Source organism: Aurantiacibacter spongiae (assembly GCF_003815535.1).
Taxonomy (GTDB): Bacteria; Pseudomonadota; Alphaproteobacteria; order Sphingomonadales; family Sphingomonadaceae; genus Alteraurantiacibacter; species Alteraurantiacibacter spongiae.
Genome location: NZ_RPFZ01000001.1, coordinates 1 through 56,613, shown reverse-complemented (window position 1 = coordinate 56,613; position 56,613 = coordinate 1). Strand labels below are relative to the sequence as shown.

The window sequence follows — 56,613 nt, the reverse complement described above, 5'->3', positions numbered from 1 at the left end:
GCGACGGCTTCACTCGAAGCGGCAGGGCACGAGCACGAGGTTCTGAGCGTCCCCGGCGCGCTGGAGATCCCGGGTGCCATAGCGCTGGCGGCAGAGAGCGGCCGATATGACGGTTTCGTCGCGCTGGGTATCGTCATCCGCGGCGAGACCTATCACTTCGAGATCGTCGCGGGCGAGAGCGCGCGCGCGATCATGGCGCTGACGATGGATGGCATTGCTATCGGCAACGGGATCCTGACCGTGGAGAACGAGGATCAGGCGCGGGTTCGAGCCGATCCCGGGCAAAAGGACAAGGGCGGAGAGGCGGCCCGGGCCGCGGTTCGACTGCTCGAATTGCAGGAGCGTTTTCGCTGATCCGCAGCGTGGTATACGGCGTGCGAAGTCGGCCCGGAAAAGAACGATGAGGGACAGGTTCGGCTCTGATCGGGCACCCCTCGGGGGATGAAGTGCCCTTAATCGCGTCTGGTCAAACCGCGTCACATTTCGATGTGCATCGCGACTTGATAAAGATCGTGTCCTTGTTGCGCGTGGAACGCCCCGCCCCTTCACGCGCTGCCTTCCGGTATGAACGGACCTCTCGAATGGATCGCCGCGATCGGAACGATGCTGGCGGCCGGAACGATCGCCGCCGATCTCGGGCGCAAGGCGACCGGCTGGGGCTTCATCCTGTTCTGCGCCGTGTCCGTAATCTGGATCGTTTCCGGTCTGACTACGGATGCGATGCCGATCGCGGCGATGAACGCGATCCTCCTGCTCATAAATGCCTGGGGCGTCTGGCAGTATCTGCTGAGTCGGAAGAACCGCAAGGTGATGGAGCGGATCGAACCCATCGAGGAGGCGATCGAGGAAGAAGTCGAGGCCGAGGAAGAGCGGGCGCCCGCCGGATGATCCTGCGCCGAGCCGGGGCGTTTTTTCGCCCGGATGCGCAGCAATAGCGGCGCTTCGCAAAAACTTCGCGCGGACATTGCGAACGGAACGCGACGACAAACGATCTTGCGGCGCGGGATATCTGTCCGGCGCTCTGACGCAATTCGATTTCCTTTTCTCGCCGTCCCGCCGACGCATTCCTTTCAACAAAAGTTAACGCGATTGCGCCGGTCCATGGCGCGCATATCCTCGTGCCGGACAACACGAGTCGCACCCGAAAATCGTATCAAGCGCTGCAAATCCGGGAGGCACGCTTCCCGGAGAGGGAGGTGTCATGTTCGAAAAAGTCACGCATATGCTGGGACTGGTTTCCGAAGAGGAGATCCTGTTTTCCACGCCGTTCGACTACATGTTTCCCGAAGCCGCCCGTTCGCTTCCCTGTCTGCTTCCGCGGTCGGAAGCCACGCTGCACGGCCTGCGAGCGCTCGGCAGCGCGATGGCCGACCCGGGCAAGATCGGTGAGGCGCATCCCGATCTCGATTCCGATATTCCGGCCATTTATACCTATTTCGGTCAGTTCATCGACCACGACATTACCGCGCGCACCGACCGCGATACCAGTCTTAGCCGGATCGGCGCGAACGAAGCGGCATTCCCCGTCGACCCTGACGCGGTCGTGCAAGGCCTGACGAACGGACGGCGGCCGCAACTCGACCTTGATTCCGTGTTTGGCGAAGGTCCGGCGCTGGCGCCAGGCGCCGTGACGCAGTCCGACAGGCTATATGATAGCGACTATTCATTGTTGCGCTTCGTCGACACCGGAAGCGGCAGGCGCGACCTGCCCCGGGAAGATGGGCGGCAGGCGGTGATTCCCGACGCGCGCAACGACGAGAATCTGGTGGTAAGCCAGATCCAGTTCGCCTTCATCGAATTCTACAACAAGGTGCTGGCCGCGCAGGGCGGCGATCCGCGTGCGGGATATATCCGCGCTCGCCAGCTCGTGCGCTGGGCTTACCAATACGTCGTCGTGAACGATTACCTGAAGCGGGTTTGCGATCCCTACATCGTCGACGATACGCTCGCCAATGGACCCCGCTTTCTGGGAGCTACGGCGGGCCGCGCATCGGCCTTCATGCCGCTCGAATTCTCGACCAGCGCGTTTCGCTTCGGTCATTCGATGATCCGGCCGTTTTACAAGTTGAACGGCGCAGCTGCCGAAATCGAGGTGATGAAGCTCCTCGGGCCGGCGGGCCAGCTCGATCCCGCCACCAGCGATCCGGTCTATTTCGAGCCGGACGGCCATCTGAAGGCCGACTTCGTGATCGACTGGAACCGGTTCGTCGATCCCGGGGGCACCACGCAGATGGCGCGCAAGATCGACACGAAGCTGGCGCGAGGCCTGTTCCAGCTACCGCTTGGCGATCGGGCCAGCGATCCGGTTCTGGGGCACCTGGCGCGCTCGAACCTGGTGCGCGCCTTCAACCTGTCGGTGCCGACCGGGCAGGCAGTCGCCGACGCGTTCGCCGTGAGGCCGCTTACGGCCAGGGAAATGACCGATGGCGAGGACGGGACAATCGCAGACGTACTTCGGGACAACTTCTTCGATCATCGCACGCCGTTGTGGTACTACCTTCTGCGCGAGGCCGCGGTCCAGCAGGACGGGGAACACCTGGGAGAGCTCGGCAGCCGGATCGTGTGCGAGACGATCCTGTTCTTCATCAAGGCCGATCCGAATTCCTACCTCAACAACAGCCCCGATCCCGCGGTCAGGGCGAACGGCATCGACGTCGATCCCGGTTCCGGGGGGACGATCAGGAACCTTCGCAACATTCTCGATTTTGCGGACGTTATCTGATCGCGGGTCGGCGGTTGGCCCGTCGCCCCCGGGTCAGCCGCCGATCCGTCCGAAACAGCCCTTACCGGCATAGACCGCGCTGTCGCCCAGCTCTTCCTCGATACGGATCAGTTGGTTGTACTTTGCCAGCCTGTCCGACCGCGCGAGGGAGCCGGTCTTGATCTGCCCGCAATTGGTCGCGACGGCGAGGTCGGCGATGGTCGCATCCTCCGTCTCTCCCGAACGGTGGCTCATGACGCTGGTATAGCCGGCGCGGGTCGCCATATCGACGGCCGCCAGCGTTTCGGTCAGCGTACCGATCTGGTTGACCTTCACCAGCAAAGAATTGGCCAGTCCGCGCTCGATCCCCATGGACAGCCGGGCCGGATTGGTCACGAACAGATCGTCACCGACCAGTTGCACGCGGTCGCCCAGCATCTCGGTCAGGGCTTTCCAGCCGTCGAGATCGTCCTCGGCCATCCCGTCCTCGATCGACCGGATGGGGTAATCGTCGCACAGCCTTGCGAGATAGGTGGCCATTTCGTCACCCGAGAGCGACAGGTTCTCGCCCGAGATCTCGTACTTGCCGTCGCGGAAGAATTCCGTCGAGGCGCAGTCGAGCGCCAGCACGACGTCTTCGCCCGGCGCAAAGCCCGCTTTCTCGATCGACGCCATGATGAAATCGAGCGCGTCGCGCGTGCCGGGGATGGCGGGAGCGAAACCGCCCTCGTCCCCGACGGACGTTGCAAGCCCCTTCTCGGCCAGGCCTTTCTTCAGCGTGTGGAAGATCTGCGACCCCCAGCGCACCGCCTCCGCCAGGCTTTCCGCGCCAACGGGCATGACCATGAATTCCTGAATATCGATGGGATTGTCGGCATGTTCGCCGCCATTGACGATATTCATCATGGGTACCGGCAGGACATGCGCCGAAACACCGCCGACATAGCTGTAGAGCGGCAGCCCCCGGGCGTTCGCCGCCGCCTTGGCCACCGCGAGGCTGACGCCGAGAATGGCGTTCGCGCCCAGCTTGCTCTTGTTGTCCGTCCCGTCGAGTTCGCACAGCGCCATGTCGATGTCGCGCTGGTTCTCCGCATCCGGGCCCAGTACGATCAGGTCGGCGACGGCATTGTTTACCGAGGCGACGGCCTGCGACACGCCCTTTCCCATGTAGCGATCAGGGTCGCCGTCACGCAGTTCGACGGCCTCGTGCCGACCGGTCGAGGCACCCGAAGGGACGGCGGCGCGCCCGAAGCTGCCGTCCTCCAGCAGGACGTCGACCTCGACCGTGGGATTGCCCCTGCTGTCGAGAATTTCCCGTGCGTGAATGTCGATGATGGCGGTCATTGCGCAAGGCTCCTGCTCTCGATTTCGACTGCCTCCTATGCGGCGGAACATTGCGTTGCAATACGCGTTGATTTCGTGAACGCGGGTGTATTGCACCCATAACACATTGCAACCTGAGGGCGACGACCCCTCTCATAGAAAGGTTCGAAGAATGGCAGACACGCCCAATACGACCGGAACCACCCCGGCCACGACCGCTACGACGACCACTCCGACAACCGCCAAGACAGCGACGGCGACGACGGCTCCCTCCACCGCCACAACAGGCGCCGAGGCGGGAACGGCTTCCACCTCCCCGCGAACGTCCGAAGCCAAGAGCCGCTTCAGCGCCGCCCTCGACGAGGCGAAGGCGGGCGCAGCCGCTCTCGGGGACGAGGCGAAGGCCCGCGGTCGCGAATATCGTGAACAGGCCAGGGCTCGCGGCGAAGGTTACGGCACCAGCGCCAAGACTAAGGCCAGCGAACTTTCGGTCGAGGGCAAGCACAAGGCGAGCGAGGCTCTGTCCGGTCTTTCTCGCGTCATCGACGACAACGCGGCGACGCTGGACGAAAAGCTGGGCCCCAAATACGGTGATTACGCCCGCAGCGCCTCGCGCACCTTGCAGGAAAACGCCCGCAAGCTCGACGAGAAGAGCATCGAGGAACTGAGCGAGGAAGCGCGCGAATCGATCCGTCGCAGCCCCGCCACCGCAGTCGGCCTTGCGGCCGTCGCCGGTTTCTTCTTCGCCCGCCTGTTCCGCTAAGACCCGGTGGCCACGAGAGCAGACGCCAACCTCGCCCCGCCAACCGGCGTCGCGGAAGAGTATCCGCGCGAAAATCCCGTGACAGAGCCCGTCGATACGGTGGGCTCTGCCGATGGGGAGGCGGTATCCCGGCAGGTGCACGATTCCCTGTTCGACGACGTCGAAGCGCTTGTCGACGACGTGCGTACCTATGTCGATACCGAGGTTTCCTTTCAGAAGAGCCGCGCGAAATTCGTGGCGGACCGGATCAAGACGGCGGCGATTTTCGGTGCCGGGGCCGGTATCGTGGCGCTGATTGCCGCGATCGCGCTCAGCATCGGTCTCATCATCGCCCTGACCCCGCTGATTACCGCATGGGGGGCAACTGCGGTCGTCGTCCTTGCTCTTGGCGTGGTCGCCTATCTTCTTGTCCGGAAGGCACGAGGAGCGATCGAGCACATGCGACGCACTCTCGATACGCATGCCGAAGGGATTTCCGATCATGAATAGACTGGAATTCGCGCTGCGAGAGGATCGCGCGCTGCGGATGCGCGCCAAGAGGATGGTCAAGCAGGACATCCGGAACCTCAAGGCCGATATCACCGGCGAAGGATCCTCGCGCAATATCGGGGAAAGACTGCTCGACCGAACCCGCGAAGGGGCGGGCGACCTGAAGGACGCCGCGATCGACTACGCCGACGACAACCGCGGGCAGGTTTCGGCCGGGGCCGCCCTCGGCATAGCGGCGGTGGTTGCCTGGCTGTTCAGGGACAGTCTCGAGGGCTTTGCCGACTGGCTTCTCCACGGCGAAGACCTCACCTGAACTCCTCCCAGCAGACGCTGGCGCTGCGGAACATTTCACGCGAGTAGCCCGTTGGAAACACGACACGAAACACACCCGGAGACACCACATGAACGATCCCAAACGTGCCGAGATCAAGGCTCGCATCGCCGCTGCCGAGGCCCGCGAAGACGCGCGCAATCAGCAAAGCTTCACCGAAAAGGCATCTGAAAAGGCGGGTGAGGCGACCGATGCCTTCACCGATTTCGTCAAGGAACATCCATTGACCGCCGCAGCCGGCGGCGTGGCGCTCGGCATTCTCATCGCCGGCCTCTTCAAGGGCCCGCGACAGGCCGCCGCCCGTGGCGGGGCGAAGGCGATGGGGCTGGCTGCGGTCGCAGCGGAAATCGCCTCGGCCTTCGCGGCGGATATTGCCGACGATGCGGAAGATATCGGCCGGGCCGGTCGCCGGCGCGCCAGCGATTTCGGCGATACGGTCGGCGACAAGACCCGTGCCCTGCGCAGGGAGGCTGCCTACCGCGCCGACAAGTCCAGCGACGCCGCGAGGATTGCCAGCCGAGAAACCGGCAAGCGCATAGCGCGTGCCTTCGGCCGCGGTTGATCGTCCCCGCCCTTCCGGCAAAAGCGCCCTTGCACCTGTCGGCTTTTCGCCGGTAGGTGCCGGGGCGTTTTAGCCATTCACTCCCATCTTGACAGGACGATACCGGCATGGCCGACAAACCCGCCAAGCAAGATCAGCAACTTCTTCACCTGGTGATGGGTGGACGCGTCACCGATCCGCGCGGTCTGCAGTTTCAGGATCTGAAGGATCTGCACGTCGTCGGCTTCTTCCCCAACTACGAAACCGCCGAGGAAGCATGGCGCGGATGGGCCCAGCGTACCGTGGACGATGCGGAGATGAAATACGTCATCGTGCATCTGCACCGGCTGCTCGAACCCGATCTGCCGGGCGAGTGATGCGGCAGGAAGAGGGCGCCGTCGGGGCGCACGCCCCCGGGGAAGATCAGACGAACTCGATCTTGTCGATGAGGTAGAACTTGTCGCCGGAAGGGACGGTCACTTCCACCTCTTCCCCGACGCTCTTGCCGATCAGCGCGCGAGCGAGCGGGCTTTCGTAGGACACGCGGCCGTTCTTCGCGTCGCTCTCCGCCTGGCCGACGATCTGGTATTTCAACGGCTTGTCGTCTTCGTCCAGAACGGTCACGGTCGCGCCGAAAACGACCTTGTCGCCCGAAAGCGTCGTCGGATCGATGATCTGCGCGCGGCTCGTCTTGTCTTCCAGATCGGCGATCTGCGCCTCGACCTGGCCCTGCCGTTCCTTGGCCGCGTGGTATTCGGCATTCTCGGACAGATCGCCGTGCGCGCGCGCTTCCTCGATGGCGTCCACGATCTTGGGACGCTCCGCTCGCAGAGCCTTGAGATCGTTGGTCAGCTTCTCGTAACCCTCGGCCAGCATCGGCACTTTCTGCATCGCAAACCCCAGTCTTTCCATTTGCCTGCCGCCAAGTGCCCCTGCCCGCCACAGCGGGCGGGTGCGGGGATCGAAATGCGGGAGGATCGTGTCGTTTAGCTCTGGCTATAATAGTCTTGCAGGGAACGCACTTCAAGCGCGCTCGCATCGACCGAGACGATCGCCCGGGCCGCCGCCGCCGACGCGGCTGCCGTCGTATAATAGGGTATCTTCATTTCCAGCGCGGAAGCGCGGATCGATTGGCTGTCGCGGTGGCTCTGCCAGCCCTCGGTGGTGTTGAAGACGAGCGCTATGTCGCCGTCGATCATCCGGTCGACGATGTGCGGACGCCCTTCCGCGACCTTGTTGATCCGTTCCACCGAGAGACCCTGCTCGGCCAGGTAGCGCTGCGTTCCGCCGGTTGCGACAACGTCGAACCCCATCTGCGCCAGCTGGCGAACCGGCTCCATGATGTGCGGTTTGTCGCTGTCCTTGACGGAAACGAAGAGCGTGCCCGACTTGGGCAGTTTGCTGCCCTCGGCGATCTGCGACTTGGCGAAGGCGGTGGGGAAGTCGAGATCGATCCCCATCACCTCCCCGGTGGATTTCATCTCCGGCGTCAGTACCGGGTCCGCGCCGGGAAAACGGTTGAAGGGGAAGACCGCCTCTTTCACCGCGACGTAGGGGATGTCGATGTTCACCGCCGGCAGATCCGCCAGCATCTCCCCCGCCATGACGCGCGCGGCGATCTTGGCGATCTGCGCCCCGGTCGCCTTGGCGACGAAGGGCACGGTGCGGCTCGCGCGGGGATTGACCTCGATCAGATAGACGACGCCGTCCTTCACCGCGAACTGCACGTTCATCAACCCGCGCACGTCGAGAGCCAGCGCCAGCGCCTCGGCCTGCCGCTTCATTTCGTCGACGATGTCGGGCGAGAGGCTGTAGGGCGGCAGCGAACAGGCGGAATCGCCCGAATGGACGCCCGCCTCCTCGATATGCTGCATGACCCCGGCGATCACGACCTGTTCGCCGTCGCACAGCGCATCGACGTCGCATTCGATGGCATCGCGCAGATACTGATCGACAAGCACGGGACTGTCGCCGGAAACGGTGACGGCGGTATCGATGTAGTTTTCGAGCTGCGCGTCGCCGTCGACGACTTCCATCGCCCGCCCGCCCAGCACGTAGCTGGGGCGCAGCAGCACCGGATAGCCGATGCGGTGCGCCACCGCGAGCGCTTCGTCCAGGCTCTTGGCGATACCGTTCATCGGCTGCGTCAGCTTCAGCTTGCCGACGAGCTTGGCGAAGCGTTCGCGGTCCTCGGCGAGGTCGATGGCGTCGGGGCTGGTGCCCAGGATCGGAATGCCCGCCTGTTCCAGCGCGCCGGCGAGCTTCAGCGGCGTCTGCCCGCCGAACTGCACGATCACCCCCTTGAGCGTGCCGCGGCTATGTTCGACCCTCAGGATTTCCAGCACGTCCTCTGCCGTCAGCGGTTCGAAATAGAGCCTGTCGGAGGTGTCGTAATCGGTGCTGACCGTTTCCGGATTGCAGTTGATCATGATCGTCTCGTACCCCGCCTCGGCGAGCGCGAAACAGGCATGGACGCAGCAGTAATCGAACTCGATGCCCTGCCCGATCCGGTTCGGGCCGCCGCCCAGGATCACGACCTTCTCTCGCTCGGACGGCCAGGCCTCGTTCTCCGCTTCCCCGAAACTCGGCTGTTCGTAGGTCGAGTACATGTAGGGGGTGATCGCCTCGAATTCGGCAGCGCAGGAATCGATCCGCTTGTAGACGGGCAGCACGCCCAGCTTCTGGCGCAGCTTGCGGACCTCTTCCTCGCTGGTCGCGCCGGCCATCGCGCGAAGGGCGTCATGCAGCAGGCCCGAGCGCTTGGCCTGCGTCTCGCCCATTCCGCCCGCAACGCCGACCGAGCGCACCGCGAGCGTTGCCAGACGACGGTCGGAAAAGCCCATCGCCTTCAGGCGGCGCAGGCTGTCGGCATCGTTGGGGAGGCCATCCTGCCCGATCATCTGCTCCTCGTAGATGATCTCCTCGATATGGCGCAGGAACCACGGATCGTAGAAGGTGATCGCGTGCAGCTCCTCCACGGTGAAACCCTCGCGGAAGGCCTGGCCGATCTTGAGGATGCGGTCGGGTGTCGCCTGGCTCAGCGAGGCGGTGATGATCTCTCGGCTCTGCCCTTCCAGTTCGGTGACGCGGTTGAACCCGTCGAGGCCCGTCTCCAGACCGCGCAGCGCCTTCTGTAGCGATTCCTTGAAGTTGCGCCCGATGGCCATGACCTCGCCGACCGACTTCATCGCGGTGGACAGTTTCGGCTCGACGCCCTTGAACTTCTCGAACGCGAAGCGCGGGATCTTGGTGACGACATAGTCGATGGTCGGCTCGAAACTGGCGGGCGTCGCGCCGGTGATGGCGTTGTCGATCTCGTCCAGCGTGTAGCCGACCGCCAGCTTGGCCGCGACGCGGGCGATGGGAAAGCCGGTTGCCTTGGAGGCGAGCGCCGACGAGCGCGACACGCGCGGGTTCATCTCGATCACGATCAGGCGGCCGTCCTTCGGGTTGACCGCGAACTGCACGTTCGATCCGCCCGTCTCCACGCCGATCTCGCGCAGAACCGCGATGCTGGCGGAGCGCATGATCTGGTATTCCTTGTCCGTCAGCGTCAGCGCCGGGGCGACGGTGATCGAATCGCCGGTATGGACGCCCATCGGATCGACGTTCTCGATGGCGCAGATGATGATGGCGTTGTCGTTCCTGTCGCGGACAACCTCCATCTCGTATTCCTTCCAGCCGAGCAACGATTCCTCGATCAGAACCTCTGTCGTCGGGCTGGCGTCGAGGCCGTGGCGCACGATCTGCTCGAACTCGGCGCGGTTGTAGGCGATGCCCCCGCCCGTGCCGCCCATGGTGAAGCTGGGACGGATGATGGCGGGCAGGCCGGTGCGCTCGAGGATGGCGTGCGCCTCGTCCATGTCGTGCGCCGTGCCGCTGCGCGCGCTTTCGAGGCCGATCGCGTCCATCGCCTCGCGAAAGCGGTTGCGGTTTTCTGCCTTGTCGATGGCGTCGGCCCTGGCCCCAATCATCTCCACGCCATGCTCGGCCAGCACGCCCATCTCGTCCAGCTTGAGCGCGCAGTTCAATGCGGTCTGCCCGCCCATCGTGGGCAGCAGCGCGTCGGGCTTTTCCTTCGCGATGATCTTGGCGACGATCTCGGGCGTGATCGGCTCGACATAGGTCGCGTCGGCCATGTCCGGATCGGTCATGATCGTGGCGGGATTGGAATTGACGAGGATAACGCGGTAGCCATCCTCGCGCAGCGCCTTGATCGCCTGCGTGCCGGAATAGTCGAACTCACAGGCCTGCCCGATGATGATGGGCCCGGCGCCGATGACGAGGATGGACGAGATGTCAGTGCGTTTGGGCATTTAGGGCCTTGATGCTATCGAAAGCCCTTCCCCTTGGGGAAGGGTTGGGATGGGGTTACGGCGTTCACAATGAAGCGATTGACCAGCCTCGCGCGAAACCTGCGCAAGGATCCAACCGATGCCGAGAGGCGCTTGTGGTCGCATATTCGCGGTAGTCAGCTTTGCGGCGCGAAATTCACCCGGCAGCACCAGATCGGCGACTTCATCGTCGATTTCGCCTGCCGTTCCTTGCGATTCGCAATCGAACTCGACGGTGGGCAACACGCTGAAAGCATCACCGATGCCGGGCGAACGGAGATCATCGAGGCCCACGGCTACCGGGTGATCCGCTTCTGGAACAACGACGTTCTCGCCAACACAGAAGGCGTTCTGCAAGTCATCAGCGAAGAAATCCACCTCGCCCGCAACCAGCCTCCCCTTCCCTAGAGGGAAGAGGCCGGGGGATGGGTGTACCACGCCAGAAAGCTCACTCTCCCTCACCACCGCCGAACCCCCATCCCCAACTCTTCCCCAAGGGGAAGGGAGTTCGCGGCGTCGATAACGTGCATCGAGGAGATGTCGGTGCGTTGGGGCATTACCGACCCACCCCTTCAACGAAGGCCAGCACTTCAACATCATGGGCACGGGCTTGAATTTCGCGCCACTCTCGCGACTGTAAATCAGGCCGACCCGATCGACCTACCGCATCATCGAACGCTGTGAACATATTTAGGAATTCCGCGAGAGCTTTCTTTAAATCGGCAGATGCCGAAGTCGAAAGAATGGCGCTGAACCGAATATCGAGCGGAACATCGAGAACTTGCTCCACCAATTCATCGTAATTGACGACCGACGTCCAAATCTTATCTCCCGATTGTTCAAAAGCCATGTTGAGCTTCCGATCGTCAGCAATGAGCCTGCAATACCAAACAATCTGAGGAAGCCAGACGCGATCATAATCGACCGTTTCACTCACCCCAGCATCCCCACGAACTTCTCGAACAGGTAGAAACTGTCCTGCGGCCCCGGGCTCGCCTCCGGGTGATACTGCACCCCGAACGCCTTCTTTCCGCTGATGGCGATGCCGCAGTTGGAGCCGTCGAACAGCGACACATGCGTCTGCTCGACGCCATCAGGCAGGGTGTCGCCGTCGACCGCGAAGCCGTGGTTCATGCTGGTGATCTCGACGAGGCCGGTGGTGTCGCCCCACCCTTCCCCGACGCGCTGGACCGGGTGGTTCGCGCCGCGGTGGCCCTGGTGCATCTTGGCCGTCTTCGCCCCCGCCGCCAGCGCCAGCATCTGGTGGCCGAGGCAGATGCCGAAGATCGGTACGTCGCGCTCCAGCAGCGCCTTGATCACCGGCACCGCGTATGCGCCCGTCGCCGCCGGATCGCCGGGGCCGTTGGAGAGGAACACGCCGTCCGGCTCCAGCGCCAGCACCTCTTCCAGCGATATTTTCGCCGGCACCACCGTCACCCGCGCGCCGGCGCGGGCGAGACTGCGGAAGATGTTGTCCTTGCTGCCGTAATCGATGGCGACGACGTGCGGGCGCTCCACCTCGGGCGCGGCGCCGTAGCCTTCGCCCAGCGTCCAGTGGCCGCCCTCCCACCGCTCGCTGATCTCCCGGCTGACCCGGCTGGCGAGGTCCATGCCCTCCAGCCCGGGAAAGTCCTGCGCGCGCCGTACCAGCGCGTCGATATCGAACTCGCCCTTCGGATCGTGAGCGATGACCGCGTTGGGCGCGCCGTTCATGCGGATACGCCGGGTCAGCGCGCGGGTATCCACGCCCGACAGGCCGATCCGCCCCGTCCGGGCCATCCACTCGGCGAACTGCGCGCTGGCGCGGAAGTTGGAACTGGCAGTCACCTCCTCGCGCACGATGCAGCCGACCGCCGCCTCCACCCGGCTTTCCACGTCTTCCGGGTTCGCGCCGACATTGCCGACATGGGGAAAGGTGAAGGTGACGATCTGCGCGGCGTAGGACGGATCGGTCATCACTTCCTGATAGCCGGTCATCGCGGTGTTGAAGCAGACCTCCCCGACCGCCTGCCCGGTGGCGCCGAAGCCGTGGCCACGGATCACCGTGCCGTCGGCAAGGACAAGAACGCCGGTCGGCCCCGTGCTACGCGCAGAAGAAAAGGCGGAAAACGCCATAGGGGGCTCCCGAAGAGAAGTGACCGGTGATGTGTGCTAAGTCCCAGCGGCTAGGCCCGGTTGCGGCCCCCGTCAAGCGGCCATCGCGAGGAACACTTGGCTTATCGGCGCACTGCACTATCAGGACGCCAGACCATCCACAGGAAACACCATGCTGCGTGATCGAATAAAGACCGAAACCGTCGCCGCCATGAAGGCCAGGGACAAGGAGCGGGTCGCCGCCCTCAGGCTCGTGAGCGCCAGGATTAAGGATCGCGACATCGAGGAGCGGACTGGCAAGGCGAGCGCGGATGACGACGCCCTGGTGACGGACGTTCTCCAGAAGATGGCCAAGCAACGGCGCGAATCGATCCAGATGTACGAGGAGGGCGGGCGTACCGAACTGGCCGAACAGGAAAAGGCCGAACTCGCCGTGATCGAGGAATTCCTTCCGCAGCAGATGGACGAGGCCCAAACCCGCGCCGCCATCGAACGGGTGAAGGCCGATACCGGGGCCGACGGCGTGAAGGACATGGGCCGCGTGATGGGCGAGCTGAAGGCGCGACACGGGGCCGAACTCGACATGACGAGAGCGAGCGCGCTGGTGAAGGAATCGCTGTCGTGAGGATCGGCCTTGTCGCCCTCCCCCTCGCGCTCGGCCCAATGCTGGCAGCATGCGGCGCGGAGCCGCAGCCCGCGCCCACGCCGACCGCCAGCACGACGGACGCCGGCCCGCGCACGCTCGTCGCCGCGGCGCTTCGCAACATTCCGCTTGGCCCGCGCATCGCCGGCCCGGGGGGACCGGAGACGACCACCGTGCTGACCGCCGCGGACGGCACGGTCCTGGGCCAGATGGTCAGCTACGTGGCCTGCCCCGCTCCCGAAGGTAGCGAGGATGACATGGCGGAGGCCGACGCCGATCCCGCGCCCGGTCAGGTCACCCCGCCGGAGGGCGAGTGCGACACCGCCGCGCAGGCCGAAGGCGCGCTCTACACCTATGTCCACCGCATCGGGCTCGGTCGTCCGGACATGGAAGCCCCCGATCCGGCCGCCCCCGTGCCGCAGACGATGGTCTTCCGCATGACACGGCCCGCCGCCGGCTTCGCCAACGTCATCGGCTACGATGTCGAACAGGCGCGCGAGGCGCTGGGGGACGATGCCGACATCAAGGTGCAGCTCGACAACGGCCAGCTGGTATGGCGCGTGGTTGGCGGGGATGGCTGGCGCGATGGCGAAACGCTGACCTTCTTCTGGCAATCCACGCAGCCGCCCGAAGGATCGGCAAAAGCCTACGAGTTGCAGATGGATTCGCTCACCGCCAGTGCGAATGCCCCGTGGCCGGGCGACCGCGATGCGGCGGACGCGGTTGCAGGGGGTATGTAGCGCGTCGGTCGTTTGCTAGGGTGCCGCACGATCGGTTTGGTTCCGCCCGCGAAAGCGGAGTTTGCCGCGCATCGTCGCTCAGGTTGGTAGATCATGGCCCTCTCCCCCCAATGGCTGGACGAGCTGAAGAGCCGGATCACGCTCTCCACGCTGATCAACCGCACCACCAAGCTGCAGCGCGCCGGGCGGGAGTGGAAAGCCTGCTGTCCGTTCCATAACGAGGCGACGCCCAGCTTCACGGTCAACGACCAGAAGGGGTTCTACCACTGCTTCGGCTGCCAGGCGCATGGCGGCGCGATCGACTGGCTGATGGAGCAGCGCGGTCTGGAATTCATGGATGCCGTCAAGGAGCTGGCGGCACAAGCGGGCATGGACGTCCCCGCCCCCGATCCGCGCGCGGCGAAAAAGGCCGAGCAGCGCGCCACGCTGCATGACGTTATGCAGGCCGCACAGGGGTGGTTCGCAGGTCAGTTGCGCTCTCCCGCCGGCGAGGCGGCCCGCGCCTATCTCGATCGTCGCGGCTTCGATCCGCGCACGATAGAACGGTTCGGCTTCGGCTTCGCGCCCGACGACCGGCAGGCCATGCGCAAGGCGCTGGGCGATTTCGACGATGCGCTGCTGATCGAGGCGGGCCTGCTGATAAAGGTCGAGGACAAGCTGCCCTACGCGCGCTTCCGCGGCCGCGTCATGCTGCCCATCCAGGATGCGCGCGAGCGGGTGATCGCGTTCGGGGGGCGCATCCTGGAAGACCGCGAGGGCGTTGCCAAATACCTGAACAGTCCCGACACGCCGCTCTTCGACAAGGGGCGTACGCTCTACAACATTCACCGCGCCGCCGCCGCCTCGCGCAAGACGGGCCGGGTCGTGGTGGTCGAGGGCTACATGGACGTGATCGCACTGGCCGCCGCCGGGATAGAGGATGCGGTCGCGCCCATGGGTACGGCGCTCACCGAACAGCAGATCGAGCTTTTATGGCGGATGGCGGACAAGCCGGTCCTGTGCCTCGACGGCGATCAGGCCGGCCGGCGCGCCGCGATGCGCGCGGCGGAACGGACCCTCCCGCTGCTGCGCCCCGGTCATTCGCTGCGGATCGCGACCCTGCCCGCCGGGATGGACCCGGACGATCTGGTTAGTCAGCGGGGTTCTAGCGCGATGGAGAACCTAATTAGAGACGCTAAAACGCTAGAGGATTTCATATGGGAGTTTGAAGTCGCGAGATCAGAGTTGAACTCGACCGATAGTTTTTCCGATCTGAAGGCACGGCTTCTCGGGCATGGCGAAGGTATCTCGGACCGATTTCAAAGGAAGCATCTTGAAGAAAGGTTTCTAACCAGATTTTTCGCATTACGCAGATCGCATAGCGATCACTTTCGGAAACAGCAGGATAATCGAAAAGCAATCTTCCGCAAAACCGAGGCACTTACGCGAAAACTGACCCCAGTTCTGCAACGCGTTGTCAATAGAGACGACAATTTAAGGAAGTTGACCGCAGCGGTCCTGAATGGTCTTGCTCGGTTTCCGCACGAGATTCACCGACATGCCGACAGCTTGCTGAAGCTGGCGTCTGGCGATCCGCAACTGGTAGAAGCGGTCGATTATCTGCTGGAACGTGCCGAAACGCTTGAAGACGCTGCCGGATCGCCCATATCGCATGCAGGCATCCTGCCGCCGCCGCCGGATAAAGCCCGTTTCTCCTTCCTCGTCGAAGGTTCAGATCCGGACGACGCGAGGGAGGATCTGGCCGAAGCCGTGTCCCTGCTGGTCGAGAGGCCGGCGCTGGAGGCGGCTATCGTCGCGGCCACCGCCCGTTTCGCAGATGATCCGGAAGGCGCTTTCGCCGAGCAGCAGAGGTTGCGGAAACGAAAGCTGGAAATAGAGTTGCGACTCGGGCAGATGGCACGCAAACGGGCCGCTCCGGCTCATGACACATTTGGTTCATCGTCCGGCGCGCAAGAGGCGGCGGGCGACGAACGGGAAACGGATTGACTGCATCTATGGCGAGCAAGGCCAAGACCAAGAAGGCGAACGAAGACGCGCCCCTGATCGACCTCAACGAAGCCTCGATCAAGAAGATGATCGCGAAGGCCAAGCGCAAGGGCTACGTCACCTATGACGAGCTGAACGAGGCGCTGCCCTCCGATCAGATGAGCGCCGACCAGATCGAGGATATCCAGACCGCGCTGTCCGACATGGGCGTGCAGATCGTCGAGAGCGACGAGGAAGCGCAGGAGGATGACGACGGTCCGGAGGAGATCGCGCCCACCGGTTCTGAATCGCAGGCCGAGACGCCCAAGCAGAACGTCCCCGAGAAGAAGAAGACCACCGGCACCGGCGAACGTACGGACGATCCTGTCCGCATGTACCTGCGCGAGATGGGCGCGGTCGAACTGCTCAGCCGCGAGGGCGAGATCGCCATCGCCAAGCGCATCGAGGCGGGCCGCGACACGATGATCATCGGTCTGTGCGAAAGCCCGATCACCTTCCATGCCATCATCATGTGGTCGGAGGCCCTCAACGAGGGGGAGATGCAGCTGCGCGAGATCCTCGATCTCGATGCCATGCTGTCCAAGGAGCCGCCCGTTGACAAGATGGAGGAAGGCGCCGAGGACGACGACGATGGCGAAATCTCCGAGGAAACCGCCGGCCCCACCATCCGCGACGATGACGATGACGAGGATGGGGACGAGGGCGACAACGGCGAGGACGACGAGGACGGCGAGGAAGGTTCGTCCAAGCGCCGCGACGACGACGACGAGGAAGACAACACCATGTCCCTCGCCCAGATGGAAGCGGCGCTGAAGCCAGACGCGCTCGAACGCTTCGCCCGCATCACCGACCTGTTCAAGAAGTTCGAGAAACTGCAGGCCGAACGCGTGGACGTGCTCGCCTCGGGCGAGGACTTTCCGAAGGCCAAGGAAGATCGGTACGAAAAGCTGCGCGACGAGCTGACCGCCGAGGTCGAGAGCGTGCAGTTCCATGCGACCAAGATCGAATATCTGGTCGACAATCTCTACGCGTTCAACCGCCGGCTGACGGCATTGGGCGGGCAGATGCTGCGGCTGGCCGAGCGGCACAAGGTCAAGCGCCGCGACTTCCTCGACGCCTATGTCGGTAACGAGCTGGACGACGCCTGGCTCGCCGCCAATGCGAAGAAGGACAAGAAGTGGGCGGCCTTCGCGGAGAACGAAGGCGATGCGGTCGAACGCATCCGCGCCGAGATCGCCGATATCGCCAGCCAGACGGGCATGAGCCTGGTCGAATTCCGCCGCATCGTGAACATGGTGCAGAAGGGCGAGCGCGAGGCGCGCATTGCGAAGAAGGAGATGGTCGAGGCGAATTTGCGGCTGGTGATCTCCATCGCCAAGAAATACACCAATCGCGGGCTGCAATTCCTGGACCTGATCCAGGAGGGCAATATCGGCCTGATGAAGGCGGTCGACAAGTTCGAGTATCGCCGCGGCTACAAGTTCTCCACCTATGCGACGTGGTGGATCCGCCAGGCGATCACCCGCTCGATCGCCGACCAGGCGCGCACCATCCGCATCCCGGTGCACATGATCGAGACGATCAACAAGCTGGTGCGCACCAGCCGCCAGTTCCTGCACGAGCAGGGCCGCGAGCCCACGCCCGAGGAAATGGCCGAGCGTCTTTCCATGCCGCTGGAAAAGGTGCGCAAGGTGATGAAGATCGCCAAGGAGCCGATCAGCCTCGAAACGCCGATCGGCGACGAAGAGGATTCGCACCTCGGCGATTTCATCGAGGACAAGAACGCCATCATCCCCGTCGATGCGGCGATCCAGTCCAACCTCAAGGAAACCGTCACCCGCGTGCTCGCGAGCCTCACCCCGCGCGAGGAGCGCGTGCTGCGCATGCGCTTCGGCATCGGCATGAACACCGATCACACGCTGGAGGAGGTCGGCCAGCAGTTCAGCGTGACCCGCGAACGTATCCGCCAGATCGAGGCAAAGGCGTTGAGGAAATTGAAGCACCCGAGCCGCAGCCGCAAGATGCGCTCCTTCCTCGATCAGTAGCCATCATGCCGGGGGCAGGAAACATGCGCGCGATACGAACCGCCATCGCCGGTGCCGCCCTGATCGCGGCGATGCCGTTCGCCGCCTGCGCGCAGGAAGCAGAGCGCGCACCGCCGACCGAGCTCGGGCTGGCGCGTGAGATCATCGACAACGGCTTTCCGCCGGAAACGCGGATGGACCTGTTTACCGGCTTCGTCGACCAGCTGACCGCGCAGATGCTAAACACCGCCGCGGGACTGCGGGACGATCCGAAGCTGGCGGCGGCGCTCGAACGGCACCGGGAAAGGGTGATCGCGCTCTCCCGCCGGACGCTGGAGGATCACCTCGGCCCGCTCATGGACAGCATGGCGCTGGCCTATGCGGACACCTTCACGCGCGCGGAACTCGAGGGTCTGCACGCTTTCGTAACCTCGCCGGCGGGCCACGGGTTTCTCGCGCGGTCGATGGAAATCAACAGCCACCCCGCCTTCGCCGAGGCGAACCAGGCCTACATGAACGATTACATGGAGGGCGTTCCGGCCTTGCAGGACCAGCTGCGCGCCGACGTCACCCGGATCATGCAGGAACGCCAGTCGGACGCTTCGCAATAGGCTGACGACAGACCATTTTCGAGGGTGGCGCCGTTGCCGCCCATTGCCTAAGAGCGGGCGCCATGAAGATAGCCATCGTATCCGATCACGCCGCCGTCGACCTGAAGGCGCAATTGCGCGAATGGATGATGGAGCAGGGACACGAGGTGGCCGATCTCGGTCCGGATACGACCGACAGTGTCGATTATCCCCTGTTCGGCTACAGGCTTGCCTCCGTGATCGCCGATGGAACGGCCGAGCGCGGCGTGGCGCTGTGCGGCAGCGGCATCGGGATTTCGATTGCCGTCAACCGCAACCCCGCCTGCCGCAGCGCACTGGTATCCGAACCGCTTTCCGCAGAACTCGCCCGGTCGCACAACGACGCCAATGTCATCGCGATGGGGGCACGACTGACGGGGTTGGAAATGGCGAAGGCCTGCCTCTCCGCCTTTCTCGAAACCGAATTCCTTGGCGACCGGCACCAGCGCCGGGTCGACCAGTTGTCCAACCCCGACGTCCGAGATAACCATGATTGACAACCGCTTCTGGAACGACACGCTCGAACAGGCCGATCCGGAGGTCTATCAGGCCTGCCGCGACGAACTCGAGCGCCAGCAGACCAAGATCGAGCTGATCGCCAGCGAGAACATCGCCTCTACCGCCGTGCTGGAGGCGGCGGGCAGCGTCTTCACCAACAAGTATGCCGAAGGCTATCCGGGAAAGCGCTATTACGGCGGTTGCGACTACGCCGATGTCGTCGAGACGCTGGCGATCGAACGGGCGAAGGACCTGTTCGGCTGTCAGTTCGCCAACGTGCAGCCCAATTCGGGAAGCCAGATGAACCAGGCGGTGTTCCTGGCGCTCCTGCAACCGGGGGACACCTTCATGGGGCTGGACCTCAATTCGGGCGGTCATCTGACGCACGGATCGCCCGTGAACATGAGCGGCAAGTGGTTCAACCCCGTCGCCTACGGCGTGCGGCGGGACGACGAGCTGATCGACATGGACGCGGTGATGGCGACCGCGAAGGAGCACCGGCCCAAGCTCATCATCGCCGGGGGCACGGCCTATTCTCGCGAGTGGGACTGGGCGGCCTTTCGCCGGGTGGCGGACGAGGTCGGCGCCTGGCTGATGGTCGACATGAGCCATATTTCCGGTCTCGTCGCCGGCGGCGCGCATCCCAGCCCCTTCCCCCACGCCCACGTCGTCACCACCACCACGCACAAGAGCCTGCGCGGTCCGCGTTCGGGCGTCATACTGTGGAACGACGAGGAGCTGTCGAAGCCGATCAACATGGCGGTCTTTCCCGGCATGCAGGGCGGCCCGCTGATGCATATCGTCGCTGCCAAGGCCGTCGCCTTCCGCGAGGCCTTGCGACCGGAATTCCGGCAATATGCGGCGAACGTGGTCGCCAATGCCCGGGCGCTCGCCGAGAGCCTGGAAGAGAACGGATTGCGCATCGTGTCGGGCGGAACGGACAACCACTCTATGCTGGTCGATCTCACCCCCAAGGATGTGACAGGCAAGGCTGCGGAAAAGGGGCTCGACCGGGCCTGGCTGACCTGCAACAAGAACGGTATTCCCTTCGACACGCGAAGCCCCTTCGTCACCAGCGGTATCCGTCTCGGCACACCGGCGGGAACGACCCGCGGCTTCGGGACGGAAGAATTCCGCACGATCGGCAAGCTGATAGGAGACGTCGTGGACGGGATGAGCCGCAACGGCGAAGAGGGCGATGCGCAGGTTGAAGAACGGGTTCGCCGCGAGGTCAGCGAGTTGTGCGCGGCCCACCCGGTCTATCCGGGGCGCTGAATCGCGGAACGAAAGGGGCGGGAATGCGCTGATCCGGCATATCCCATCCTTATCGAAAGACGATTTCTCATGAGCGACATCGACACCACCCCCATCACCGATTCCGCCCGCACCCCGCCGATGACGGCGACGGACGAGACGGTGAAGCCTACCCGGCGCGCTTACGGGGATCGCAACCTCGTGGGCGACGCCACGCGCGAGGCACGCGCAATGGCCAGCGAAGGCATGGCGCATCCCAGCACCAAGCCTGTCTTGAAGGGTGCCGCCATCGGTGCGGTGGCCGGCGCGATCCTGCCCTTCGTCACGCTGCCGCTGGGCCTGGCCGCCGGCGCGGGCTACGCCTTCTACAAGCGCGTGCGACCCGACTGACGTCATGCGCTGTCCTTACTGTGCCAACGACAACAGCCAGGTAAAGGACTCGCGCCCTACCGAGGACAATACCGCGATCCGCCGCCGTCGCCAGTGCGAGGGTTGCGGAGCGCGGTTCACGACATTCGAGCGCGTGCAGTTGCGCGAAGTCACCGTGGTCAAATCCGACGCGGACGGAAGCGGTGCGCGCCGCGAAGCCTTCGACAGGTCCAAGATCGAACGCTCCGTAGCCCTCGCCTGCCGCAAGCGCGGCGTGGAGCAGGAGCGGATCGACCAGCTCGTTTCGGGCATACAGCGCCAGGTGGAGACGACCGGCGAGAGCGAGATCAGCTCCACCCGCATCGGCGAGATGGTGATGGAAGGTCTGCGTCAGCTCGACCCGGTCGCCTATATCCGCTTCGCATCGGTCTATCGCGATTTCTCCGAAGCGCGCGATTTCCAGGAATTCGCCAGCACGGTGCAGACGGCCGGAAGCGGCAATGGGGATTGATCGCGAGGCGGGCGAACGGCCCGCGATCGTCCTGGTGCGACCGCAGCTGGGGGAGAACATCGGCAAGGCCGCGCGCGCGATGCTGAATTTCGGGCTTACCGACATGCGCCTCGTCGCCCCGCGCGATGGCTGGCCCAACCCCGCCGCCGGCCCCGCCGCCTCGGGCGCGGACAGCGTGCTCGAACAGGCACGGGTGTTCGAAAGCACTGCGGACGCTGTGGCCGACTGCGCGCATGTCTATGCCACCACGGTTCGCAAGCGGGGCGTGACAAAGCCTGTGCTGACGCCCGAGGCCGCCGCGCGCGAGGTACCGCGGCAAGCGGGGCGCAGCGCCTTCCTGTTCGGGCCGGAACGCTCGGGTCTCGAAACGGAGGACGTCGCGCTGGCCCGCACCATTGTCACAGCGCCGATCAATCCCGAATTCGGCTCGCTCAATCTCGCGCAGGCGGTGATCCTGGTGGCTTACGAACTGTCGAAAGGAGCCGATCTTTCCGTGCCGACGGCGGAGAACCTGCTGCCGCCCGCCCCGCAGGCCGAGCTGGACGGCCTGGTCGATCACCTCGCCCGGATGCTGGAACCGCGCGGCTATTTCCTGCCCGAGTCCCGCGCGGCATCGACCCGCCGGACGCTGCGAAGTGTCCTGACCAAGCCGGGCTGGAACCACCTCGAAGTGCGGACCCTGCGCGGCGTTCTCTCCACCCTGGAGCGCGAACCGCGCTCAGAGTGACCCTGTCCGGTCAGCGGCGAAGGCGGTCCCACGCCGCCAGTTCGTAGGCGATCGAGCTTTCGACCAGCATATCCCAAAGTCCGGCGATGTCATGCGCGGGCAGTCCCGCGCGCGCCGCGCCATCCCGCATCGCTTCGATGACCTGCGCCTTGCGCCGCTCGTCGCGAACGGTGCCACGATCCTGCTTGATCCGCGCGGCGGCGCGCATGTAGCCGTAACGCCGTTCGAGCAGCGCGAGCAGATCGCGGTCAGTCTGATCCACGCCCTCGCGCACCTCGGTCATCGTCTCGCAATCGTCGGGCATAGTGATCCGGGTTGTCATGGCGCTGCCCCTGCCCGGCGCACCCGGTTTTGCCAAGCCTTGACTTCGCGCGCCGGCCCGCTAAATGCGCGCCTTCGCTAGATTTTGGCCCCGCACCCCGGTGAAGCGGTGGCCGCGTCGTGGAGCAATGTCCCGACGGTGCGATGCCGGGTTCGAAGGCCGGTTCGCGTCCGATGGTCGGGCGGGAAGGCGGTCCAGCAGATTGAAGGACACGATATGACGAAGCGCACGAGCGCCAAGCACAAGCTCGACCGCCGGATGGGCGAAAACATCTGGGGTCGCCCCAACTCCCCGGTCAACAAGCGTTCCTACGGCCCCGGTCAGCACGGCCAGCGCCGCAAGGGCAAGATGTCCGATTTCGGCCTGCAGCTGCGCGCCAAGCAGAAGCTCAAGGGCTATTACGGCGACGTCACCGAGAAGCAGTTCCGTCGCACCTACAAGGAAGCGGCCGCCATGAAGGGCGATACCGGTCAGAACCTGATCGGCTTGCTGGAACGGCGCCTGGACATGATCGTCTATCGCGCCAAGTTCGCGCCGACGATTTTCGCCGCCCGCCAGATCGTGAGCCACGGCCACATCCGCGTCAACGGCGTCAAGTGCAACATCGCCAGCCGCCGCTGCGACGTCGGCGATGTCATCAGCCTGGGTGACAAGGCCAGGGAAATGGCTCTCGTGATCGAAGCGCAGAGCCTGCCGGAGCGGGAGATTCCCGATTACGTCGCGCCCGACGGCACCGACAAGGTCAGCTTCACGCGCGTGCCCACGCTCGACGAGGTGCCCTATCCGGTGCTGATGGAACCGAACCTCGTGGTCGAGTTCTATTCGCGCTGAGCGGCGACGAAACGCACCATGCGAAGGGCGGCCTGCGGGTCGCCCTTTTTGTTTCATAACAAAGGTTTGGCGGGGAACCGCGGGGGCATCTCGCGGATTTTGACTGCACCATGCAGCAATACCGCTTCATCACCGCCAACCGCACGGGCAAGTGGTACGATCGCCTGTGCGATGCGCAGAGTTTCGCCAACGCGATCGGGGCGGGCTTTCTCGATTCGAGCGGTGAATTCGTGCCCTATCGCGGGACCGTGCTGGAAATTCGCGGCAAGCCCGCCTCCGGCCAGCCCGACCGGGCCGCCTGACCGAAGATCGAGCGGCGGCGCCGGCGTTGTCAGTCGCCGGTCAGGATGCGGTCCACCAGCTGTTTCACGGTCGGCGTGAAGTTGTTCGAGTAGAACGGGTCTTCGCGGAAGCGGTAGGCGGCGTGGCCGGCAAACATCAGATTGTCCTCCACCGGCGCGCCGTGGGCGATGTCCTGCAGCGTCTTCTGGATGCAGAAGCTGCGCGGGTCGGCCAGCCTGCCGGTGGTATAGTCGTCATGGTCCTTCCACGACGAGAAACCGCAATGCGACAGGCAACCCATGCAATCGGCCTGATCCTTGCGGATGATGGCGCGCTTGTCCGGGGTGACGAAGACGACGGTGTCGTCCGGCGTCTTGAGCGCCTCGGTATAGCCGGCGGCAACCCATTCGCGCGCCCGCCCGAGATCCTTGGGATGGACCCAGAAGTTCTTGCCCTTGACGCCGACGTCGAGCTGTACCGTGTGTTCGCCCGCCTCGACCTTGGAATAGGGTATCTGCCTTTCGGACCGGTGGATGAGATCCCACAGGAAATCGTTCTTGACCGCGCTGGAATAGAAGCCGGTCGGGCTGAACTTGTGGAGCAGCACGTCGCCCGGCTCGATCTCGCGCAGCGCGTCCTTCCACCCCTGCGGAATGGGGCTTTCCTCGGTCAGCAGGGGGCGCGTGCCGAACTGGAAGGCGATCTTGCCGAGTTCCGGATTGTCGATCCAGTCGTTCCACTCGCGCAGATACCAGACTCCGCCGGCCATCACGATCGGCACGTCTTCTGACACGCCTTCCTTGCGCATCGTATCGCGCAAGGTCGCCACGCGGGGATAGGGGTCTTCGGGGTTCTTCGGATCTTCGGCGTTGGACAGGCCGTTATGCCCGCCCGCCAGCCAGGGATCCTCGTACACTACCGCCGCCATCAGGTCCGCGACCTTGTGATACGACCGCTTCCACAGCGCGCGAAACGCGCGCGCCGAACTGATTATCGGCAGGTAGTGGACGTTGTAGCGCTGGGCGATCTCGGCGAGCTTGTATGGCATCCCGGCACCGCAGGTGACGCCCGCCACCATGCCTTTCGTGCGTTCGAGCACGCCTTCGAGCACCGCCTGGGCACCGCCCATTTCCCACAGCACGTTGATGTTGATGGCGCCCTTCCCGTCGGACATCTCGTAGGCGCGCTTCACCTGTTCGCTTGCGCCGTCGATGGCGTATTCGATCAGCTGCTCGTGACGTTCCTTGCGGGTCAGCTGGTCGTAGACCTGCGGCACGATCTTGCCCTCGGCGTCGTAACTGTCGGCGTTGACCGCGCTGACCGTGCCGATGCCGCCCGCCGCCGCCCATGCGCCGGAGCTTGCGTGATTGGTCGCCGAAACGCCCTTGCCGCCTTCGATCAGCGGCCAGACCTCACGCCCGCCGTACCTGATCGGTTCAAGACCCTTGAATGCCATTGTCTTCCCCAGTCGAGCCCGCGCCCGTGCGCGTCAGCTCCGTATCGTCGCCCGGCTGCATGCAGGGCTCTATGTCCTTGGCGTCCGGGCGCTCCCCGGCCACTTCGAATTGTGCGTAATAGCCCGCTATCTCGGGTTTGCGGACGAATTCCACAAGGCGATAGCCTACCCGCTCGAATTCGCAAAACAGCAGTTGCGGATCGATGCCGTGCTGGTCCGCCGGCCGGTCCACGTCAACCACGATCACCTGCCCGCCGGGCCGCAAGGCCGGCCGCATGCGCCAGAGGAAGGCGTAGGGTTCGGCGACCTCGTGATACATGTGGACGAGGAATATGCGGTCGAAGCTGTCTGCGGGCAGGCGCGGGTCGTCCTGATTGCCCAGGATGATGGAGACGTTGTCGAGCCGTTCGCGCTCCACCCGGTCTCCCAGGCGGCGCAGCGCGTCCTCGTCGATGTCCTGCGCCAGCACGCGGCCGTCCTCGCCCACCCGTTCGGCCAGGCGGACGGTGTAATAGCCCTCGCCCGCGCCGATATCGGCAACCGTCATGCCCCGTGTGATGCGCGCCTGGTCCATGACCGTGACCGCCTCGCGCCGGTTGTCGCGGGCCTCTTCTGTGGAAAAAGCATTGGAACCGAGGCTGGAGACCGGGCGGTAGGCGCGCGGGAAATCCTGCGAGGAGGCCGACCTGTCGCTGGCGGGCTGGTTGCAGGCGGCCAGCACGCACGCCGCGGCGAGGCTCGCCGCTATGCCGGATGCGATCCCTCTCCTCATGCCCCTGCCTCTAGCTTGCCGGGCGGGGAAGGCAAAGGGACTTGTCGCGCAGCGCTTGCGGGCATGCCGCCATTTGGGCATCGGACCGACGAGGAGAATTGCCCATGAAAACCGCATCCATCGCCGTCGCCGCCTTCGCAACCCTGCTTTCGGGCGCAGCGCAGGCGCAGTCCAGCGACTGGGACGAGGCGGCCGACAGGGGACATCCTGCGATCTACTGGGATGGCTGGGGCGTCGCGCATATCGATGCGGCAAGTTCCGTCGATGCCGCCTTCGCGCAAGGGTGGGCGCAAGCGCGCGGGCGGCCCGACCAGTTGATCGAGCTACTGGTGCAGGGGCGCGGCACGGCGGCGAGCCTGTGGGGGGAGGATTACGTCCAGTCCGATACCGTGGTCTGGACATCGGGGCTGCCCGATGCGCTCCCCCACCTCATGGCCGCACTCGAGCCGGAGGAACGCGAGCGGATCGACGCCTATGTCGCGGGCATCAATGCCTTCTTCGCCGTCTACCCTCATGCGCTTTCCGCCGAACGCGGACGCGGCCTGCCGGTGACGGCCGAAGACGTGGTCGCCCACGCCAACCGCACGATCTACCTCACTTTCGTTGCGGGCAATGAATTGCGGCGTGCCCAACGGCTTCAACCGTCGCCGGGGGAGGACGATCGCGGGTCGAACGGCTGGGCCATCGCTCCCTCGCGCTCTCAGAACGGGAATGCGATGTTGCTGATGAACCCGCACCTTCCGTGGGACGGCGTATTTACCTGGTTCGAGAGCCATACCCTCGCCGACGGCGAGAACGTCTATGGCGTGGCCCTGCTCGGGCAGCCGCAGGCGACCATCGCCTTCAATCGCCATCTGGGCTGGACCCACACGGTCAACACGCTCGATAATGCCGATACCTACGTGGTCGATCTGACGCCGGACGGCGGATATGTTTTCGACGGGGAAGACCGGGATTTCGAGGTGTCCGGGCACGTGCTCGAGGTGGCGCAGCCCGATGGGAGCATGAAGCAGCGGCAGATCCCGATCCTGCGGACGGTCCACGGCCCCGTCGTCGCCCGCGACGAAACCCACGCCTACGCCCTGCGCGTCGCCGGGCTGAACGACCCCGCATACGCGAACACCTTTGCCCAATACACGCAGATGGCCGAGGCCGACGGACGCGAGGAGTTCGAGGCAGCCCTGTCGCGCCTTCAGAACCCGATGTTCAACACGATCTACGCTGACGATTCGGGCGAGATTCTCTACGTTTCCGGCGGGCTGCATCCGGTTCGCGCATCGGGCGATGCCGCCTACTGGGCGGGCGTCGTTGACGGTGGAACCGCCGCGACCCTGTGGACCGACTACCTGCCCTACGAACGCCTGCTGCGCGTGGTGGATCCGGCGGGCGGCTTCGTCCAGAACTCGAACGAGCCGGGCTTTACCGCCACCTATCCCATCGCGCTCGACCCGGCGGACTATCCGGCGGACTTCGTGCAGCCCGACATGCGCGCGCGGCCCCAGCACGGGTTGCAGATGCTGCTGTCCGACCAGTCGATCTCCTTCGACGAGCTGATCGCCTATGCGCATGACACAAAGCTGACCTTTGCCGACAACGTGCTCGACGATCTGATCGCGGCGGCCCGGCGTGACGGGCGAGCGGAAGCGACACGGGCCGCCGACGTGCTGGGGGCGTGGAACCGGCGCACCGATGCCGACAGCGAGGGGGCGGTTCTGTTCACGCTGTGGGCGCTTTCCGCGCTGCAGTCGGGCCGCTTCGAATACGAGCGCGACTGGACCTTCGCGGACCCGGAAAGCTGGAGCCACGGCATCGCCGACGCCGCCGAACCCGCCGCGGTGGACGCGCTGGTCCGGACCGTGCAGCGCGCCGATGCCGCTGGCGTACCGCTCACGCTGCCCTGGGGGGCGGTGGCGCAGGTCGAGAACGACGAGGGCGATGCATTGCCCACCGATCTTGGCCTGGGTGCGCTGGGCGCGTTCCGTGTCGGGAACTTCGATTTCTCGTCCAGTCCGCTCGCACCCGGTTTCTACGGCGGCACGGGCTGGGTCGCGGCGATCGAATTCGCCGATACGCCCCGCGCGCGGGCGCTGCTTCCCTATGGCAATTTTGAGCATCGGCCCGCGGCGGTCGCGAGCCAGTACGAACTGTATGCCCAAGGCGCGCTGCGCGATGTGAACTTCACGCCCGAGGCGATGCGCAAGGCGGCGGTCTATGGCGAGGTGCTGGATAGCGAGTAGCCGCTACTCCACGTCCTCCACCTCGACCGTCTCGCCCGTCACCCGCTGCGCGAGGGCGGCGGCGATGAAGTCGTCGATCTCCCCATCAAGAACGTCACCGGGCGCGGTCGAGGTCGTTCCGGTGCGCAAATCCTTCACCATCTGGTACGGCTGGAGGACATAGCTGCGGATCTGGTGGCCCCATCCGATCTCCGTCTTTTCCTGATATTCGCCCGCAGCCGCCGCCTCGCGCTCGGCCATCTCGCGTTCGAACAGGCGGGCCTTGAGCATGTTCATCGCGGTCGCCCGGTTCTTGTGCTGGCTGCGGTCGTTCTGGCTGGCGACGACGATCCCGGTGGGCTGGTGGGTGATGCGGACGGCGGAATCGGTGGTGTTGACGTGCTGGCCACCGGCGCCCGACGCCCGGTAGGTATCGATCTTCAGATCGCCTTCGTTGATCTCGATATTGATGTCGTCGTCGATCACCGGATAGACCCAGACGCTCGAGAACGAGGTGTGCCGCCGCGCCGAACTGTCATAGGGGCTGATCCGCACCAGGCGATGCACGCCGCTCTCGGTCTTGGCATAGCCATAGGCGTTCTCGCCCTTGATGAGCAGGGTGGCGGACTTGATGCCCGCCGCCTCGCCCGCCTGGTATTCGACCGTCTCGACCTTGAAACCGCGCCGTTCGGCCCAGCGCGCATACATGCGCAGCAGCATCTCGGCCCAGTCCTGGCTTTCCGTGCCGCCCGCCCCGGCATGGATCTCGAGATAGGTGTCGTTGGCGTCCGCCTCCCCCGACAGGAGCGCATTCACCTTGTCGCGGTCCGCCCGCACGGCCAGCGCCTCGAGGCTGGAGAGACCTTCGGCGACGACCTCGTCATCGCCCTCGGCCTCGCCCATTTCGACGAATTCGGTGGCGTCGGCCATCTCGCCGGAAATCTCGTTGACCGTGCCGATCGCGTCCTTGAGCTGCTTGTGCTCGCGGGTGATCGCCTGCGCCTGCTTTGGATCGTTCCACAGGTCGGGATCCTGAACACGCGCCTCCAGCTCGTCGAGCCGGCGCAGCGCGTGCTCCCAGTCGAGCGAACGCCTGACCAGCGCGAGCGCCGCCTCGATACGGTCGATATGGGCCTGCCCCTCGGCACGCATGGGTAGTTCTCCAGATTGGTTCGGTGCGCGCCTAGCGCAGCGCGGCACGCGGTGAAAGTGCCGGCGGCGTCAGTAGACCCCGCCCTGCTCGGCCACGAAATCCTCGGGCGGGCTTTCGCTCTGTGCCTGCTCGCGCCGGGGCGCGGAGCGGGCCGGCCCGCGGGCGCGGCGGCGGAGCTGCGCCATGATCGTCTCGCGCATGGCGTCGATCTCGTCGGAGCGCTGGCTGCGGCGCGGTTCGGTGTCGGGCTTGAACGCCTCCCAGATGATCGCGGCGGTGGGTTCGTTGGTCGGCCAGCCGTCGAGCACCCGGCGGCCCGAACGGCGGTCGATCCGCACCATGCGCACACCTTCTGGTGCGAGGAACGGCCGCCCGCTCCAGTGGTCGCGGGTCTCTTCGACGAACTGCTTGAAGATCGGCGCGGCGGTGTTGCCGCCCTGGATGTAACCGCCCATGTTGCGCGGCTGGTCGAACCCGACATAGGTGCCGGCCACCAGGTCTGGCGATCCGCCCACGAACCAGGCGTTGGTCGGGCCGGAACTGGTTCCCGTCTTGCCGAACAGCGGCAGGCCGAGCGGGCGAAGGCGCACCGCCGTGCCACGCTGGACCACGCCTTCGAGCATGTGAACCGTCTGGTAGGCGGTCCGCGCGTCCATCACCTGGCGGCCCTGCCGGCCGAAGCGCGGCATCGGCTGGCCATCCCACTCGTCCATGTTGCACCCCTCGCAATCGCGCTTGTCGGCGCGGTAGATCACGTTGCCGTCGCGATCCTGCACGTAGTCGATCAGCGTGGGAGTGTTGAGCTTGCCCTGGTTCACCAGCATCGAATAGGCGTTCACCATGCGCAGCACCGTCGTGTCGCCCGCACCCAGCGCATAGGCGGGATAGGGTTCGTAGGTTCCCTTGTCGACGATGCCGACGTTCTCGAACGTGCGGATGACGTTTTCCATCCCCGCATCCATCGCGATGTGGACTGTCATCAGGTTCTTCGACTGTTCGAGGCCGTAGCGCATCGGGTATTCGCCGCCCCCGCGCGATCCGCCGAAATTGGTGAAGCACTTCTCCCCCAGATTGGCACCCTGATAGTAGCAATACTGGCGGTCGGGCACGAGCGTCGCGGGCGTCATCCCGTTGTCCAGACCGGTAGCGTAGACGAACGGCTTGATGGTGGAGCCGGGCTGCCGCTTCGCCTGCGTCGCGCGGTTGAAATCGCCGAGCCGCGAATCGAAGCCCCCCTGCATCGCCATCACCCTGCCACGCTGCGGGTTCATGGCGACGAAGCCGCCGGAAACCTCGGGCACGGTACGCGTGCGCCAGCCATTGCCGCTGGGGGAAACGGCGATCACGTCGCCGACCTTCAGCGCGTCGGGGATGACGGAGAGCGGGCCTTCGTCGCCGTTGGCGAAGCCGACCGTGGCGTTGTCTCCGCCTCGTGCCGTCACCACGGCGATGCGCCAGTCCTTGTAGCTTATCGACAGATAGGAACTGGCGAGCTGCTGCTTGAGATCGCCATTGTCCGGGTTGATGTTGGCGATCGGTTCTTTCCACCCGCGATTGCCCTGATAGCGAAGCAGGGCGTCGCGCAGGGAATCGCGGGCCGCATCCTGCAATTCGGTGTCGAGCGAGGTGCGCACCCACAATCCGCCCGCATAGACCGAATTGCGCCCATCCTCGGATTCCTCGCCGAACTGGTCGATGAGCTGGCGGCGCACTTCCTCGAGGAAATAGCCCGCATCCGCGCTGCGCTCTTCCCGCCTGCCTTCCACGATACCGAGCGGGGCGGCCTGCGCCGCGTCGCGCTGCGCCGCCGTGATATGGCCATTCTCTTCCATCTGGCCGAGAACGATGTTCCGGCGCACGAGGGCCTGGTCGTAATGGGCTTGCCGGCTGTATGTCTCGGGCGCCTTGGGCAGGATGGCAAGATAGGCCATTTCCTGAAGATCGAGGTCGCCCACATCCTTGTCGAAATAGGCCCGCGCCGCCGCCTGCACGCCGAAGGAGCGGCGGCCCAGCGGAATCTCGTTGAGGTAGAGCGTGATGATCTGGCGTTTCGACAGCACATCCTCGATGCGCGTGGCGAGGATCATCTCCTTCAGCTTGCGCGTCACCGAATATTCGTTGCCGACCAGCAGGTTCTTGGCGACCTGCTGGGTGATGGTGGAACCGCCCACCGCGCGCTGGCCCGAACCGATCTTGGTGACGTAGTCGAACACCGCGTTGACGAAGCCGGTCGCGTCGATGCCGCCGTGGCTCCAGAACGTCTCGTCCTCCGCCGAGGTGTAGGCGTTGACTAGCTGGGGCGGCAGATCCTTGTACTGCAAGGCCACGCGCCGCTCGCGCTCGTAGCGATGGACGATCTCGCCGTCGATCCCGCGCACGACGGAAGGCAGGTTCGGCTCGTAATCGAGCAGCGTTTCGGCGTCGGGCAGATCCTTCGCCAGCCAGGTCCATCCCGCGAGGAACGCGATGATGCCGGCGAAGATCAGCCAGAAGGCGCGGCGGAACCACTTGTGCCCCTGCCACAGCGCGCGCCACCGCTCCCCCATGACGGAGGTCGCGTCTCTCGTGCGGCGCATCACGCCGCCGCGGGCCGGTGTATCGTCCAAATCGCTCATAGGTGTGGCAGGTGCCTTACATGCCATATCTGTCTGGCGCTACAATGAATGCGCCCGATCATCTGGCCCTCAGCCGCCGGCGGCGCGGCGGGCGAAGAAGATGCGAATGGCCCTGGCCATCACCTGCGCGAAGGCTTCGCGGCCCTGCGGGGAGGCGAGCGCCCTCGCTTCCTCTGCATTGGTGACGAAACCCGCCTCGAACAGCACGGAAGGAACGTCGGGCGCGCGCAGCACGGCAAGCGCGGCGGAACGGCGCGCCTGCGGATGAAACTGCAGCGCACCCTCGCCCTCCCGCTCGATCAGCGCGGCGAACCCGGCGGAATTTTCCGAGGTGCGGCGCTGCGACAATTCGACGAGGATGGCGTTGACCGCCTCGCCCCGCCCCGACAGATCGAGGCCGTTGACGATGTCCGCCTCGTTCTCCCGTTCGGCGAAGCGGGCGGCGGCCTCGCTCGATGCCGTGTCGGACAAGGTGTAGATGCTCGCCCCCTGTACCCCGTCGAGATCGCCGGCGGAATCGGCGTGGATCGAGAGGAACAGGTCGGCGCCGAGCTGGCGGGCGATGTCGACGCGCTCGCTCAGCACCACGAAGCTGTCGTCCTCGCGCGTCATCGCCACCCGTATGCCGCCATCGGCCAGCAATTCGTCGCGCAGCGCCCTGGCAAGCCCGAGCACGATGGTCTTCTCGCGCGTGCCCTCGCCCACGGCGCCCGGATCGGGGCCGCCGTGCCCGGCATCGATCACCACCAGCGGGCGCGAGGGATCGTCGGGTCCGGCGATGTCCGGCAGACCGATCGCCTCGCTATCACCATCGAGCGGAATGCGAATGACGTAATCGCGCCCCAGCAGCGGCACGGGGATCGCCGCGCCGACGGCGTAGAGCGCCGAGACCAGCAGCACCGGGAAGAGGAACAACAATCCGATCTGAACGCGATCAGACACCGCGAACTCCTGCAAGGGCGCATCCCGGCCCGCGCGAACGCGCGGCGCTGGCGGAGCGTCATGGTGAAGGATAATTTACCCGGTTGCGCAACAAGGTTGCCGAGACTTTCCCCAAATGCTAGCTGATGCGCCGTCGACGCAGTTCGCGTTCAGACGGCACGCTGCCGGCTCTCGTTGCCGGTCGCGGTGTCCATACGTACAGGTTGATGCCGTAATGCAAAGCACAAGCCAGCCAGCCGAAACGCACCTTGCGGGGCGCGTATGGGGCGCCGGGCTTGACGCGCAGAAGGAAACCCTGCGCCCTTTCATCGCGACAGACACGTTTCGCTCACCCGCCAGCATTGCCGTAGCAGCGGCCGATGGCGGGGCGATCATTCCCTCCCGGCGCGAAAGCGCGGGGTTTCACACATATCGGCAGTCCGCTCCGCCCGGCGACCCCGCAAGGTCAGCCGCACGGTGGCGTGCTGCCCGGAGAACAATCAATGGCAACGCGCATGCTCATCGATGCGCGCCACCCGGAAGAAACGCGGGTGGCGGTGCTCAAGGGAAACCGGATTGAGGAATTCGATTTCGAATCTGCCGATCACAAGCAGATCAAGGGCAATATCTATCTAGCCAAGGTCACTCGCGTCGAACCGTCGCTGCAGGCGGCGTTCGTGGATTTCGGCGGCAACCGTCACGGCTTCCTCGCCTTCAGCGAGATTCACCCCGACTATTATCAGATTCCGGCTTCCGACCGGCAGGCGCTGCTGGCCGAGGAACAGGCCGCCGCCGAAGAAGAGGCGGCGCTTCGCAACGAGGAGGACGAGGACGAGGACGGTCTCGATCCGCTCGATGGCGACGACGATGACGACGAGGCCGGCGTCGAGGAAATCGACACGTCGGAGAAGAAGGATGTCGCCACCATCGAGGACGGCCATGTCGATGGCTCCTCCGAGGACGACGAGGACGACGACGACGACGAAGACGACGACAGCGATTCCGATTCCGAACCGGGCAGGTCCGGTGGTCGCGGCAAGGGTCGCGGACGCGGGCGCCGACAGGGCGGTCGCAACCAGAAGAAGGGCGGCGGATCGCGCGCCAAGGAAATGGACGAGGTGCGCGCCAAGCGCCAGGCGCTGCGGCGTCGCTACAAGATACAGGACGTCATCCAGCGCCGCCAGGTGTTGCTCGTCCAGGTCGTGAAGGAGGAGCGCGGCAACAAGGGCGCCGCGCTCACCACCTATCTCAGCCTCGCGGGCCGCTACTGCGTGCTGATGCCCAATTCCAGCCACGGCGGCGGCATTTCGCGCAAGATTTCCAGCGGATCGGACCGCAAGCGGCTCAAGCAGATCGTCAGCGACCTGTCTCTGCCCAGGACGATGGGCCTGATCGTGCGGACCGCCGGCCTGTCGCGCAACAAGGCGGAGATCAAGCGCGACTTCGACTACCTCGCGCGCCTGTGGGACGAGATCCGCGAACGGACGCTGAAATCGAGCGCTCCCAGCGTCATTCATTCCGATTCCGACCTCATCAAGCGCGCCATCCGCGACATCTACAATCGCGAGATCGAGGAGGTCATCGTCGAGGGCGAGGAAGGCTACAAGGCGGCCAAGCAGTTCATGAAGCTGCTGATGCCGAGCCACGCCCGCCGCGTGAAGGCGTATAACGACCCGGTGCCGCTGTTCCAGCGCTACGGCGCGGAGGACCAGCTTTCGGCCATGTACGAGCCGGTCGTGCAGCTGAAATCGGGTGGCTACCTGGTCATCAACCCGACCGAGGCGCTGGTGTCGATCGACATCAACTCCGGCCGTTCCACCAAGGAGCACGGGATCGAGCAGACCGCGCTTCACACCAATCTGGAAGCCGCCAAGGAAATCGCCCGGCAACTGCGCCTGCGCGACATGGCGGGCCTGGTGGTGATCGACTTCATCGACATGGAGCACAACTCCAATACCCGCAAGGTCGAGCGGTGCATGAAGGACGCGCTGAAGAACGACCGCGCGCGTATCCAGGTGGGCCGGATCTCCGGTTTCGGCCTGATGGAGATGAGCCGCCAGCGTCTGCGCACCGGGGTGCTGGAAGCCTCCACCCGCGAATGTCCGCATTGCGACGGCACGGGCCTGGTGCGCACGGCGTCGAGCGCGGGCCTGTCCGCGCTGCGCCAGATCGAGGACGAGGCGGCCAAGGGCAAGGGCACGACGATCACGCTCTACGCCTCGACCGAGGCGGCGGTGTATCTGCTCAACACCAAGCGCGCGGACCTTGCCGAGATCGAGCAGCGCTATGGCGTGACGGTGGAGGTCCAGCCCGAGGGTGAGGACGAGGGCGCCAAGATGCGCGTCACCTCCTCCGGTCCCAAGCCCGCCCAGGCGCCCCGGTTCGATCCGATCGTCGACGACGAGGACGGTGACGAGGATGGGGACGACACCGAAGACGAGGAAACCTCGGACAGCCAAGACGATGACGGCGACAACGAGGGCGGTTCCCGCCGCAAGCGCCGTCGCCGGCGCGGCGGTCGTGGTCGCAACCGGAACCGTCAGCAGGACGACGATGCGGACGAGAACGACGGGCCGGACACCGATGCGCCCGACGAGAGCGGCGAGCAGGACGAGGATGACGAGGACAAGCCCAAGCGGCGTCGCGGTCGCCGCGGCGGGCGCGGACGGGGACGCAAGCGTTCCGACGCGGATCAGCAGTCGGACGAGGCCGGCGATTCGCAAACCGATGCCAGCGACGACGGTGAGAGCGACGAAGGCCATGGCGACGCCGAGGAGGCGAAGGAGGCGAAGGAGACGAAGGCGGACAAGCCCAAGGCCCGGCGCTCGCGTGCCCGCAAGAAGGTCGCTTCCGACGACGACGCAGTGACGCACGAGGCCGAGGTCTCCGAAGCCGAAGCCGAACCCGAACCCGCGCAGGAGGAGAAGCCCAAGCGCCGCGGCCGCGCTCGCAAGAAGTCCGACGCCGACACCGCCGCCGCCGACAAGTCCGGGGACGACCAGGCCGAAGGCGCTGCCGACGAGCAGGCGAGCGAGGAAAAGCCGACCGAGAAGCCCAGACGCAAGCCCCGCAAGAAGGCCGAACCCAAGGCATCGGCGCCGGAGACGGAAACCGATGCGCCATCCGGTTCCCGCCATCCGGCGCCGGCGGCCAATGATGCGAACGCCGCCGCGGGGGCTTCCGCCGACGATGGTGCAGGCGAGGGTGACGGCTCGGCGCGTCGCGGCTGGTGGCAGCGCACCTTCGGCAACTGATGTCTGCACCCGCGAAAGCGGTTCCGATGGCCGATGGCGCGCAGACCCCCGCCCGCTTGCCGCCCTGCGCCGTACTGGTGCTGGCCGGCACGCGGCCGGGCGGGGATCCGTTGCTGAAAGGTTCGCCGGTCCCGACCAAGGCCCTGTTGCCGATAGCGGGCAAGCCGATGCTGACGCATGTGCTGCGCGCCGTTCTGGCGGCGCAGGGCCTCGGCCCGGTCACCGTCGCGGCGCAGGATATTGCCGCGCTGCGTTCCGACCCGGCGATCAACTGCCTGGCCGCCCGGGTCGAGTGGCGCAGTTCGAGCGACAGCCTCGCTGCGACCGTGGCGCAGGCGGTGCGCGATGCCGAAGGACCGTTGCTGGTGACGACCGCAGACAACGTCCTGCTGACGTCCGATATCCTGGGCGAGTTCCTGGACGGTGCCGGCGATGCCGATCTCGCCGTCGGCGCAGTCGAACGCTCCGCCCTGGCGCGTGCGGGGATCGGCGCGCAGCGGACGTGGCTCAAGTTCCGGGGTGGCGCGTGGTCGGGGGCCAACCTGTTCCTGCTCGGCGGCCGGCATACCCTGCCGCTGATCGAGGAATGGGGCCGGGTCGAGCAGCAGCGCAAGAAGGGGCGAGCCGTCATCGGCCTGTTCGGTCCCGCTCTGCTGGTCGGGGCCGGCCTGCGCCTCCTCTCGATCCACGATTTCGCCACGCGCGCCGGGCGCCGCTTCGGACTGGGGGCGAAGGTCGTGCCCTTGTCCCGCGCGGAAGCCTGCATCGATGCGGACAAGCCGGACGACATCGTGCTGATCGAAAAGATCATGATGCGCCGCGCCCAGGCGAGGGAGTGATGGCGCGCGCGCTGTTCCTGTTCAATCACGACGCACAGCACCAGATCGCCCACCTCGCCGACGTCGCCGGCGCCACCGCGCGCCTGTATCCGCAGATCGAGACGCTGATCGCCTGCGGAACCCCCGAGGCCCGTGCCGCGGTGGAACGCCATCTGGGCGCTGCGAGCGCCCGCTTGCGCTGGGAAATGCTCGACCTGCCGGGATGGGCGCGGCTGATCGCGGCACCGCTCGACCGGATCATGCCCGCCAGTCGCGTTCTGCGCCTGCGCGCCCACGCCGACCTGTTCGAAAGCGTCGCCATCGTCGTTTCGACCGAGCGCACCTGTCTCAAGGTGAAGAAGCATCTGTCGCCCCGGCACACCCCGCTCTTCGCCAAGATCCCGCACGGCGCGGGCGATCGCAGCGTCGCCGCGCATCCCGATTACCGCCGCTTCGACCTGTCGCTGGTGGCGGGGCCGAAGGTGGTGGACCAGCTCACCGAAATCGGCGTGCCGAAAGAGCGCATCAAGGTAATCGGGTATCCCAAGTTCGACGGGATCGACCTGTCGGCAAGGCCGCGCCTGTTCGACAACGATCGCCCGACCGTCGTCTATAACCCGCATTTCGATCCGCATCTGTCGAGCTGGTACGCCTGCGGACCCGATCTGCTGCGCTGGTTCGCCAGCGACGCGGGGCAGCGCTTCAACTGCGTATTCGCTCCGCACGTCATGCTGTTCCGCAAGGAATTGCACGTCTCCCCCGAATATCGCGAGGCGAAGCGGCGACCCGGTATTCCGGCGGAGGCCCGTGCGGCGTCCAACATCCTGATCGATACCGACAGTCCGGCGCTGTTCGACATGACATACACGCTTGGCGCGGATGCCTATGTCGGGGACGTGTCGAGCCAGGTCTACGAATTTCTGGCCCGGCCCCGCCCCTGCTTCTTCCTCGATTGCCGGGACGCACCGAAACCGGGGGACGAGGGGCGCCACCTGTTCTGGGAGACAGGACCGGTCGCGCGTTCGGTCGACGAATTGGTCGCGGCGCTGCCCCGGATGAAGGATGTCGGCGCGCGGTACCGGGCGCGGCAGGAAGAGCTGTTCGCTTACACGATCGACCTCGCCGACCGGCCATCGGCCGAACGCGCGGCGGACGTCATCGCAGAGGCGGTCAGCAGCTGAAATCCACCGCGCGCCACCCGCGCGCTTCGGCCCGCCTCCCCTGCGCCCCTTTCGCGGTGACGAACCACGCCTCGTCCGCCCAGTCGAGCAATGGAGCATCGGCGAAGCTGTCGCTGACCGCGCGGACATGGACTTCGGTTCGCGAAAGGCCCTGTTCTGCAAGCCACGCCCGCACCCTGCGCAGCTTTTCCGCGCCGTAGCAATTGCCACCGGGTATGCCCTGCCCGTCCCAGCGGGTCGCGATGACGTCCTCCAGACCAAGGCGGGCCGCGATTCCCCGCGCGTAGAAATCGAAGGCCGCCGTCGCGACGATCACCCGCGCGCCGCCTGCCAGGTCGCTCTCGACCTCGCGTATCGCAAGCGGATGAAACGCGCGCGTGGCCGCGAACTCCCGGCCGATCCGGCGCAAGTCCTCTTTCGAGACTGTCCCCGTCATCAGCCGCATTCCGCGGCGCTTCAAGGTCGTGCGATCCATCAGGCCGGCGCGGTAGGCGATCATCAGTGCGAACCATGCCGGCGATAGCAGCACGCGCCAGGGCGCGATGCGGCGCGCGGCGAAGTGCAGAAAGGGGGTGAAGGTCGGTGCGGCGGTCAATGTGCGGTCGAGATCATAGACCGCGATCCGCCGGTGGATATCGGACATGGGGGATCGCCTACACGCCCGCCCGGCGCGCCGCACCCCATTCCACCCACCCCGCCCAGCGCGGTGCCCCTTCCAGATAGGTACGTCCCAGCGGTTCCACCTCGAACCCCGCGCGGCGCAGCGCCGGTCCGATCTCGCGGGTCAGGTGGCAATTGCCGGCCAGGCGCTTCCACACCGGCTCGATCCGGTCCTGCCATCGTTGCAGAGCGGGGTCCGGGGCGCGCCCGTGTTCGAGGAACAGGAGCCTGCCCGCCGGATCGAGCACGCGGCGCATTTCCGCCAGCGCCCCCGCGTGATCGTCGACCGAGCACAGCGTGAAGGTGCAGACCACCGTGTCGAAACCGCCATCGGGGAACGGGATGTCTTCCGCCCTGCCGCCGCGTATGTCGCTCGTCCAGCCATTCGCCCCGGCCCGGCGACGCGCTGCTCCCAGCAGGGTGGGATTGGGGTCGATCCCGGCGAAGGACGTGATTGCCTCGCTGTTGTAAAAGGGCTGGTTCAGTCCTCCGCCCACGCCGATTTCCAGCACCCGTCCCCGGGCGTGGGGCACGACCTCGCGGCGCAGATCGGCGATGTCGTCGTGACTGCACGCCAGGGTGACGAGCCGCGGCAGGATCGTTTCGTCATACCAGCGCTGCAATCCCATCGCCATCCCCCGTCGGCCCGCGGCGATGGTAACGCATGGGACGCATTTGCATAGCCCGCTACGGTGCGATCCGCTCGCCCCTCCAGTCGAATATCTCGCCGCTGTCCTCGGAGGTCAGCGCGCCCAGCACGCGGAGCAGGTTGGCCGCCGCATCCCGGCGCGGCGTAAGCTGGCCTGCGGGAAGGTTCGCCTGAAAGGGTTCGGACAGCGGCGTATCCACGGTGCCGGGATGCAGGCCAACGACGCAGGCCAGCCTGTGCGTGCGGCGCATCTCGATGGCGAAATTGCGCACCAGCATGTTCAGCGCGGCCTTGCTGGCGCGGTAGGAATGCCATCCGCCGATGCGGTTGTCGCCGATCGAACCGACGCGGGCACTAAGCGCGGCGAAGGTCGCCGGCCGATCGCGCGCCAGCATCGGCAGCAGGTGCTTGGCGATGATGGCCGGACCGATCGTGTTGAGGCGGAACACGCGGGCCATCGCCGCCGGATCGAGCTGTTTCAGCGACCGCTCCGGCCCGGTACCGTCCGCCAGGGTCAGCACCCCGGTCGCGACGATGACGAGATCGGGCGGATCGTCCCGCCACGGCTCCACGGCGGCTGCGATGCCGTCCTCGTCCTCCAGATCGAAGCGAAAGGGTGTGGCGCCGTCCGCCGCCGCCGGTTTGCCGGAGCGCGATCCCGCCAGAACCGGCGTTCCCCGCGCAACCAGGGCGGCCGAAAGCGCCGCGCCGATCCCGCCGCTCGCCCCGAAGATCGCCGCTTTCGTCCAGTCCAAGCCGACCGCCTTTCCTACCGCGCCGTTCGAGCCTAGCGCGCTGTCATGACCCTGCCAATCCGCCCTTCCCGCCCCGCCCTCGCGACACGATTACGGGCGCCGCCGGATTTGTCTGTCCGGACACTGTCACACCTGTCACACCTTACCCCGCAAACGCCGCCGGTGCGCCGTTTTGCACCCTCTGCGCCTTGCTCTCGGCTGCAGGATGGCTAGATAGGCGGCAACCCCGTTCAAGGAAGCGAGTATCATGGCCACCTTCACCCTCCCCAAGAACAGCCGCATCCAGAAGGACGGCCGCGTCCACAAGGCGCAGGGCGCGGGGCGCGTGAAACGGTTCCGCATCTACCGCTACGACCCCGACAGCGGGGAGAACCCGCGCTACGACCTGTTCGAGGTGGATCTCGACGAGTGCGGGCCCATGGTGCTCGACGCGCTGTTCAAGATCAAGAACGAGATCGACCCGACGCTGACCTTCCGCCGCTCCTGCCGAGAGGGGATCTGCGGGTCGTGCTCGATGAACCTCAACGGCAAGAACGGCCTCGCCTGCACCACCGCGATCGAGGATCTGAAGGGCGAGATCCGCATCACCCCGCTGCCGCATATGGACGTGGTGAAGGATCTGGTGCCCGACTTCACGCATTTCTACGCGCAATATGCCAGTATCCGCCCCTGGCTCCAGACCGTGACCCCCAACCCCGGAACGGAACGGCTGCAATCGCCCGAGCAGCGGGAGCGGCTCGATGGACTCTACGAGTGCATCCTGTGCGCCTGCTGTTCGACCGCCTGCCCCAGCTACTGGTGGAATTCGGACAAGTTTCTGGGCCCCGCGATCCTGCTCCAGGCGTATCGCTGGCTCGCCGACAGCCGCGACGAGATGACCGGCGAGCGGCTCGATGCCTTGGAAGACCCGTTCCGGCTGTATCGCTGCCACACAATCATGAACTGCGCCAACGTCTGCCCCAAGGGTCTGTCGCCGGCGAAGGCCATCGCCGAAACCAAGAAGATGATGGCCGAGCGCGAAGTCTGATTGCATGACCGACGCTGATTTGCCGAACACCGGAGTGCGTGAGCGTCCGGCCGAAGCGGACTGGACGACCGTACCCGAAGCCGACATCGTGAACTTCAACCGCGACGTTCTGGGCGAAAAGCTGATCCGTCTGGACAGCGCGACAATTGCCCGGCTGCGGGTGATCCCGCGGGAAGTCCACCGCAACCCGATGGGGACGCTGCATGGTGGCTTCGTGATGGCGCTGGTCGATTATGCCATGTTCGCGGGATCCGCTGCGCTCAAGGGGCAGACCGGCATCCTTCCCGCCGTCACGATCGACCTCGGCGTGCGCTTCGTCGGTGCTGGCGATATGGAGCGGCCGGTCGACGTCCTTGTCGAGATGGTCAAGGAAACGGGACGGATGGTGTTCCTGCGCGGCTCCGTGATGCAGGAGGACGACCTCGTCGCATCGTGGGACGGCATCCTGCGAAAGGTCGCGAAGAAGGCGTGAGCGGGCTTCTCGCGCGCTACGAACGGCTGGTCGAGGCGGGCGAGCTGCGGCCCGATGCAGACCAGCGCCCCGCCGCCCGGCGTCTCGATGACCTTCAGCGCGAACTGGAAACCGAACGGCCGGGCGGTCTGCTCGGCCAGCTTTTCGCGCGCAAGCCCACGCGGCCCCGGGGCATCTACATGTGGGGCGGTGTCGGGCGCGGCAAGTCGATGCTGATGGACCTGTTTCACGTCACGCTCGGCATCGAGGCCAAGCGTCGCGCGCACTTTCATGCCTTCATGCAAGACGTCCACGCGCGCCTGCGCGATGCACGCAAGAGCGAGAAGGGCGATCCCATACCCCAGGTCGCAGAGGCACTGGCGGAGGGCGTGCGCTGCCTCGCTTTTGACGAGATGGTGGTGAACAACTCCGCCGATGCCATGATAATGAGCCGTTTGTTCACTCGTCTGATCTGTCACCACGACGTCGCCGTGGTCACGACTAGCAACCGCCGTCCGGCGGATCTCTACAAAGACGGCCTCAATCGCGAGCATTTCCTGCCCTTCATCGACCTGATCGAGGCAGAACTCGATGTCGTTCCGCTCGATGGTCCGACCGATTACCGGATGCAGCGGATCGGCGGGCTGGACACCTGGCACACGCCTCTCGGCGAAGCGGCGACGGCAAAGGTGCGCGAGGCGTTTTTCCGCCTGACCGACTACCCGCCCGAAGACGCCGAGCATGTGCCCTCCGCCGAGATCGACCTGGGCGGCGGACGGGTGCTTCACGTGCCAAAGGCGCTGAAGGGGGTCGGCGTTTTCAGCTTCACGCGGCTGTGCGGACAACCGCGCGGCGCGCCCGATTACCTCGCCATCGCCCGCGTCTTCCATACCGTCATCATCGTCGGGATTCCGCAGATGAGCCGCGACATGCGCAACGAGGCGGCGCGCTTCGTGACGCTGATCGATGCGCTATACGAGAACCGGGTCAAGCTTTTCGCCACGGCCGAGGTCGAGCCGGCAGCGCTCTACCCGTCCGGCGACGGGGCGTTCGAGTTCGAGCGGACGGTGAGCCGCCTGCGGGAGATGCAAAGCAGCGCATACATGGCGCTGGGCCACGGGGGCGGATAGGTCTTCCGCAACGCCGGCCTAGCCGATTCCCAAGCGGGCGAGCGACCTGTCGAGCATGACCAGTTGCCAAAGCAGGCGGGAATGGTCGCTACGCCCGGCAATGTGATCCTCCGCCAGTTGCGCGACGCGGGTGTTGTCGAACCATCCGGTGCGCGCCAGCATCGCGCTGTTGGCGATACCCCGCGCCCTTCCTGCGAGCGGACCGCGCAGCCAGTCCGCGATCGGCGTGACGAAGCCCTGCTTTGGGCGGTAGAGGATCTCGTCGGGCAAATAACGTTCCATCGCTTTCTTCAGCAGCCACTTGCCCTGCGCGCGCCGCACCCGCAGCGCCTCCGGCAATCCGGCGGCGAATTCTACCAGGCGATGATCGAGCAGCGGCTCTCGCGCTTCGAGGCTGACGGCCATGCTGGTGCGGTCGATCTTGGTGAGGATGTCGCCGGGCAACCAGATCTTGAGATCGGCATATTGCGCAGCATCCAGTCCCGATCGCGCCGGCGCGTTCTTCATGCAATCGACGATCGCCGTTTCTGCCCGATACCCGCCGATCTGCGCGGCGAGATCCTCGCCGTACAGGGACTGGCGCAGCGGCTCGGGCGTAACCGCCAGCGCGCTCGCATAGCCCTGCGCCCCGGAACCGGCGAGCGAGAGCAGGGTCGCCTTCGCGCGAAGCGGTCGCGGTGCCCAGTCCGCCTTGGGCCAAACGCGTCCCAGCGGCGCAAGAAGCGCCTGGCGGACCGGTTGCGGTATGAGACCGCGCAGCCGCTCCTCATGGGCGTGGAACACCTGTCGGCGATATCCGGCGAACGCTTCGTCCGCGCCGTCTCCGGAAAGGGCTACCGTCACGCTTTCGCGTGCCAGCTGGCATACGCGCCAGGTAGGAAGGGCGCTGGCATCGGCGAAGGGTTCGTCGAACATGCCGGCAATGGTGTCGATCGCCTCGAACTGGTCTGCGCTGACCTGGCGGGCAGCGTGGTCTGTTTCGAACAATCGGGCGACGGACCTCGCATGATCCGTCTCGTCCGCATGCGCGACGTCGAAGCCGATCGAGCAGGTCCGAACCGGTTGTCGGCTGTGTTCGGCCATGAAGGCGACGACCGTCGAGCTGTCGACTCCGCCCGAGAGGAACGCGCCGAGCGGCACGTCGGCGACCATCCGGCTGCCCACCGCCTCCTTCAGATGATGGAGAAGCTCAGCTTCCAGATCGCGAGGATTGCCGGCGTGGCGACGGGTGAAGTCGATGTCCCAGTATCGCTCCGGCGGCGGAACCGGGGCGTCGTGATGCAGCAACAGCGTATGGCCTGCCGGCAGCTTCGCAACGCCTTTGAGGATGGAACGGCCATCGGGCACGTAGCCCCAGGTCATGTAATCCTCTATTCCCCGCGGATCGACTTCGCGGCGTAGGAGAGGGTTGGCCAGCAATCCCTTGAGTTCGGAGGCAAAAGCCATCGATCCATCGGACAGGTGAGCCATGAAGAGCGGCTTCACTCCGAACCGGTCGCGCGCGAGGAACAGCGTGCGTTCGGTCCGGTCGTAAAGGGCAAAGGCGAACATGCCATCGAGGTGGCGCACGCAGTCCGGCCCCCAACGATCCCATGCCGCGAGAATGACCTCGGTATCGCCATCGGTGCGGAAAACGGCGCCCTGCTCCTCCAGTTCGCGACGCAATGCACGGAAATTGTAGATCTCGCCATTGAAGACCAGCACCAAGCGTTCGTCTGCCGAGTGCATGGGTTGTGGCGAGCCTGCGATGTCGATGATCGACAACCGACGATGACCCAGTCCCACGCCCGGCGCGGTCCACACTCCCGATCCGTCCGGGCCGCGATGGGCGAGCACGTCGCACATCCGTTCGACCCGCGCGGGATCGACAGGCTTGATGGTGCCGCAATGGAAAAGACCCGCTATCCCGCACATGCGCGCTGGTTAGTCGAGCCCGGGGGCGCGGTCCATCCATTCGTCGAAAGGCCCGGCGGCGCGGCGGAAAGCGGCGAGCGTGTCATCTGCCTCCTGCGTTCGCGTCTCTTCGGCCGATAGGATCAGCACGGCGGTCGGTCGCGCGCGGAACATCAGGCGGTCGCGCATGGTGGCCAGCTTCAGACGAGCCTTGCTGCCCCCCGTCCAGTCGCCATGCCGGAACGATGTCTGGGCCACGCGCTGAAACCGGCCCAGCGCCTGCAACCTGTCCCCCTCGGCTCCGGCCGGCGCATCGGCGGGCGATAGCCAGCGCCAGCGCGTTTCGGGTGGGAGCGCGCCTTCGCCAAATGCGCCGGCCTCTCGCCCTTCATCCTGCGCGGCGTAGAGCGCGACGAACAGATCGACCACCCGGCCATCGCTGTCACGGTAGCTGGTCAACAGCCGGCGATCCGCCCCCGCAGCGCGCGGTTCCCAGGGGAATTGCGGGGCGTAGGCGATCCTGGTCCAGCCCGGTATATCGGGCGCAGGCACCCTTGCCGGAAGATCCGCCTCAATCCCGCGCGCGGCCCCCGCCCAGACAAAGAACAGCAGCGCCAAGGCCAGTAGCGCCACCAGCACCGGCGGCCCTCGGCCGGACCAGCGGTCCAGCCTGGCAAAGCGCGGATCGACGGCGATGGCCTGACCATCGATGAACCGATCCTCCACGCCGCGATCGAAAAAGCGCCAGCCCAGCCCCAGCAGTGCGGCCATGACCGCCGCAAAGAAGATCCAGCCATACACGATGTGGTCGAAACCCGCGGCAAAGGCGATGCCCTGCGATTGCGCGATGTAGATCGTCCCCCATGCCCGGACCCCGTTGGCCAGGATCGGCAGCGCGAGCGTGAGGGCCATGAACGCGGCCCGCCGCCAGGCGGACCTGAAGCAGACATGCGCGACAAGGGTGCCGAGGGCGAGCATGGCGACGAGGAACTTCACCCCGGAACACGCTTCCGCCACCTCGAACAGGCCTGCGGGTGTATCGATGAACACGCCTTCGATATGCGCCGGTATCCCGCTCGCCTGGGTCAGGACAATCACGATCCGGGCGGTCACCATCTGCATCGCCCCCGTCAGTTCATCGCCGACCGGAACGAGGAACAGCGCGTAGCAGAGAGGGAAAAGCAGCGCCCGCCCGGCCCGCGGCCCGAGGATCGTCAGGACGGCGCCTTGCATGGCCGCTACTGCGCCCAGTTGGCTGGCAGTGTTGAAACCGCTGATATTGCCCAGCACCCAGACGAAAAGGGCGCCGGCCATGGCGAAAAGGCCGGGCCACCACGCCTGCGGCGCGAGCTTCGCCAGCTCGGGCAGACGTTGCCAGACGAGCCAGGCGACGATCCCTGGAACCAGCAGGATGTGATTGTAGGTCGAACTGTTCCACCACTGGTCGACCATCGCCGTCCAGTCTCGGCCGAACAGGTTCAGCAGCGACGCGCAGGCAATCCCGAGATACACGAGCGGCCAGCGCCAGCCGGGCGCGATGAACGATGCAAAGCCGGTCTTGCGAAGGGAGAGCGCCTCATGCGGCACGGTGGTGGTCCGTTGCCGGTCGCGCAAAGCCGACGATGCCGGGAAGGTCGGCCAGCGCGGCAGCCCATCTCCGGTTCGAGAGCACGAACTGCCGGGCCGCTTGCCCCAGCGCTTTCGCACGGATCGGATCCGCAGCCAGCTCGCAGATCGCCGCTGCGAAAGCATCGTCGTCCCGCGCTGCGATAAGATCGCGTCCGATTACGGCGTCTATGCCTGTCGCCGCTTCGGGCGAAGCGATAACCGGTCGCGCCATCGCCATCGCTTCCAGAACCTTGTTCTGTACCCCGCGTGCGATGGTGATCGGCGCGACGATTGCGTCTGCCGCCGCGATCCAGGGGCGCGTATCGGGCACTTCTCCGATCACCGCGGTGCCGTTCTTCCCGCGCAGCCGCATCACCTCCGCGCTCGGCGCGCGTCCCACCACGAAAAACCGCGCGTCCGGCAGAGATTGGCGGACAAGCGGCATGATCCGCGTCGCCATCCGGACGCTGGCGGCGATGTTGGGCGCGTAGTCCATCTGGCCGGTGAAGACGATATGCGGCCCGTCTCCCGCGAGCGGCTGCGGAATAGTCCGGGCGGGATCGAAGCGATCGGTATCGATCCCGTTGGGCAGCGCGCGGATCGTCCCGGCCGCGCCCGTACGCGTGCGAAGAAGGTTCGCTTCGGCCTCGCTGACGAGCAGCGTCGTCTCGGCCATCCCGGTCAAGCGACGCTCTTCGGCGCCGAGCAGGCGACCCTCGCGCGCGTCGATCCATCGGCGAGGCCAGTTTCCGGCCCCCGCATACGCCTCGAACTTCGCCGAATCGACGTCGACGAGATCGACGACGAGCCGCCCGGACCAGTCGCCCGGCACATACTGACCCATCTGGCCCGAGAAGACGTAGATCGTGCGGATGTCCCGTTCGATCAGCACCCGGCGAACCCATTTCGACAGCCGGGGGGAGCGGAAGGCGGCAAGGTTGATCGGATCGCCGCACAGTATTGCGTCCAGTGCGGCCAGGGGCAGCGGCTTCGACCGCCTCGCCGCGCACCAACTGTGCGACAAGGGGGCGAGGTTGGCCTGCTGCGCAAGGTCCGCATCATTTTCCGTGAGACAGCCGACATGGACCGGCGCCAATTCGCAGAGCGCTTTCAGGATGTTGTACGAACGAATGCGATCGCCGCGGTCGGGCGGGAATGGCAGGCGGTGCGCAAGAAACAGGATCTCGCCGCTCACCCCAGCCCCCTCGCGACAAGCGGGCCGAACCGATTGGCGACCGGGAGCGGCAGACGCTTCCACAGCGCGATGCGGGACTGATGGGCCTCGCTGGTCGGATCGGCGTCCCGCGCCTTGCTGCCGGGCGCGGTCCAGCTGGCGTAGGCCAGCGGATGCGGTTCGAAACCCCAGGTCTTCTTGTAATGCCAGGCCCCGCTTCCGGTCTTGCTGCGTCCGAAGTCGAACCGCTCGCAGCCGCGCCGCCGAGCGTGGAGCATCAGTTCGAAATACATGCGATCGTTCGCGCGCAGACTACGCGCTTCCTGGGTGCCGCCGCCCCAATAGGGCATGACGGCGCCGCCATGATACAGCGACAGAACGCTCGCGACGGGCCGGCCGCCCATGCTTACCGTCAGGATGTCGGAGTCGAGCCGGTCGAGCACCGCTTCGAAAAGCGCGCGGGGGAAGACCGGCGTACCGAGGTTGCGAACGCTTTGCGCGTAAACCGCGTAATGGTTTTCCCGGTCGCTTTCCCGGTTGCCCACGGTTACGCGCAGGTCGCCTTTCAGACTCTTGCGAACTTCTGCTCGCTGCTTTCTCGGTATAGCCGCCAGCTGAGCGTCGTCATCGTCCGCGAGGGGCCGGACGAAGCCGGAATGGCTGTCGGTGCAGTGCTCCCATTCAGGCGGCGCTGGGCCTCCCCGCAGTTCGACCGTCGGGCAGGAGAGGCGCTGCGCCAGTTCCTCCGCCGCACGGCACAGCGCCATCGCAGTATCGGCGCCTTGCCCCAGTACGCCCCCCTCCACGGCGAAGCCGCTCGACGCGAGAAGCCGGCCGAAGATCGGCGAATGGACCACGCTCAGCGGAAGCCACCCGGTTATCGAGGCACCTCGTTCTGCCAGCAGACCGGTTGCCGCATGCCCGGTACCGTTCTCCACCGCCGCCAGCCAGGCCGGCCGGTGGAACACGGAACCCCCGGTGTCCGCCACGAAGCGCTCGATCCGCCGCACCTCGTCGGGTTCGGCGAGACGCGCCCTGCGCACGGCCGTCGGCGATATGGCGACCGGGGCGTTCATACGGCGGCCCGGTTCTCCCGCGACAGCCTTTCGGCGGCGCGACAGGCGATGACATCGATGCGGCCCCAGGCGAAATCCTCGACGAGTTGTCGCAGCTTGCCCGCCATGCGGTCGAGATTGGTGTAATGTCTGAGGCGCGACCGCAGCGGCGCGCCGGCGACGCGGGGTTGACCCGGATCGATTTCCCACGGGTGGAAATAGAATATCGCCGGCTCGCCATCCGTCCCGTTCACCTGCCTTATGGCCCAGCGGCTGAAGGCGTAGGGCAGAACGCGAAAGAACCCCCCGCCGCCGGCGGCCAGCCGCTTGCCGCGCCACTGTGCGGTGGTGACGGGAAGTTCCACCAGATCGGTCCAGGGGAGCGGGCGGAACGCGAAGCGCGGGGCCTCCGCCCAGCCGTAGTGATCGTGCGCGACGGGCGCCACGCTGGAGGAATAGAGGTATCCCTGCCTGGCCAGTTCCATGAACGCCCAGGGGGTGCGCTGGTCGATGGAGAAGCTGGGCGCGCGATAACCGGCAACGCGAATGCCGCACGCGTCCTCTATCGTCTTGCGGGTGCGCTCGATGTCGGCCGCGAAGGTTTCGCGGTCCATGCGAAAAATCCGCTGGTGATCCCAGCCGTGGCTCGCGATCTCGTGGCCTCGTTCGGCTATCTCGCGCAACAGGGCGCCGTGGCGCTGCGCTACCCAGCCCAGGGTGAAGAATGTCGCGGTCGCTCCCGCGGAATCGAACAGGTCGAGGATCTGGCGCACGTTGCGGTCCACCCGGTCGTCCAGCCCGACCCAGTCGTCGCGTTCGATCACGTCCTCGAACGCGCCCACCTGGAACCAGTCCTCGACATCGACCGAAAGGCCGTTGACGATGGCGCGTCGGTCGGTGCGCGCAGGGTGCGGGCTGATCGCGTTCATCGCGCTTCGGTCGACCGCTCAGGCGGCCCTGTTGCCGTTCATCTCGCCTTCGATCCAGTCGATCAGCATGGTAATCGTGTGGCGGATGGTCTGCTCCTGCTCGGTGCAGCGCGCTTCGATCCGGGCCATCTGCTCGCGCAGGGTCTCGATCTCGGGTGTGACGATGCGGGCGGCCGCGTCCTCGGCCTGCGTGGAGAGTTCCACCACCGCCTGTTGCAGTTCGGCGATCTGCGCATCGCGTTCCGCCAGCGCGCTTTCGAACATCTCGTGATCGACGCGCGGTGTGGTCGGCATGGCCTTGACCGGCTCGAATTCGATTCTCGCATCGGGCAGGGGTGCCGGCGCGGCCTCGGGGAAGGCGCGCTCTGCGTCCATCTCGGCGAGCACGTTCTGTAGCATGGCGGCGTCGATCCGGCTGCGCTCCTCCACCGCGCCCAGCAGCATCAGCCGGTTGGCGATCTGGTTGACCCGGCGAGGAATGCCGCCGCTGGCTTCGTAGAGTTCGCTATAGACCCGCTGGTCGAAGGAAGGTTCGCCCGTCCACCCGACCTTGGCCAGACGGTGCATGATGTAAGGCTCGATCTCGCCCTTCTGCATCGGCTCGAGATGGTGCGCCGCGATGACGCGCTGGCGCAGCTGTTCGAGCCGCTGTTCGCCCTGGATCGTCGCACGGAACTCGGGCTGGCCGAGCAGCAGCGTCTGGAGCAGCGGATGATTGCCGAGCTGGAAGTTCGACAGCATCCGCAGTTCTTCCAGCGCCTCGACCGAAAGGTTCTGCGATTCGTCCACGACGAGCAGGCAGCGCCGCCCCTCGCGGGCTTCCTCGTGCAGGAAGTGTTCGATCTCCGACAGCGCGCTCGCCTTGTCGTGTCCCTCGATATCGAGGCCGAAGGCGGAGGCGACGACGTGAACGATCTCCTCTTCATTCAGCTTGCTGGTCACGATCTGCGCGACCGTGACCTGCGCTGGATCGAGGCTCTGCATCATATGGGCCACCAGCGTCGACTTGCCCGAGCCGACCTCGCCGGTGATGACGATGAAGCCTTCCCCCTGCGCGAGGCCGTAGCCGAGGTAGGACAGCGCCTTGCGGTGCGTGACGGAGCGGAAGTAGAATTCCGGATCGGGGGTCAGCTGGAAAGGCTTGCCCGTGAGGCCGTAGAAATCGTCGAACATCGCTTCAGGTCTCCTTCGACCGGGTCAATAGGTGTAACGCAGCCCTACGAGGGCCGAGGCGGCCAGGTAATCGGCCAGGATTTCGCGGGAAATGCCGTCCAGGCTGACGGCGGCGGTGCCGGACAGGCCGGCGATGATGTCGCGGTTGTAGGCAAGCGAGGCGCTGTATCCCAAGCCATCGCCCAGATCGCTCGAAGCGTTGTCGAAATAGCTGGCGGAAACGCCGGCCGAAAGGGAAGAGCGGCGGTCGAGCCGGCGTGTGGCATAGGCCGCAAGCCAGAAGTTCTCGTCCACCAGTCCGTCCACGGCGGCCAGGACGCTGCCATCGGCACCGAAGAAGGAACGGCGATCGTAGCCTGCGCCCAGCCCGAGCGAGGTGCGCCCCATCGCGCGGCCATAGCTTGCCGCGACGCCGCGATTGCGGAAAATGGCGGAGCGCAGCGACCCCAGTCGCGCCAGCGCGCAATTGTTGCCGCTTCCAACGCCGATAACGCAGCCGCCGAGATCGCCGGTCACCGGGTTGCGATAGACGTCGAAATCCGTCCCCACTTCGTCCAGCGCGCCTACGATCTGTCCGCCGAAGCCGGTAATCGTATCGTAGACCGAGACGTTCAGGCTGCTGCGCGCATCGGGCGCGTAGGCGAGCGTGCCGTAATAGGTGGTGGAGGCGTAACGCCGTCCGACATGCGCCTCCAGCGACGTGCGGCGGCTGGGTCGCCAGAGAACGCCAACGTCCCCGATGAGTCCGTCGGTCTCGTAGGCGATACGGCGCGCGGAGCCATCGTCGGTGACGTAGCGCCCATCCGGGCCGACGACGGGGTCGCCATCCGCATCGCGCAGCGCATCGCGGCCCGACACCTCGATATCCTCGAACCCCACGCCGCCCACGAGCGCGACATTGGGCGACACCGGGTAGGTGACGTCTGCGCGGACGTAGCGATCGTCGAGACGCTGATCGAGGTTTGAGACATCCTGCCGGTTCCATCCGGCACCCACGCCGATGCCGACGGGAGCGACGCGGTCCGGGGCGATGCCCGCCCTCACGCCCAGATTGTGCGTGGTGCTCTCGTCGAACAGGTCGACGGTGGGAGCGCCCGGCACCGAGGGCAGGATATCGGGCGCCTCCACCCGCGTGTAACCAAGACGGTAGGACGCCGTTACCTCTGCCGGGCCGACCATCGCCGCCGCGCTCGGCCCGCCATACACGGCATAGACCTGGCTCGTGGCATCGTCCCTGCGACCGAAATTGCCGATCGTCGCTGCGCCGCCGCCGTCGACCCGCGTGCGGGAGGCAAGCGCGCCCGCCTCGAAGGTCACGTGGGGGCTGCCCAGCGCAAGCGAGGTGCGCGCGATCCCGCTCAGCGTGTCGGTGTCGGCGACGTCGTCCGCATAGGCGATGCGCCGTTCGTAGCGTAGCGAGACCGAACCCTGGCTGTAGCGCGTGCCGAAGCCTGCATCCACCCCGGCGGCAAGGCTGGTATAGGTGAATACGTCGTCGCCCGGCTCGATCTCGGCGGTGACGACCTGCGCCGCCTCGATATAGGGTGCGATCTCCACGTCCGGACCGCGGCCGGCGTTTTCGCCATCGTCGCGACCCTGCGCGGCGGAGGGCAGCGGCACCAGGATCGCGGCGAGTGCGAGAAGGAGGGAAAACCGGCCCATGCTAGCCCTCCTGCCCGTAATAGGCGCCGAAACGCCTGCCGCTGGGGCTGAAATGCGCGGCATTCAGCAAGAGCTTGAGATCGGGGCAGGCGGAAAGCAGCGTCAGCGCGTCTTCCATCGCGCTCTGCCCGGTGCGATCGGCGCGCGCGACGACGATGGCCTGCCCGACATGCTTGGCCAGTTCCGCCGCCGGGGACGCGGCCAGCGCGGGTGGACTGTCGAAGATGACGATGCGGTTGGGCGCGGCGCGGGTCAGCCGGTCGAGCACCGCTGCGGTGCGGTTGCTGGCGAGGTACTCGCTGTCGGACGTGCTATGGTTGCCCGCCGGCAGCACGTGCAGACCGTGAATGTCGGTGGTCAGCACGCAGTCCTCGACCGAGACGTCCTCGTCTGCCAACACGTCCATGAAGCCCGGCCCGCGCGGCAGACCCAGCATGGACAGGATCGATGGCTTGGCGAAGTCAGCGTCGACCAGCAGGACTTCGCTGTCCTTTTCCGCCGCCATCGCCAGCGCGAGGTTCACCGCGCAGTAGCTCTTACCCTCGTCGGGCAGGGGCGAGCAGACCAGAACGCGCTGGGCCAGCGCCCCCGAGCCGGCCTCTCGCGCGGCGCGCACCGATTGCAGCACCTGGCGCTTCACGATGCGGAATTCCTCGAGCAGCGCGCTGACTTGCCCCTCGGGCTGGATCAGGCCGCGGCGAGCGAGTTCCTCGCGGTCGATCTCGTGGACTACCTGGGAAAACTCGACATCCTCGAACCGGGTTTCGGTCGCGGTTTCCGGCGTTGATCCGGGGGGCAGCCGCTCACCTTGCCCCGCTGCGGGTCCGGAGTGCTGGTGCGCGGCGGGCCCGTCCGGCCCGCGCCGTCTGGCGGGTTTGCGATTGACCGGCGGGGCCAGCACGCTCGGCACCGGGGCCGGCGTATAGCCATGCTTGCCGAACAGGCTTTCGGCCCTTTCCAGCAACGATCTTCCGGCGCGATCAGACGGGGTGGGGATCTTCTGATGTTCCGTCATTGCCCCGCCCCCTCAGGCCACCATGCCGCGTTGGACGAATTCGATGGCGAGCAGCAGCGCGAACAGCGTGCCCAGCCCGCCCACTCCGGCGGCGAAATAGCGCAGGCGACGACGGCGCAGTTCGCGGCCCGCTTCGGTAAAGGTGTGCGAGATCGTGCCGATTACCGGCAGACCGAAATCGCGCTTCAGCTGGTTGGCGGTGGCGTAGGTCGAGCCCAGCTTGCTCAGCGCGAAGGCCGCGCCCGCCCCGGCGCCAAGTCCTGCCACCAGCACGCCGAAGAGCAGTAGCGGGCGGTTGGGCGCGGCGGGCGAGCGCGGGGTGGACGGCGGGTCGACCACCTCGAACTGCACCGCGCTGCGCTCGCTCTCCACCTGTCCGCGCAGGCGCAATTCCTCTCGATCCTGAAGGAGCTGATCGTACTGCTCGCGCAGGACGTCGTAATCGCGGCTGATGCGCTGGGCCTCGGCGGCCGCCCCCGGCTCGCGCACCTGATTGGCGGTGATCGAGGCGATTTCGGCACTGAGCGCGGCGGCGCGCGATTGCAGGGCCTGGACGTTGGACTGGCGTTCCACCCGCATGGATTGCAACGAGCTGTAGGCCGGATTCGGCGAGCCGCCCGGCGCGCCCGCCGCTTGTGCCTGCCGGCGCAGATTGGCCACGGTGCGCTGCGCCGCGATGAGGTCGGGATGTTCGTCCGTCAGGCCGCGCGCGCGCATCGCGGCAAGGTTCGCCTCCGCCTGCGCCAATGCCCCTTGCGGACCGCCGCTGCCGGGCGTGACGATGGTCCGCGGAGTGCTGGCCAGCTGCCCGTCGAGCGCGGCGAGCGCGCTTTGCGAAGCCGCGAGGTCGGCCTCTACGCTGCGCAGTTCGGATCGGGTCGCGGAAAGTTGCGAGGCGATTGCCTCGGCTCCGCCGACGAGTTCGGGATTGGCAGCCTCGAAGGCGAGCCGCCGTTCCTCTGCCGCGGCCAGTTCCTGCTCGCGCGAAGCCAGCTGCTGGTTGAGGAAGGCGATGGAATCGTCCATCTCGCTGCGCGAACCACCGAGATTTTCCTCCCGGAAGATGTCGATCATGCGCTGCGCGATGATCTGCGCGAGTTCGGCGTTCTCCGCGTCGGAAAGCTCGCTGCGGCCGCTCGTGGCGGTGATTTCGAAGATGTTCTGCCCCTCGCTCACTACGTCGATGTCGTCGGCGAGGCGGGCCACCGCGCTTTCCATTTCGGTGTCGCTCGTCACCGTGTCGCCGATCCGGGTGGCGCGCACGACCTTTTCCAGATTGATGGAGGTGACGAGCGTCTGGCGGATGCGGTCGATGTCCCGCGCGCGCGATCCCGATCCGATGCCGATCTGCTCGGCCAGCACGTCGTCCAGCTGCACGAAGATGCGGGCCTCGGACTGGTAGCTGTTCGGAATGAACGCCACGGCCAGCCAGCCCAGCACGCACACGGCCCAGGCGATGCCGAGCGCCAGCCAGCGCCGGTTCCAGATCGCCCAGGCGCCGCCGCGCAATTCTTCGAGAAGGTGGTTCAAGCCCCGGCCCCCGTCAGAACATGCTTTCGGGGATGATGATGACGTCGCCCGGTTTCAGCATGACGTTGGCCTCGCTCTCTCCGCGGCGCAGCAGGTCGCTGAGGCGCAGGGCGTATTCGCGCTGCGATCCCGTCTGGCGATCGAAGCGGATGAGCTTCGCCCTGTTGCCGGCCGCGTATTCGGACAGGCCGCCGACCGCGATCATCGCGTCGAGCAGGGTCATGTTGGCGCGATAGGGCAGCGAGGCCGGCTGCTCGGTGGCGCCGACGACCCGGATCTGCTGGCTGAACGTGCCGGCGAACTTGTTGACGATGACCGTGACCAGCGGCTCCTCGATATATTGCGAAAGTTGCAGGCGGATGTCCTCGGCCAGCATGGTCGGTGTCTTGCCCACGGCGGGCATGTCCGACACGAGCGGCGTGGTGATGCGGCCATCGGGACGCACCTGGACCTCCGCGCCCAGTTCGTCATTGCGCCAGACGTGAATGGTCAGTTCGTCGAGCGGGCCGATCACGTATTCCTCGCCCGGTCCTTCCTGCATGGAGACGAAGCGAGCCGGTTCGAGCTGCGGGCCGCTGGCGCTTCCCGCGCATCCCGTCAGCGAGAGCGAAAGCCCCGCCGCGGCGAGGAGGGAACGGGACAGGCTGGTCGTGCGCATCGTGTGCGTCCTTCGCGAATGTCGTGGCGGATCGCCGTCACCCCGGCCTCGTCAGGCCGGCGCTGCGGGTCCACGCCTTTGGAACCGCCCCGCTCTGTGGCCGGAAAGGGTGAACATTGCGTTAGCCTTGCGCCTGAAAACGACGCTTTTAGCGGGGTTTGTGAGGCTGCGTCCCAGGACGGGACACCTCGCCCGGTGCCTGTCAGACCGACATTTCGCGCGCCGGCCCTTGCCCGAGGAAGGTTGCGGGACTGGCGCTGGCGCCATAGGCTCCGGCACAGAACACCGCGACGATGTCGCCAACTTCCGCGCGCGGCAGCCGGGCCTGGTCGGCCAGCCGGTCGAGCGGGGTGCACAGGCACCCGACGATCGTTGCCTCCTCTTCCCCCTGCGCGCCGAAGCACCTAGCGATGGCGACGGGGTAGTTGCGGCGCACGACCGTTCCGAAATTGCCCGACGCGGCAAGCTGGTGGTGCAGGCCGCCATCGGTGACGAGGAAGGTCGTACCGTGGCTTTCCTTGCGATCGACGATGCGCGTCAGATAGACGCCCGCCTCTCCCACCAGATAGCGCCCCAGTTCGATGGCGAAGCGCGTTCCGGCCAAGACCGCCGGAAGCGCGGCAAAACGATCCGCCAGCGCCGCGCCGACCGCCCGGATGTCGAGCGGGGCGTCGCGGTCGAAATAGGGGATGCCGAAGCCACCGCCCATGTTAAGGTGCGGCACCGATACGCCGGCTTCGCCAGCGAGCCGCGCGGCCAGTTCCAGCGTGTTGGCCTGCATCTCGATCACCGCCCCGGCATCAAGCGCCTGACTGCCGGAATAGATGTGAAAGCCGCGCCAGTCAGCGCCGGCGTCCACGATCCGCCGGGCGAGTTCGGGCACCTTGTTCTCGTCCACGCCGAAGGGCTTGGCGCCCCCGCCCATCTTCATTCCCGAACCGCGCAGTTCGAAGGCCGGATTGACGCGGATCGCGAGGCGCGGGGCAACCCGCAATTGTCGCCCGATCTCCAGCGCGCGGTCTGCCTCGTTCGCCGATTCCAGGTTCAGCGTCACGCCCGATCGCACCGCCTCGCGCAGTTCGGCGTCGCGCTTGCCCGGCCCGGCGAAGCTGATCTCGCGCGGCAGATAACCCGCCTCGCGCGCCTGGGCCAGTTCGCCGCCGGAAGCTACGTCCAGCCCGTCGACCAGGTCGGCGACGAATTCGAGAAGCGGGCGATAAGGGTTTGCCTTCATGGCGTAATGTATCGCCAGACGTTCCGGCATGGCGGCGCGCAGATCGGCTACCCGGCGCTCGATCAAATCGCGCGAATAGACGAACAGCGGGGTCTCCCCCGCTTCGCGCACGAGCTGGCTCGCGGTTTTTCCGCCGATGACCAGTTCACCATCTTTGGCGTCGAAGCCGCCGGGAATCGGGCCGAGCGGTTTCATCTCGCGTCCCCCGCCAGCTTCGCGCGATCGATCTTGC

The 56,613-nt window shown here is 66.0% G+C and carries 53 protein-coding genes (1 of these 53 only partly in view); 28 read left to right on the top strand and 25 right to left on the bottom strand.

Translation table 11 applies throughout. The features are described from left to right. The 3 genes from ribH to EG799_RS00255 form a co-directional block, all read left to right on the top strand. Positions 1-354: the 3' portion of a 6,7-dimethyl-8-ribityllumazine synthase gene (gene ribH, locus EG799_RS00265; RefSeq protein ID WP_123877463.1), read on the top strand. Its footprint begins 66 nt before the window's first position; the window shows 354 of its 420 coding nt (coding positions 67-420); the start codon falls outside the window, past its left edge; the stop codon is at positions 352-354. A gap of 210 nt (positions 355-564) precedes the next feature. After that, the gene (locus tag EG799_RS00260) at positions 565-888 is read left to right on the top strand and encodes a hypothetical protein (RefSeq protein WP_123877460.1); all 324 of its coding nucleotides are present in this window, start codon (positions 565-567) and stop codon (positions 886-888) included. Positions 889-1,201: 313 nt separating this feature from the next. Continuing rightward, positions 1,202-2,722, top strand: coding sequence for a peroxidase family protein (locus EG799_RS00255; RefSeq protein ID WP_123877457.1), 1,521 nt, complete (start codon positions 1,202-1,204; stop codon positions 2,720-2,722). Positions 2,723-2,755: 33 nt separating this feature from the next. Here EG799_RS00255 and eno read toward each other — a convergent pair whose 3' ends face one another. Then, positions 2,756-4,045, bottom strand: a complete 1,290-nt coding sequence (gene eno / locus EG799_RS00250) for a phosphopyruvate hydratase (protein ID WP_123877454.1) — start codon at positions 4,043-4,045, stop codon at positions 2,756-2,758. Between the two features lie 151 nt (positions 4,046-4,196). Here eno and EG799_RS00245 point away from each other — a divergent pair, with 151 nt between their 5' ends. The 5 genes from EG799_RS00245 to EG799_RS00225 all read left to right on the top strand — a co-directional run bounded on the left by EG799_RS00245 (position 4,197) and on the right by EG799_RS00225 (position 6,525). Continuing rightward, positions 4,197-4,787, top strand: coding sequence for a hypothetical protein (locus EG799_RS00245; protein WP_181950853.1), 591 nt, complete (start codon positions 4,197-4,199; stop codon positions 4,785-4,787). 6 nt (positions 4,788-4,793) lie between these two features. Next, complete coding sequence (locus tag EG799_RS00240; protein ID WP_123877450.1) at positions 4,794-5,276, top strand: phage holin family protein; 483 nt, start codon at positions 4,794-4,796, stop codon at positions 5,274-5,276. Continuing rightward, positions 5,269-5,589 carry a hypothetical protein gene (locus EG799_RS00235; RefSeq protein WP_123877447.1) on the top strand — a complete coding sequence of 107 codons (321 nt, stop codon included), beginning with the start codon at positions 5,269-5,271 and terminating at the stop codon, positions 5,587-5,589. The genes EG799_RS00240 and EG799_RS00235 overlap by 8 nt, the downstream gene beginning before the upstream one ends. Positions 5,590-5,677: 88 nt before the next feature. After that, positions 5,678-6,169, top strand: a complete 492-nt coding sequence (locus EG799_RS00230; RefSeq protein ID WP_123877444.1) for a hypothetical protein — start codon at positions 5,678-5,680, stop codon at positions 6,167-6,169. A gap of 107 nt (positions 6,170-6,276) precedes the next feature. Continuing rightward, positions 6,277-6,525 carry a DUF4170 domain-containing protein gene (locus EG799_RS00225; RefSeq protein ID WP_123877440.1) on the top strand — a complete coding sequence of 83 codons (249 nt, stop codon included), beginning with the start codon at positions 6,277-6,279 and terminating at the stop codon, positions 6,523-6,525. Between the two features lie 46 nt (positions 6,526-6,571). Here EG799_RS00225 and greA read toward each other — a convergent pair whose 3' ends face one another. Both greA and carB read right to left on the bottom strand, forming a co-directional pair. Further along, positions 6,572-7,060, bottom strand: a complete 489-nt coding sequence (gene greA, locus EG799_RS00220; RefSeq protein WP_181950852.1) for a transcription elongation factor GreA — start codon at positions 7,058-7,060, stop codon at positions 6,572-6,574. Between the two features lie 74 nt (positions 7,061-7,134). Beyond that, positions 7,135-10,464, bottom strand: a complete 3,330-nt coding sequence (carB, locus tag EG799_RS00215) for a carbamoyl-phosphate synthase large subunit (RefSeq protein WP_123877434.1) — start codon at positions 10,462-10,464, stop codon at positions 7,135-7,137. Positions 10,465-10,533: 69 nt separating this feature from the next. Here carB and EG799_RS00210 point away from each other — a divergent pair, with 69 nt between their 5' ends. Next, complete coding sequence (locus tag EG799_RS00210) at positions 10,534-10,890, top strand: endonuclease domain-containing protein (RefSeq protein WP_123877431.1); 357 nt, start codon at positions 10,534-10,536, stop codon at positions 10,888-10,890. A 148-nt stretch (positions 10,891-11,038) separates the two neighbouring features. Here EG799_RS00210 and EG799_RS00205 read toward each other — a convergent pair whose 3' ends face one another. Both EG799_RS00205 and carA read right to left on the bottom strand, forming a co-directional pair. Further along, the gene (locus EG799_RS00205; RefSeq protein ID WP_123877429.1) at positions 11,039-11,419 is read right to left on the bottom strand and encodes a hypothetical protein; all 381 of its coding nucleotides are present in this window, start codon (positions 11,417-11,419) and stop codon (positions 11,039-11,041) included. Next, complete coding sequence (gene carA, locus EG799_RS00200; protein WP_123877427.1) at positions 11,416-12,597, bottom strand: glutamine-hydrolyzing carbamoyl-phosphate synthase small subunit; 1,182 nt, start codon at positions 12,595-12,597, stop codon at positions 11,416-11,418. Before carA ends, EG799_RS00205 begins: the two co-directional genes overlap by 4 nt. Before the next feature lie 151 nt (positions 12,598-12,748). Here carA and EG799_RS00195 point away from each other — a divergent pair, with 151 nt between their 5' ends. From EG799_RS00195 to EG799_RS00150, 10 genes are all read left to right on the top strand, one after another. Further along, entirely contained in the window at positions 12,749-13,201 is a 453-nt protein-coding gene (locus EG799_RS00195; RefSeq protein WP_123877424.1) for a GatB/YqeY domain-containing protein, read from the top strand. Beyond that, on the top strand, positions 13,198-13,959 hold the full coding sequence (locus EG799_RS00190; RefSeq protein ID WP_123877421.1) for a hypothetical protein: 762 nt from the start codon (positions 13,198-13,200) through the stop codon (positions 13,957-13,959). Before EG799_RS00195 ends, EG799_RS00190 begins: the two co-directional genes overlap by 4 nt. 93 nt (positions 13,960-14,052) lie before the next feature. Next, on the top strand, positions 14,053-15,945 hold the full coding sequence (gene dnaG / locus EG799_RS00185) for a DNA primase (protein WP_123877418.1): 1,893 nt from the start codon (positions 14,053-14,055) through the stop codon (positions 15,943-15,945). Positions 15,946-15,953: 8 nt separating this feature from the next. After that, positions 15,954-17,990, top strand: a complete 2,037-nt coding sequence (rpoD, locus tag EG799_RS00180) for an RNA polymerase sigma factor RpoD (protein WP_123877415.1) — start codon at positions 15,954-15,956, stop codon at positions 17,988-17,990. 23 nt (positions 17,991-18,013) lie between these two features. Continuing rightward, a complete protein-coding gene (locus EG799_RS00175; protein WP_158610963.1) occupies positions 18,014-18,580 on the top strand; it encodes a DUF2059 domain-containing protein in 567 nt (188 codons plus the stop codon). A 62-nt stretch (positions 18,581-18,642) separates the two neighbouring features. Beyond that, positions 18,643-19,095: a ribose 5-phosphate isomerase B gene (gene rpiB / locus EG799_RS00170; RefSeq protein WP_123877409.1), complete on the top strand. Its 453-nt coding sequence runs from the start codon at positions 18,643-18,645 to the stop codon at positions 19,093-19,095. After that, entirely contained in the window at positions 19,088-20,371 is a 1,284-nt protein-coding gene (gene glyA, locus EG799_RS00165) for a serine hydroxymethyltransferase (RefSeq protein WP_123877406.1), read from the top strand. The genes rpiB and glyA overlap by 8 nt, the downstream gene beginning before the upstream one ends. A 69-nt stretch (positions 20,372-20,440) precedes the next feature. Beyond that, positions 20,441-20,740, top strand: a complete 300-nt coding sequence (locus EG799_RS00160; protein ID WP_123877403.1) for a hypothetical protein — start codon at positions 20,441-20,443, stop codon at positions 20,738-20,740. Positions 20,741-20,744: 4 nt separating this feature from the next. After that, positions 20,745-21,230 carry a transcriptional regulator NrdR gene (gene nrdR / locus EG799_RS00155; protein ID WP_123877400.1) on the top strand — a complete coding sequence of 162 codons (486 nt, stop codon included), beginning with the start codon at positions 20,745-20,747 and terminating at the stop codon, positions 21,228-21,230. Further along, positions 21,220-21,957 carry an RNA methyltransferase gene (locus EG799_RS00150; RefSeq protein WP_123877397.1) on the top strand — a complete coding sequence of 246 codons (738 nt, stop codon included), beginning with the start codon at positions 21,220-21,222 and terminating at the stop codon, positions 21,955-21,957. Before nrdR ends, EG799_RS00150 begins: the two co-directional genes overlap by 11 nt. A 10-nt stretch (positions 21,958-21,967) precedes the next feature. Here EG799_RS00150 and EG799_RS00145 read toward each other — a convergent pair whose 3' ends face one another. Further along, positions 21,968-22,279, bottom strand: coding sequence for a chorismate mutase (locus EG799_RS00145; protein ID WP_123877394.1), 312 nt, complete (start codon positions 22,277-22,279; stop codon positions 21,968-21,970). Between the two features lie 216 nt (positions 22,280-22,495). On the opposite strand from EG799_RS00145, the gene rpsD reads away from it, so the two are divergent. Together rpsD and EG799_RS00135 are read left to right on the top strand one after the other, a co-directional pair. Continuing rightward, entirely contained in the window at positions 22,496-23,110 is a 615-nt protein-coding gene (gene rpsD, locus EG799_RS00140) for a 30S ribosomal protein S4 (protein ID WP_123877391.1), read from the top strand. 110 nt (positions 23,111-23,220) lie between these two features. Beyond that, entirely contained in the window at positions 23,221-23,412 is a 192-nt protein-coding gene (locus tag EG799_RS00135; protein ID WP_123877388.1) for a hypothetical protein, read from the top strand. A 29-nt stretch (positions 23,413-23,441) separates the two neighbouring features. Here the strand turns inward: EG799_RS00135 and EG799_RS00130 are convergent, their stop codons facing one another. Together EG799_RS00130 and EG799_RS00125 are read right to left on the bottom strand one after the other, a co-directional pair. Beyond that, positions 23,442-24,848 (bottom strand): NAD(P)H-dependent flavin oxidoreductase, encoded by a 1,407-nt coding sequence (locus EG799_RS00130; RefSeq protein WP_123877385.1) that lies wholly within the window; start codon positions 24,846-24,848, stop codon positions 23,442-23,444. Next, positions 24,829-25,620, bottom strand: a complete 792-nt coding sequence (locus EG799_RS00125; RefSeq protein ID WP_123877382.1) for a class I SAM-dependent methyltransferase — start codon at positions 25,618-25,620, stop codon at positions 24,829-24,831. Before EG799_RS00125 ends, EG799_RS00130 begins: the two co-directional genes overlap by 20 nt. Positions 25,621-25,724: 104 nt before the next feature. Here EG799_RS00125 and EG799_RS00120 point away from each other — a divergent pair, with 104 nt between their 5' ends. Continuing rightward, a complete protein-coding gene (locus EG799_RS00120) occupies positions 25,725-27,857 on the top strand; it encodes a penicillin acylase family protein (RefSeq protein WP_123877379.1) in 2,133 nt (710 codons plus the stop codon). 3 nt (positions 27,858-27,860) lie between these two features. Here the strand turns inward: EG799_RS00120 and prfB are convergent, their stop codons facing one another. The 3 genes from prfB to EG799_RS00105 all read right to left on the bottom strand — a co-directional run bounded on the left by prfB (position 27,861) and on the right by EG799_RS00105 (position 32,546). Continuing rightward, positions 27,861-28,988, bottom strand: coding sequence for a peptide chain release factor 2 (gene prfB, locus EG799_RS00115; RefSeq protein ID WP_123877376.1), 1,128 nt, complete (start codon positions 28,986-28,988; stop codon positions 27,861-27,863). A 69-nt stretch (positions 28,989-29,057) separates the two neighbouring features. Further along, a complete protein-coding gene (locus EG799_RS00110) occupies positions 29,058-31,604 on the bottom strand; it encodes a penicillin-binding protein 1A (protein WP_234028942.1) in 2,547 nt (848 codons plus the stop codon). 69 nt (positions 31,605-31,673) lie between these two features. Continuing rightward, positions 31,674-32,546: an N-acetylmuramoyl-L-alanine amidase family protein gene (locus EG799_RS00105; RefSeq protein WP_123877373.1), complete on the bottom strand. Its 873-nt coding sequence runs from the start codon at positions 32,544-32,546 to the stop codon at positions 31,674-31,676. A gap of 482 nt (positions 32,547-33,028) precedes the next feature. On the opposite strand from EG799_RS00105, the gene EG799_RS00100 reads away from it, so the two are divergent. Genes EG799_RS00100 through EG799_RS00090 form a run of 3 tightly spaced genes read left to right on the top strand, consistent with a single transcriptional unit; the run spans position 33,029 to position 37,778 of the window. Then, on the top strand, positions 33,029-35,779 hold the full coding sequence (locus EG799_RS00100) for an Rne/Rng family ribonuclease (RefSeq protein WP_123877370.1): 2,751 nt from the start codon (positions 33,029-33,031) through the stop codon (positions 35,777-35,779). After that, positions 35,779-36,618, top strand: coding sequence for an NTP transferase domain-containing protein (locus tag EG799_RS00095; protein WP_234028941.1), 840 nt, complete (start codon positions 35,779-35,781; stop codon positions 36,616-36,618). Before EG799_RS00100 ends, EG799_RS00095 begins: the two co-directional genes overlap by 1 nt. Then, complete coding sequence (locus tag EG799_RS00090) at positions 36,618-37,778, top strand: hypothetical protein (protein ID WP_123877367.1); 1,161 nt, start codon at positions 36,618-36,620, stop codon at positions 37,776-37,778. Before EG799_RS00095 ends, EG799_RS00090 begins: the two co-directional genes overlap by 1 nt. Here EG799_RS00090 and EG799_RS00085 read toward each other — a convergent pair. The 3 genes from EG799_RS00085 to EG799_RS00075 are packed head-to-tail and all read right to left on the bottom strand — an operon-like array spanning position 37,768 to position 39,842. Next, positions 37,768-38,421, bottom strand: coding sequence for an HAD family hydrolase (locus EG799_RS00085; protein ID WP_123877364.1), 654 nt, complete (start codon positions 38,419-38,421; stop codon positions 37,768-37,770). The two genes, EG799_RS00090 and EG799_RS00085, sit on opposite strands and share 11 nt — an antisense overlap. Positions 38,422-38,431: 10 nt before the next feature. Next, positions 38,432-39,067, bottom strand: coding sequence for a class I SAM-dependent methyltransferase (locus tag EG799_RS00080; RefSeq protein WP_123877361.1), 636 nt, complete (start codon positions 39,065-39,067; stop codon positions 38,432-38,434). Between the two features lie 58 nt (positions 39,068-39,125). Further along, the gene (locus tag EG799_RS00075) at positions 39,126-39,842 is read right to left on the bottom strand and encodes an SDR family NAD(P)-dependent oxidoreductase (RefSeq protein WP_234028940.1); all 717 of its coding nucleotides are present in this window, start codon (positions 39,840-39,842) and stop codon (positions 39,126-39,128) included. Positions 39,843-40,089: 247 nt separating this feature from the next. Here EG799_RS00075 and EG799_RS00070 point away from each other — a divergent pair, with 247 nt between their 5' ends. The 3 genes from EG799_RS00070 to zapE are packed head-to-tail and all read left to right on the top strand — an operon-like array spanning position 40,090 to position 42,450. Next, complete coding sequence (locus EG799_RS00070; protein WP_123877358.1) at positions 40,090-40,869, top strand: succinate dehydrogenase iron-sulfur subunit; 780 nt, start codon at positions 40,090-40,092, stop codon at positions 40,867-40,869. Positions 40,870-40,903: 34 nt separating this feature from the next. Continuing rightward, positions 40,904-41,341, top strand: coding sequence for a PaaI family thioesterase (locus EG799_RS00065; RefSeq protein ID WP_158610962.1), 438 nt, complete (start codon positions 40,904-40,906; stop codon positions 41,339-41,341). Next, complete coding sequence (zapE, locus tag EG799_RS00060) at positions 41,338-42,450, top strand: cell division protein ZapE (protein ID WP_123877351.1); 1,113 nt, start codon at positions 41,338-41,340, stop codon at positions 42,448-42,450. The genes EG799_RS00065 and zapE overlap by 4 nt, the downstream gene beginning before the upstream one ends. Positions 42,451-42,468: 18 nt before the next feature. On the opposite strand, the gene EG799_RS00055 is transcribed toward zapE, so the two are convergent. The 11 genes from EG799_RS00055 to EG799_RS00005 form a co-directional block, all read right to left on the bottom strand. Further along, on the bottom strand, positions 42,469-44,364 hold the full coding sequence (locus EG799_RS00055; RefSeq protein ID WP_123877348.1) for an XrtA/PEP-CTERM system amidotransferase: 1,896 nt from the start codon (positions 44,362-44,364) through the stop codon (positions 42,469-42,471). 9 nt (positions 44,365-44,373) lie between these two features. Continuing rightward, positions 44,374-45,930, bottom strand: coding sequence for an exosortase A (gene xrtA / locus EG799_RS00050; RefSeq protein WP_234028939.1), 1,557 nt, complete (start codon positions 45,928-45,930; stop codon positions 44,374-44,376). Continuing rightward, entirely contained in the window at positions 45,920-47,146 is a 1,227-nt protein-coding gene (locus tag EG799_RS00045; protein WP_123877345.1) for a TIGR03087 family PEP-CTERM/XrtA system glycosyltransferase, read from the bottom strand. Before EG799_RS00045 ends, xrtA begins: the two co-directional genes overlap by 11 nt. Beyond that, complete coding sequence (locus tag EG799_RS00040; RefSeq protein ID WP_123877342.1) at positions 47,143-48,201, bottom strand: FemAB family XrtA/PEP-CTERM system-associated protein; 1,059 nt, start codon at positions 48,199-48,201, stop codon at positions 47,143-47,145. Before EG799_RS00040 ends, EG799_RS00045 begins: the two co-directional genes overlap by 4 nt. Further along, entirely contained in the window at positions 48,198-49,109 is a 912-nt protein-coding gene (locus tag EG799_RS00035; protein WP_123877340.1) for an XrtA system polysaccharide deacetylase, read from the bottom strand. Before EG799_RS00035 ends, EG799_RS00040 begins: the two co-directional genes overlap by 4 nt. Positions 49,110-49,127: 18 nt before the next feature. Beyond that, positions 49,128-50,282 carry an XrtA/PEP-CTERM system-associated ATPase gene (locus tag EG799_RS00030; protein ID WP_123877337.1) on the bottom strand — a complete coding sequence of 385 codons (1,155 nt, stop codon included), beginning with the start codon at positions 50,280-50,282 and terminating at the stop codon, positions 49,128-49,130. 24 nt (positions 50,283-50,306) lie between these two features. Next, complete coding sequence (locus EG799_RS00025) at positions 50,307-51,944, bottom strand: preprotein translocase subunit YajC (RefSeq protein ID WP_123877334.1); 1,638 nt, start codon at positions 51,942-51,944, stop codon at positions 50,307-50,309. Position 51,945: 1 nt separating this feature from the next. Next, the gene (locus EG799_RS00020) at positions 51,946-52,959 is read right to left on the bottom strand and encodes an AAA family ATPase (RefSeq protein ID WP_123877331.1); all 1,014 of its coding nucleotides are present in this window, start codon (positions 52,957-52,959) and stop codon (positions 51,946-51,948) included. 12 nt (positions 52,960-52,971) lie between these two features. Further along, positions 52,972-54,489 (bottom strand): XrtA system polysaccharide chain length determinant, encoded by a 1,518-nt coding sequence (locus EG799_RS00015; RefSeq protein WP_123877328.1) that lies wholly within the window; start codon positions 54,487-54,489, stop codon positions 52,972-52,974. Between the two features lie 13 nt (positions 54,490-54,502). After that, positions 54,503-55,147: an XrtA/PEP-CTERM system exopolysaccharide export protein gene (locus EG799_RS00010; protein ID WP_123877325.1), complete on the bottom strand. Its 645-nt coding sequence runs from the start codon at positions 55,145-55,147 to the stop codon at positions 54,503-54,505. A gap of 202 nt (positions 55,148-55,349) precedes the next feature. Continuing rightward, positions 55,350-56,576 (bottom strand): pyridoxal-dependent decarboxylase, exosortase A system-associated, encoded by a 1,227-nt coding sequence (locus EG799_RS00005; RefSeq protein WP_123877322.1) that lies wholly within the window; start codon positions 56,574-56,576, stop codon positions 55,350-55,352. Positions 56,577-56,613 lie beyond the last annotated feature (37 nt).

Excerpts from the sequence above, each read along its gene's own strand:
- EG799_RS00235 (WP_123877447.1), top strand. The coding sequence starts at position 5,269 with ATGAATAGACTGGAATTCGCGCTGCGAGAGGATCGCGCGCTGCGGATG.
- EG799_RS00135 (WP_123877388.1), top strand. The coding sequence starts at position 23,221 with ATGCAGCAATACCGCTTCATCACCGCCAACCGCACGGGCAAGTGGTAC.
- EG799_RS00025 (WP_123877334.1), bottom strand. The coding sequence starts at position 51,944 with ATGGGCCGGTTTTCCCTCCTTCTCGCACTCGCCGCGATCCTGGTGCCG.
- EG799_RS00035 (WP_123877340.1), bottom strand. The coding sequence starts at position 49,109 with ATGAACGCGATCAGCCCGCACCCTGCGCGCACCGACCGACGCGCCATC.
- EG799_RS00255 (WP_123877457.1), top strand. The coding sequence starts at position 1,202 with ATGTTCGAAAAAGTCACGCATATGCTGGGACTGGTTTCCGAAGAGGAG.
- EG799_RS00160 (WP_123877403.1), top strand. The coding sequence starts at position 20,441 with ATGAGCGACATCGACACCACCCCCATCACCGATTCCGCCCGCACCCCG.
- EG799_RS00150 (WP_123877397.1), top strand. The coding sequence starts at position 21,220 with ATGGGGATTGATCGCGAGGCGGGCGAACGGCCCGCGATCGTCCTGGTG.
- EG799_RS00090 (WP_123877367.1), top strand. The coding sequence starts at position 36,618 with ATGGCGCGCGCGCTGTTCCTGTTCAATCACGACGCACAGCACCAGATC.
- EG799_RS00040 (WP_123877342.1), bottom strand. The coding sequence starts at position 48,201 with ATGAACGCCCCGGTCGCCATATCGCCGACGGCCGTGCGCAGGGCGCGT.
- EG799_RS00080 (WP_123877361.1), bottom strand. The coding sequence starts at position 39,067 with ATGGGATTGCAGCGCTGGTATGACGAAACGATCCTGCCGCGGCTCGTC.
- eno (WP_123877454.1), bottom strand. The coding sequence starts at position 4,045 with ATGACCGCCATCATCGACATTCACGCACGGGAAATTCTCGACAGCAGG.
- EG799_RS00020 (WP_123877331.1), bottom strand. The coding sequence starts at position 52,959 with ATGACGGAACATCAGAAGATCCCCACCCCGTCTGATCGCGCCGGAAGA.
- EG799_RS00120 (WP_123877379.1), top strand. The coding sequence starts at position 25,725 with ATGAAAACCGCATCCATCGCCGTCGCCGCCTTCGCAACCCTGCTTTCG.
- EG799_RS00130 (WP_123877385.1), bottom strand. The coding sequence starts at position 24,848 with ATGGCATTCAAGGGTCTTGAACCGATCAGGTACGGCGGGCGTGAGGTC.
- EG799_RS00260 (WP_123877460.1), top strand. The coding sequence starts at position 565 with ATGAACGGACCTCTCGAATGGATCGCCGCGATCGGAACGATGCTGGCG.
- EG799_RS00005 (WP_123877322.1), bottom strand. The coding sequence starts at position 56,576 with ATGAAACCGCTCGGCCCGATTCCCGGCGGCTTCGACGCCAAAGATGGT.
- EG799_RS00225 (WP_123877440.1), top strand. The coding sequence starts at position 6,277 with ATGGCCGACAAACCCGCCAAGCAAGATCAGCAACTTCTTCACCTGGTG.
- EG799_RS00245 (WP_181950853.1), top strand. The coding sequence starts at position 4,197 with ATGGCAGACACGCCCAATACGACCGGAACCACCCCGGCCACGACCGCT.
- carB (WP_123877434.1), bottom strand. The coding sequence starts at position 10,464 with ATGCCCAAACGCACTGACATCTCGTCCATCCTCGTCATCGGCGCCGGG.
- EG799_RS00195 (WP_123877424.1), top strand. The coding sequence starts at position 12,749 with ATGCTGCGTGATCGAATAAAGACCGAAACCGTCGCCGCCATGAAGGCC.
- rpsD (WP_123877391.1), top strand. The coding sequence starts at position 22,496 with ATGACGAAGCGCACGAGCGCCAAGCACAAGCTCGACCGCCGGATGGGC.
- EG799_RS00100 (WP_123877370.1), top strand. The coding sequence starts at position 33,029 with ATGGCAACGCGCATGCTCATCGATGCGCGCCACCCGGAAGAAACGCGG.
- EG799_RS00210 (WP_123877431.1), top strand. The coding sequence starts at position 10,534 with ATGAAGCGATTGACCAGCCTCGCGCGAAACCTGCGCAAGGATCCAACC.
- EG799_RS00095 (WP_234028941.1), top strand. The coding sequence starts at position 35,779 with ATGTCTGCACCCGCGAAAGCGGTTCCGATGGCCGATGGCGCGCAGACC.
- glyA (WP_123877406.1), top strand. The coding sequence starts at position 19,088 with ATGATTGACAACCGCTTCTGGAACGACACGCTCGAACAGGCCGATCCG.
- EG799_RS00175 (WP_158610963.1), top strand. The coding sequence starts at position 18,014 with ATGCGCGCGATACGAACCGCCATCGCCGGTGCCGCCCTGATCGCGGCG.
- EG799_RS00070 (WP_123877358.1), top strand. The coding sequence starts at position 40,090 with ATGGCCACCTTCACCCTCCCCAAGAACAGCCGCATCCAGAAGGACGGC.
- EG799_RS00085 (WP_123877364.1), bottom strand. The coding sequence starts at position 38,421 with ATGTCCGATATCCACCGGCGGATCGCGGTCTATGATCTCGACCGCACA.
- rpiB (WP_123877409.1), top strand. The coding sequence starts at position 18,643 with ATGAAGATAGCCATCGTATCCGATCACGCCGCCGTCGACCTGAAGGCG.
- EG799_RS00110 (WP_234028942.1), bottom strand. The coding sequence starts at position 31,604 with ATGAGCGATTTGGACGATACACCGGCCCGCGGCGGCGTGATGCGCCGC.
- carA (WP_123877427.1), bottom strand. The coding sequence starts at position 12,597 with ATGGCGTTTTCCGCCTTTTCTTCTGCGCGTAGCACGGGGCCGACCGGC.
- dnaG (WP_123877418.1), top strand. The coding sequence starts at position 14,053 with ATGGCCCTCTCCCCCCAATGGCTGGACGAGCTGAAGAGCCGGATCACG.
- EG799_RS00030 (WP_123877337.1), bottom strand. The coding sequence starts at position 50,282 with ATGTTCGACGATTTCTACGGCCTCACGGGCAAGCCTTTCCAGCTGACC.
- EG799_RS00010 (WP_123877325.1), bottom strand. The coding sequence starts at position 55,147 with ATGCGCACGACCAGCCTGTCCCGTTCCCTCCTCGCCGCGGCGGGGCTT.
- EG799_RS00125 (WP_123877382.1), bottom strand. The coding sequence starts at position 25,620 with ATGAGGAGAGGGATCGCATCCGGCATAGCGGCGAGCCTCGCCGCGGCG.
- EG799_RS00055 (WP_123877348.1), bottom strand. The coding sequence starts at position 44,364 with ATGTGCGGGATAGCGGGTCTTTTCCATTGCGGCACCATCAAGCCTGTC.
- greA (WP_181950852.1), bottom strand. The coding sequence starts at position 7,060 with ATGGAAAGACTGGGGTTTGCGATGCAGAAAGTGCCGATGCTGGCCGAG.
- rpoD (WP_123877415.1), top strand. The coding sequence starts at position 15,954 with ATGGCGAGCAAGGCCAAGACCAAGAAGGCGAACGAAGACGCGCCCCTG.
- EG799_RS00145 (WP_123877394.1), bottom strand. The coding sequence starts at position 22,279 with ATGACAACCCGGATCACTATGCCCGACGATTGCGAGACGATGACCGAG.
- prfB (WP_123877376.1), bottom strand. The coding sequence starts at position 28,988 with ATGCGTGCCGAGGGGCAGGCCCATATCGACCGTATCGAGGCGGCGCTC.
- nrdR (WP_123877400.1), top strand. The coding sequence starts at position 20,745 with ATGCGCTGTCCTTACTGTGCCAACGACAACAGCCAGGTAAAGGACTCG.
- EG799_RS00230 (WP_123877444.1), top strand. The coding sequence starts at position 5,678 with ATGAACGATCCCAAACGTGCCGAGATCAAGGCTCGCATCGCCGCTGCC.